Genomic DNA, 56,761 nt, shown 5'->3' on the forward strand with positions numbered 1-56,761 from the left:
GGCCGGTTATCCGTGAACATCTGCTACCTTGGAATGTAGGCGCTCCCGATCGGTTTTCAAGGGTGGTTGTGGTCAATATTTGACCGGAATCAATTGAGCTGTCAGCTGCTCAGGGCGCGCCATAGTGTTGGTGCAGAAAGGCTCGGAATCGGCTCATGGGCGCGCCAGCGGTGTCCATGTCGGGCCGGGTGCCCGGCCGGAAGCCGGGCAGCTCCCCGGACAGAAACGGCGCGACCAGGGCCGGGTCACTGCTGATCACATGGACGATGACATCGCGGCTCGCGCCTTCGCCGGTGATCAGGGGCGCAGGCTGGTGATCGCCCAGAACGAACATCAGGGTGTTGTCGCCCAGGTGGCGGACGGCAAAGCCGCTGGCGACCGCCAGGGCATAATCGGTCGCCCGGGCGTAATGCTCACGCACCCGGTCCGGTTCCCGCCACAGCGACGCCGGCGCCTCACCGGCCCCCTCCCATTGCCGGAATACCTGGCCGTCCCCGATGCGATCCCATTGCTCAAGCACCGGCAGAATGGGCACCCAGGGTGCGTGGCTGCTGATCAGCGCCAGCTCCGCAAACATTGGGCCGGGACGTTCCGTGCGCTGGCGGCCGAACCAGTGCCAGGTGTACTGATCCGGCATGGTGACCCAGTTGAAGGGCGGGCCCTGGTAGCCGAGGTCATCGTGATCGAAGATCCGGTCATAGCCCAGCAGCTTGCCCTCCGGCCAGGGTTGGGTGATTGCGGGCATCACCGCCAGCGTTTCATGGCCGGTGCGGCGGAAGTCGTCCACCAGCGTCGGGTAGTCGCTGCTCAGCAGCGTTTCGTAGGCCAGCTGGTTCTCGATCCATTGCCCGCTGAGTACCGAGAGGTGGCCAAGCCAGGACTGGCCGCCCTGGATCGGCGATTCCAGCCGACCGGTGGCCACGGTCAGACCCGCCTGTGCCAGCTCATCCGCCATGGCGTCCAGCCGGGGCGCCATCACGGAACGATAGGGCTCATCGGTCAGATTGGTGATGCCATAGGACTCAATGAACGCCAGGATCACATCCGTGTCTGCCAGGCGGACCAGCGCCCTGGGCTCGCGGCCAGCCGCCTGCCCGCGCAACTGCTCGGCAAAAGCCTCCGTGGTGCGGTGGGTATGGGCAATCAGCGAGCCCTGGTTGGCGACAAAGGCCAGCGCCGGGCTACCCACCCAGGGCGTAACCGCCGTGGCCGCCACCAGCCCGGTGATCAGCAACAAGGGCTTGCCAGCGGCTTCGGGAGAGTGTCTGGCCAGGCGTGCAGTGAGTGCCATGAACAGCTTGGCGAGCGCGGCCAGCACCATGGCCAGCAATATCAGGGCGAGGATGGCACCGGCAACGCCGAGATTGGTGCGTAGCAGGTGCCAGGCAGCATCCACCAGGCCCACCTCGAGGTACAGGTTGAGCCCTCGCCCCAGGCTCTCCCGGATCAGCGCATCGGCCCCGACCAGCAGAACCAGGACAGAATAGGCCGCCGCCAGGGCGCCGATCAGTCTCCCCGGTGGTCTTTGTTGCAGTGCCAACGCTGCCCAGATGGCCAATGCCTCAACCGCGAGCCACGGTGTGCCCCCCGGCAACGCCAATGCCGGCACCAGCAGCAAGCCATTGAGTAGCAGGAAGGCGATGGCCATCAAGATGCGGCTTCGATCCATCGGTGCTCCAACTCCTCCTCGCGAATACCTGCCAGCCCCGGTCGCCACTCCAGGGTTTTCTCAAGCCTTGCCAGAACCTGGCCCCAAGGCGTGTCAGGATCGGCCTGCCAGACCCGGTAGTGCAATGCCCTGAGCGACTCGGGATTCTCGCACAGTAGCGTGATCTCCTCATCGCTGAGCGCTCCGCTGCCGGCCTGGGCGCAGCGCTCCACCAACCGGGTCAGCCGCTCCTGTTTCCTGCCTTGAAGGCGTTGCTGACTCCTGACGGTCCTGTCAGACGACGGCGGTGCGAGTACCCGTTGTTCGAATCGGCTCAGGTCGGGCCACAGCTGCCCGAGGGCCAGGCCGGCATCCGCCCGAGCCAGGACCGGAGCGCTCACCCGCTGCTCGGGCACGAGCCAACAGCGCCGGTTCGAGGTTGGCTCGGCCAGCCATCGGGCCAACAGCGGTGTCGCCAGCACCGGTACAGTGACCGGCAGGGCCCAGGGCGTGAGTTCGGGAGCCTGCCAGTGGATCAGGGCCAGTATTACCCCTGCGGTCGTCATTGGCCAGATGAATGGTTGCCACTGTGCCCCGCTGCGCGAATCGCCGGTGCGGTTCTGGCCCTGCCAAGGGGTACGCATGTTCAGGAGCGCGTGGACAACATGAATACTGTGGACCACCATGCGCACCGGTGCCAGGATGAGCGCCATCAAAGTTTCCCCGCCGGCACTGGCCAACAGCCGGGTCGCACCACCAAACCGGGGCGTCCGCCCGGCCAGCACCTGGTCGATCAGCGCCAGGATCCGCGGCCCGAGTAACAGGGTCGCCGTGAAGGCCATCAGGAAGTGGTTGGTACCAGAGAAACCGGCGCTGCTGGCGACCAGTCCGGGAACCGTGGGCGGCGGGGCATCACTGTGCAGCCCAAGGTAACCGGACAGCCCAAGGTAACCGGACAGCCCCAGAAACCCCAACCATAATGGCGAGGCCAGGTAGCACAGGATTCCGGTTAGCAGGGCGAGACGGTGGACCGGACGAAGCCCGTCCAGCGTCGCCAGCAGCCAGAGGTGCTGCAGGTTGCCCCGACACCAGCGCCGGTCCCGGATCAGGTCATCTTCCAGGGTCGGTGGAGATTCCTCGAAGCTGCCGCCTATGGAGGGTTCCAGCCACACCTCCAGACCTGCCCGCCCCATCAGGCCAGATTCGATGTAATCATGACTGAGCACCGGACCGCGAAACAGCCCCGGACCTCGCAGCCGCCGCAGCCCGCAATGGCGCATGAAGGGTGCGGTGCGCAGAATCGCGTTGTGGCCCCAGTAGGTGGCGTCACCCAGCTGAATGGCCGCGAGTCCGGCACTGTAAAGCCGGCCGTAACAACGGTTTGCAAACTGCTGCACCCGGGCAAAGCGGGTCCCGGCCCGTGCCAGGCGTGGTGCGGTCTGGATGATCCCTGCCCGGGGTCGATGCTCCATCAGCCGTACCAGCCTGATAATGGCACTGGCTTCCAGCAGGCTGTCGGCATCCAGCACCACCAGGTACTTGTAGCTCATGCCCCAGCGACGCAGGAAATCGCCAATGTTGCCGCTCTTGTAGTTCAGCCGGATTCGCCGCCGCCGGTAAAACAGCCTTTGATGGCCGCCCAGTCTGGCGCAAAGATCAGCGCAGGCCGCCTGCTCTTCAAGCCAGACTTCCGGGTCCACGCTGTCGGAGAGTACAAAAAAATCAAACGCCTCCAGGTCCCCCCCTTGCTGCAGTTCCCGGTACGTCGCTGCAAGATTGTTCAGGGTACGCTGGACCGGTTCATGGCAGATGGGCATGATCACAGCGGTGCGGGGCAGCTCGGCCGGGTCCCCGGCCGGGCACTGACGATCCAGGCTCCAGGGGTCGCCACCCCGGCGCAGGATGAAAAACCCGAACACGGCAGTCCAGAAGCCCAGACCGATCCACAGGAAAAGAATCGCAAACACCAGCATCAACAGCGTGGACGCCCAGCCAGATGCGTCAGATGACAGCCCCTGTTGCAGCAGCCAGAGTCCGGCCAGGGTCTGGCCGATCACCAGACCGGCAAGCAACCACCGCCGCCAGTGGGCGGTGCGGTGCCAGGGTTGATCAGCCACCGGGATATCCGACACTGCCGCGAACCAGACGGGGCCCGGAAAGCGTATGGCACTGGCCGGCTATATCGAACCATTGATGCAGTCGTGGCAGCAGTGTCGCGGCGGTTACCGGTCTCCCGTCGGCACGGCAGCGATTGAAGTGCTCCTGCAGGCGCAAACGGGTCTGGGCACCGGTATCATGGCCGGCAACCTGAAGGTAGAGCAGCGCACGCTGGTAGAGGGGGTCGGTAACGTCCATGAGGGTCTCCCGGAGTCTCGATAGCTGAGAAACATACGGAGATCCCTCAAGGTTCAGACCACTCAGGGTCTATCTCTGACTGTACTCGCCGAGGTACTCATCCTTCAGTTTGACGTAATTCGCGGCGGTGTACTTGAAGAACGTCTTTTCCTTGTCGGTGAGCGGCCGGGCCTGTTTGGCCGGCGACCCCACATACAGGTAACCGGATTCCAGGGTTTTGCCCGGTGGCACCAGACAGCCAGCGGCAACGATCACCTCGTCTTCGACAACCGCACCATCCATGATGATGCAGCCCATGCCCACCAGCACCCGGCTGCCAATGGTGCAGCCATGCAACAGAGCCTTGTGGCCGACAGTCACATCGTCTCCGAGCGTCAGCAGATAACCGCCAGGGTTGTAGTCACTGGCATGGGTGATATGAAGCACGGACCCATCCTGAATACTGCAACGATCCCCGATCCGGATCTTGTGCATGTCACCCCGCACCACAGTCATCGGCCAGATCGATACATCTTCACCGGTCTGGACATCCCCAATCACCACGGCACTGGGATCGACCCAGCACCGTTCCCCAAAATGTGGCGTAATACCCTTGTGAGAGCGTACATTCGTCATTACATATACCTTTGGTCGGTTTGCCCCGAGGCCTGGGGCACCTGTGGGAGAGACCCTTCCAAAACTGTGCGGAGCCATGGATGGCGGAGCTCAAGCGTCACATGGGTGAGGCTGAGCGTTTATGAAGCAAAGCTTCATGCATCAGCCGAACGACTGCAATCTATGATTGCAGGCCGGACCCCGGAGGGGTGCCGCAAGGAGCGTGTTTTGGAAGGGTCTCTCCCACAGGTGCCTGCCCCGCGAGTAGAGGCACCGAAACTACCTTAGATGCAAAGAGCTGAGAAGAGGACTTATGAATAACCCGTTACTGACCGACGATCTGTTGCCGAAGTTTGACCACGTGCGCACCGAGCACATGGAAACGGCAATTGACCAGATTCTCAGCGAGAACCGCATGAAGATCAGCCAGCTCGCCGAGCAGGACGATCCCACCTGGGACACCCTGGCCCAGCCCATGCAGGCGCTGGAAGACAAGCTCTCCAACGCCTGGTCGGTGATTTCACACCTGAACGGGGTGATGAACAACGACGAGCTGCGCAAGGTCTACAAGAACTGCCTGGAGAAGCTGACCGAGTACAGCACCGAAATCAGCCAGAACGAAGCCCTGTGCAACGCCTACAAGAAACTGGCGGAACGGGATGACTTCAAGGACCTGAGCGAGCCCCAGCGCAAGTCGGTGGAAAACACCCTGCGCGATTTCCACCTGGGCGGTGTCGACCTGCCAGCGGACAAGAAAAAGCGTTATGCCGACCTGTCCCGGGAGCTGGCGGAGCTGTCCAACAAGTTCAGTGACAACGTACTGGATGCCACTCAGCACTGGTACAAGCAGATCAACGACGTGGACGAGCTGTCCGGCCTACCGGAAACCGCCATCGAGGGCGCGAAACAGGCAGCGCGCCAGAAAGAGCTGGACGGCTATGTGATCACCCTGGACTTCCCCAGCTTCTACCCGGTCATGACCTACTGCGACAACCGCGACCTGCGTCGGGAAGTCTACGAAGCCTTCGTCACCCGCGCCTCCGACCAGGGCCCGGACGCCGCTACCTGGGACAATACTCCGGTCATGGCGGAAATCCTCAAGCGTCGTCACGCCCTGTCCCAGCTGCTGGGCTTCAACAATTACGCCGAACGCTCCCTGGCTACCAAGATGGCCCGGAGTGTTGAAGAGGTGCTGGAGTTCCTGAACCAGCTGGCGGCCAAATCGAAGCCGGTGGCGGAAAAGGAATTTGCCGAACTGAAAGCCTTCGCCAAAGACGAGCATGGGGTGGAGGATCTGCAGGCCTGGGATATCGGTTACTACAGCGAGAAGCTGCGCCAGAAACAGTACGACATCTCCCCGGAAACCCTGCGCCCATGGTTCCCGGTCAACAAGGTGGTGCCGGGTCTGTTCCGCGTGGCCGAGAAGCTGTTCGATGTCCAGATCGAGGAACGCCCCGAAGTCGAGACCTGGCACGAAGATGCAACTGCTTATTGCATCAGCCGCCATGGCGAACCGGTAGCCTGGTTCTATTTGGATCTGTTCGCCCGTCAGGGCAAGCGTGGCGGAGCCTGGATGGCCGACTGCCGGGTACGCTGGCGTGACCAGCGCGGCCGCCTGCAACTGCCGGTGGCATTCCTGACCTGTAACTTCACCCCGCCGGTGAATGGCAAGCCGTCACTGCTCACCCACGACGAAGTGACCACCCTGTTCCACGAATTCGGACACGGCCTGCACCACATGCTGACCCAGGTGGACGTACTGGACGTATCCGGCATCAACGGGGTGGCCTGGGACGCAGTGGAGCTGCCCAGCCAGTTCCTGGAGAACTGGTGCTGGAACCCGGATTCCCTGGCACTGATCGCCAGCCACCACGAAACCGGCGAGCCACTGCCGGAGGACCTGTTGCAGAAATTGCTGGCGGCCAAGAACTTCCAGTCCGGCATGGCCATGGTGCGCCAGCTCGAGTTCTCGTTGTTCGACTTCCGCCTGCACGCGGAATTCACCGACGAGGCTCCCACCAATCCGCTGGACATGCACCGCAAGGTGCGGGAAGAGATCGCCGTGGTGGAAGCACCGGAGTTCAACCGCTTCCCCAACGCCTTCTCCCACATCTTCGCCGGCGGCTATGCGGCGGGCTACTACAGCTACAAGTGGGCGGAAGTGCTGGCGGCGGATGCCTTCTCCCTGTTCGAAGAGAAAGGCATCTTCGACCCGGAAACCGGCAAGGCCTTCCTGCAGAACATTCTGGAGAAAGGCGGCTCCCAGGAGCCCATGGAACTGTTCAAGGCCTTCCGCGGTCGGGAACCCCAGGTGGACGCCCTGTTGAGACAATCCGGCATCACGGACGAAGCTGCCTGATACAATGTCGGTAATTGGCCGGGTGGAGCCCTGCGAAGCCCGGCTGCCGATCTGAGAAACCGGAGTAAGCTATGGCAAGTCCGAAACGTTTCATCGCCGGTGCGGTTTGCCCCCGCTGTGCGGAGATGGACAAGATCATGATGTTCACGGATGACAACGACAAGCAGATACGCGAGTGCGTGGCCTGCGGGTTCACCGATGGGTTGTCCGAGGAGCCGGATACCCGGGTGCTGGAGCTGGAGACCCGGGTGAACAAGCGCAAGAACGAGGATGATCACACCGTCAAGCAGGTGGTGTTTTTTAAGTCTTCTGCCGACAACGGCGAGTAGGCCGTCCCTCCCGGCCCCCTCGTAGCCCCCCCAACCGGGAAGGAAGGCTACATAAGGACCAGCTTAGAGAACCATAGCCGCCAACCACCCAAAGCCGAGCAACGGCAGATTGTAGTGCAGGAACGTCGGCACCACCGTATCCCAGATGTGGTTATGCTGGCCGTCGACGTTCAGGCCGGCGGTGGGGCCGAGGGTGGAGTCGGAGGCCGGGGAACCGGCGTCACCCAGAGCGCCGGCAGTGCCGACCAGGGCCACGATGGCCAGGGGGCTGAAGCCCATCTGCAGGGCCAATGGGACATACAGGGCCGCGATGATCGGGATGGTGGAGAAGGACGAGCCGATGCCCATGGTGATCAGCAGGCCTACCGCCAGCATCAGGAAGGCGGCCAGGGGCTTGTTCTCGCCGATGGCGGCGACGGAGCCCTCCACCAGGGTGGCGATGTCGCCGGTTTCCCGCATCACTTCCGCAAAGCCGTTGGCGGCGATCATGATGAAGCCAATCATGGCAAGCATTTTCATGCCCTCGGTGAACAGGTCATCGGCCTCTTTCCACTTCACTACGCCGGACAGGTTAAACAGCACGAAGCCGGCCAAGGCGCCCAGGATCATCGAGCCCAGCCAGAGCTGGACCACGAAGGCGACCACGATGGCGGCCAGGGCCATGATCAGGGTGCGGGGGCTGTAGCTCACGTTGACCCGCTCGGTCTTCGCAATCGCTTCCATGTTGTACTTGCGGTCACCACGATAGCTGAAGAATACCGCGATCAGCAGGCCTACCAGCATACCCAGGGCCGGCAAGGCCATGGCGGACATGACGTTCAGCTCGCTGGCGTCGACGCCGTTGTCAGCCACGTTCGCCAGCAGGATTTCGTTCAGGTAGATGCCGCCGAAACCCACCGGCAGGAACATGTACGGGGTGATCAGGCCGAAGGTCAATACGCAGGCGACCAGCCGGCGGTCCATGTTGAGTTTGGCCATCACGTACAGGAGCGGCGGTACCACCAGCGGGATAAATGCGATGTGGATCGGCAGGATGTTCTGGGACGAGATGGCGATGGCCAGCAGCAGCCCGACGATCAGGAAACGGATGCCGGTGGCCGCCGTGCCGTCTTCCTGGCGGCCCACCAGGGCCAGGGCGCGGTCGGCCAGGGCGTGGGCGAGGCCGGATTTGCCGATGGCGACGGCGAAGGCACCCAGGGTGGCGTAGGACAGTGCGACGGTGGCTCCACCGCCCAGCCCATTGTTGAAGGCTTCGATAGTGGCGTCCAGGGACATGCCGGCGATCAGGCCGCCGGAGATGGCGCCCACGATCAGGGCAACGACAACGTGAATGCGGCACAGGCTCAGTACGAGCATGATCAGTACCGCGGCAACAACGGCATTCATGGCAAACTCCGGGTAGGAATCAACGGTTTTACCGGCCCCTCATGGGGGCCGGCGTCATGAAAAGCGCGCTAATGTGCAGGAAATGACCGCCCGAGTCAAAACGGGATTCCCGAACTCAGTCGTCGATGCGGGCAAAGCGGGGAACCTGTTCCCCGGCGACTTCCACGGTTTCCCGGAACATGGCCAGGGGGCGCACCCAGAGGCTGTGGTCACCGTACAGGCAGCGGTAGACCACCAGGGGCTCCTCGGTTTCGCTGTGCCGGGCCACGCCGATCACTTCGTAATCCTGGCCCTTGTAGTGGCGGTAACGCCCGGGGCTTATGGTCGGTTTCTTGTCAGTCATGGTCAGCCCTTTCAGTTCTTGAGCTTGTACCTGCCGGGCCCGAGGAAGACGACGGCGACGGCGGTGAACAGGAAGAACAGCTGGAGTTCCAGCGCCAGACCACCGTTGCGGCCCAGTGCCAGCAGTTCATGGGCATGGACCAGGACAATGGCCACGACCATGTTGAACACGATCAGCATCGCACCGATCCGGGTCTGGTAGCCCAGGATCACCATCAGCGGCGCAATCAGTTCGCCGATGAACACGCCATAGGCCAGGAAAGCGGGTAGCCCGTGGCTGGCCAGCTCCCCTTCGATAAAGCCGATGCCGTTGAGCAGCTTGGCGATGCCGTGGAACAGCATCAGTCCGCCCAAGGTCAAGCGCAGAATGAGTTTACCCAGATCGGAGTTTTCCAGCATGACGTCTCCTGTGGCTGATTGCAGTCTTGGAAAGCCGCCAAGGATACCGTCTAAACCAGACCTCCGCCCAGTGAAAACCGGATATGATTCCGGACCAGCAGGTTTTCCCAGTACTGGCGCATCCAGTTCCAGGCCGCGTTGTTGACCTGTTCAACAAAGGGATCCAGGTTCAGATTGTAATAGTCCGGTGTGCCGGCAATCTGCAGTACCGTAACCGTGACCGAATCATCCAGCTCGTTGGCGAAGGGTTCGCCGATCAGTTCGTGAACCAGCAGGTTGGCGCGGGTGGCCTCGATGTCCACCAGTTCGCTCTTGCGGATGGAACGGTTGTTCTCGTGCATTTCTTCCATCAACCGGTGGCACAGGTAGGCGCGGATCAACAGGCCATCGAGTCCGTCGTAGCGAACCAGCAGAACAGAAGGTTGGGTAAAGTAACGGATGGCGGCGTCCACGAAGGGCCGGAACAGCTCGGCTTTGCCTGCCTCACGGGCGCAGGCTTCCACGCATTCGATCAGCCGTGGCGCCATCTCGATGTATTCGATGGCGAACTGGAACAGCGCGGTGGCCGGCTGGTAACCCTCGATCACCACAGACGACGGCAACCGCTCTGCCTTCTCGCGGAGCTGGCGAAGGAAAGTCCCGGATCGGGCTTCCTTGCGCCGGGCGTCGTCAATGATTTCGAGCACTACCTGTGGTGTCATGTGAGGAGATGCCAGTGTCTGTGCTAATTGAGGTCGCAAGGCGCCTCCCGTTGTCTGCAACGAGTCAATCAGTGCAGCAGGAAGCGGTGCACTGTACCAACCCGCCTGCTGTTTCTGACTAGTGTAGTCGACATTTGTCCGCTTGCCGGTCCGTTGCCTGCAAAATACGACGCAGGGAAATTACCGTCCGGACAGGGCGGGATCAGGACGGCTCGAACCAGCGCCCGGCCCGGGTGTGGGACCAGCACAGCCAGCCCATCGTGACGGCCCGGGCGAGCATCAGGCAGATCAGGGAGAACCACAGGCCGTGGTTGCCCCAGCCGGTTGTCAGCCACCATACCGGCAGGAACACGCCCAGGGCAGAGAGCAGCATGGTGTTCTGCATATCCCGGGTGCGGGTGGCTCCGATGAAAACGCCGTCCAGCAGGAAACCCCAAACCGCGGCGAACGGCAGCAGCCACAGCCACGGCAGGTATTCCCAGGCGGTCACCCGGACCGACTCGATGCCGGTGAGCAGTGCGATCAGATGCCGCCCGCCGAAGACAAAGACAATGGTCAGCAGCAGGGCGCCCCACAGCGACCACCGCAGGGCGCTGCGGAACACCACGCGGAACCGGCGCCGGCTGTTCTTGCCGATGGCCTCGCCGATCAATGCCTCGGCGGCATTGGCGAAGCCGTCCAGGGCGTTGGAGATGACCAGCAGAAAGGTGATCAGCACGGCGTTGGCGGCCAGGATGGTATCGCCCTGTCGGGCACCCTGGGCGGTAAAGAAGGCCAGCACCAGTAACAGGGCGATGGTCCGCACCATGATGAAACGGTTGACCCGAAGGATTTTCAGGTAGTCGGCCAGCTGCCCGAAGAGTTCCCGGGTCAGGCGCTGCCCCTCCGGCAGGCGGGTCAGCACAATGGCGAAGCCGATCATGGCGGCGCCGTATTCGGCGATCACCGTGGCAATGGCCACACCCCGGCTGTTCCAGCCCAGCCCGGTCACGAACAGCACATCCAGCACGATGTTGAGGCCGTTGGCGACGATCAGCATGATCATCGGCCCCCGGGGAAACTGCATGCCGATCAGCCAGCCCACCAGGGTGTACTGGCACAGCACCGCCGGCGCGCTCCAGATTCGGATGGCGGCGTACTCGGCTGCAAGCTCCGTTACATCCGGGCTCGGATTCATCAGCGTCAGGCCGATGCGGATCAGCGGCTGGTGAAACAGGATCAGCAGCAGGCCGATGCCCACGGCAAGCAGCACCGAGCGCAGCAGCAACGCCACCTGACCAAAACCGTCCCGTTTGCCCCACGCCTGGGCTGCCAGGCCGGTGGTGCCCATGCGCATGAAGCCGAAGGTCCAGTACAGGATGCTGAACAGGTTGGCACCGACTGCGACCGCGCCGAGGTATTCCGGGCTTTCCAGATAGCCCAATACGGCAGTATCCACCAGGCCCAGCAGGGGCACGGTCAGGTTGGTTAGCATCAGGGGCCAGGCCAGCGCCCAGAGACGCCGGTCGGTGGTGGCCAGTTGAAAAGTCATATTCGTTCTGATTCTTAAAAATCCCGGGTTATCATCTTTAGGTTTAGTCGATTTTTTAGTCTTTTTTTGATCTGTGTCTATACTCGAATTTGAAGTATCCGTAAGCAGGCTTTCACTCTGGTTTGGCTGGTGTTTCTGCGAGTGCCGTCAAAACAGAGGGATAACGCAAAATCCGACAAGAATAACACTCTGTGGAGACACAGTATGCGCGTGCACGCTAAGCGGGCAGGTGCCCTGTTGGGTGGTCTTGTGTTCCCGACCTGGTCCATGGCGGACTGGACGATGAACATGACGCCCGGGGTAACCGGCACCAGTAATGATATTTTCAGCCTTCACATGACCATTCTCTGGATCTGCGTCGTCATCGGCGTGGTGGTCTTCGGAGTCATGTTCTGGTCCATCTTCGCCCACCGCAAATCCCAGGGTCACAAACCGGCGAATTTCCACGAGAACACGATGGTGGAGATTCTCTGGACCATCATACCGTTTGTCATCCTGGTGGTCATGGCGATTCCGGCTACGGCCACGCTGGTCGACATGTACGACACCACCGAGTCCGAGGTGGACATCAAGGTCACCGGTTACCAGTGGAAGTGGCAATACGAGTATGTCGATCAGGACTTTGGCTACTTCTCCAACCTTGCGACTCCCCGCGATCAGATCGAGAACCGGCAGGACAAGGGCGAAAATTACCTGCTGGAGGTGGACAACCCGCTGATTGTCCCGGTCGGCAAGAAGGTCCGTCTGCTGCTGACCGCCAACGATGTCATTCATTCCTGGTGGGTGCCGGAATTTGGCGTGAAAAAAGATGCTATCCCCGGCTTCATTAACGAGGCCTGGTTCCGGGTGGATGAGCCGGGTACCTACCGTGGCCAGTGTACCGAGCTCTGTGGCAAGGACCATGGCTTCATGCCGATCGTGGTTGAGGCGGTCCCGGAAGAGAAATTCAATGTTTGGCTGGCGGAACAGAAGGCGGCGGCCGAGAAAGAGCGTGAGCTGACGCAGAAGGACTGGACCATGGACGAGCTCATGGCCCGGGGCGAGAAGGCTTACCAGACCGCCTGTGCCGCCTGTCACCAGCCGGACGGTAGTGGTGCTCCGCCCGCGTTCCCTGCGCTCAAGGGTAGCCCGATCGCGACAGGCGACATGACGGCCCATATCGATATTGTCGTCAACGGCAAGGCGGGCACAGCCATGCAGGCCTTCGGCAACCAGTTGAGCGAGGTGGACCTGGCGGCGGTGATTACCTACGAGCGGAATGCCTGGGGTAACAACACCGGTGAGATGGTCACGCCCAAAGAAATTCTGGATTACAAGAACCAGCAGTAATCGACGCCAGATAATAACGATCACCAGCCACAATTAACGGCGGTAACGGGGGTTTTCATGAGTGCGGTTGCAGATACCCACGCCCAGGAGCATCATCACGGCCCGGCCAAAGGCATCAGCCGCTGGCTGCTGACCACCAACCACAAGGACATCGGGACCATGTACCTGGTGTTCAGTTTTGCCATGTTCCTCCTGGGGGGAACCATGGCGATGGTCATCCGGGCCGAACTCTTCCAGCCCGGCCTGCAGATCGTGCAGCCGGAATTCTTCAACCAGATGACCACTATGCACGGCCTGATCATGGTGTTCGGTGCGGTCATGCCCGCGTTCGTCGGGCTGGCCAACTGGATGCTGCCGCTGATGATCGGGGCACCGGACATGGCGTTGCCGCGGATGAACAACTGGAGCTTCTGGCTGTTGCCGTGCGCGTTCCTGATCCTGGTGTCCACCCTGTTCATGGAGGGTGGCGCGCCCAACTTCGGCTGGACCTTCTATGCGCCCTTGTCGACGACCTACGGGCCACCGAGCACCACCTTCTTCATCTTCGCCATCCACATCATGGGTATCTCCTCCATCATGGGCGCGATCAACGTGATCGCCACCATCCTGAACCTGCGGGCACCGGGCATGACTCTGATGAAGATGCCCCTGTTCGTATGGACCTGGCTGATCACCGCATTCCTGTTGATCGCGGTCATGCCGGTGCTGGCCGGCGTGGTCACCATGATGCTCATGGACATCAACTTCGGTACCAGCTTCTTTGACGCCTCCGGCGGTGGCGATCCGGTGCTGTTCCAGCATGTGTTCTGGTTCTTCGGGCACCCGGAGGTCTACATCATGATCCTGCCGGCTTTCGGCGCGGTCTCCCATATCATTCCGGCCTTCTCCCGCAAGCCACTGTTCGGCTATGCCTCCATGGTCTATGCGGTCGGTGCCATCGCCCTGCTCTCCTTCATTGTCTGGGCGCACCACATGTTCACCGTGGGCGTGCCGCTGGCGGGGCAGCTGTTCTTCATGTACGCCACCATGTTGATTGCCGTGCCCACAGGGGTGAAGGTATTCAACTGGGTTGCCACCATGTTCCGCGGTTCCCTCACTTTTGAGGCGCCCATGCTGTTTGCGGTGGCCTTCGTGATCCTGTTCACCATCGGTGGCTTCTCCGGCCTGATGCTGGCCATTGCCCCGGCGGACTTCCAGTACCACGACACCTACTTCGTGGTCGCCCACTTCCACTACGTGCTGGTGCCTGGCGCCATCTTCGGCATCTTTGCCTCGGCCTATTTCTGGCTGCCCAAGTGGACTGGCCACATGTATGACGAGACCCTGGCCAAGACCCATTTCTGGTTGTCCTTCATCGGCATGAACCTGGCCTTCTTCCCCATGCACTTCCTCGGGCTGGCGGGTATGCCGCGGCGGATTCCGGATTATGCCCTGCAGTTTGCCGACTTCAATATGGTGTCCAGTATCGGTGCGTTCATGTTCGGCGCCACCCAGTTGCTGTTCCTGCTGATCGTGATCAAGTGCGTGAAGGGCGGCAAGGAGGCTGCAGCCAAACCGTGGGACGGTGCCGAGGGCCTGGAATGGACCGTACCTTCGCCGGCGCCCTATCACACCTTTGCCACACCGCCGGAGGTGAAGTGAACCTCCGGCCAGACCGGTGAAGGCGAGAACAAAAACAAACGAAAACGGCTAAGCCATCGGAGACTGTCATGGCGGAAAACCAGACCTACTACGTTCCGGAACAGAGCAAATGGCCGATCGTTGCAACGGTCGGCTTGGGGGTGACGCTGTATGGCGTTGCCTCGATCATGGTGAACAGTAACCAGGGCGAGAGCACCACCGGGGCCTGGATAATGTTCCTCATCGGCGCGCTGATCATGGCCTACATGCTGTTTGGCTGGTTTGGCAATGTCATCAGGGAGAGCCGGGCGGGCCTGTACAGTGATCAGATGGACCGTTCGTTCCGCTGGGGCATGAGCTGGTTCATCTTCTCGGAGGTGATGTTCTTTGCTGCCTTCTTCGGCGCTCTGTTCTATGTCCGGGTATTTGCGGTTCCCTGGCTTGGCGGGGAAGGGGACAGGGGCTCCTCAGCCATGCTGTGGGAAGGCTTCAATGCCGCCTGGCCGCTGGTTCAGAACCCGAACCCCGAAGCCTATCCCGGGCCCCGCGAGGTCATCGGTCCCTGGGGCCTGCCGTTGATGAACACCATCTTGCTGGTCACCTCGTCCTTCACCATCACCATCGCCCACCATGCGCTCAAGGCAGGCCACCGGGCCAAGACCAAGCTCTGGCTGGGCGCCACCATCGCGCTGGCGGTGGTATTCCTGTTTGTTCAGGGATACGAGTACATCCACGCCTACCAGGATCTGGACCTGACCCTGCAATCCGGTATCTATGGCAGCACCTTCTTCATGCTGACCGGTTTCCACGGCGCGCACGTGCTGCTGGGATCGATCATGTTGACCGTTATGTTGTTACGCCTCTTAAAGGGCCACTTTACCGCTGATAACCATTTCGGCTTCGAGGCGGCGGCCTGGTACTGGCACTTTGTGGATGTGGTCTGGCTCGGCCTGTTTGTCTTTGTCTACATCATCTGAGGGGTTGCGTGGTCAGGGCGTCGGATTCAGTGTCAGGCTGCCCTGCCATAAGGCAACCAGGATAACCACCAGGAGCAGTATGCTGAGCGCCACCCGGACAGCAAGCGAATTGACGACGCGGTTGGTCTTGCCTCGGTCCCGGATCAGGAAGAACAGCCCGCTGAACAGGCTGGCGACAACGGCGAGCATCAGTACAACGATGACGGCCTTAAGCATGGGAATCCCTGTTGTTATAGGTTTGGGGGTTGCCCGAAACCGGAAATTTGCGGTGCCGGTGGAGTCACTATAGCAGAGCATGGCTGACCCGCAGGTTGCAAAGAGAAAATGGCATTTTGACTGGCGTTTGATGCTGTTCAGCGGTTTCTTCCTGCCGGTGCTCATTGGCCTGGGTATCTGGCAGCTGGACCGGGCCGGCCAGAAGCAGGCGATGCTGGAGAGCTGGCAGCAACAGGCAGAGAACCTTCCCTGGCAGCAATTGATTGAAGGTGAACCGCAGTCCGGCAAGCCGGTCCGGGTGACCGGTATGTATGGCGACCATTCCTGGCTGCTCGATAACCGGACCCGGGATGGTGTCCCCGGTTACGAAGTGATCACTGACTTCTATCCCCTTGAAGGGCCGCCGGTCCTGGTGAATCGTGGCTGGATCCAGGCGCCACGGAGCCGGGATCGGCTCCCGCAGATTGATACCCCGGAGGGGTTGTTTACCCTCGCGGGCCGGCTCGCCGACTATCCGGTGCCGCCGGTGCTTGCCGAGCGGGGCGAGGAGGCACAGGGATGGCCGCGCAGGGTGCAGCGCCTTCCGAGAGAAACAGCTGAGAATGAGGTGCAAGGATTACCGGCCCTGATGGTCCGCCTCGGCAGTGGCCAACAGCCCGGAGCGTTCCGGGCCGACTGGACCCCGGACCTGATGGGCCCGGGAACCCATTATGGTTATGCAGCTCAATGGTTTGCGCTTGCCGTGGCACTGACTATATTGACTGTAGCGGCGAGTTATCGAAAGACAGGAGCCAATAATGACAATGACAATGGCTGACAAGGGTACCCAGCACCACGAGTCTGACCAACCGACCCCTGAGCAGGTTCGTCGGGGGCGTCGTACCGCTTTTCTTCTGTTCACCCTCGGCTTCGGTCCCATTATCGTGGCCACCGTGATGTTCTACACCGGTTGGCTCAATCCGGCAGGGCACACCAACAATGGTGTGTTGGTTCAGCCGGTGGTTCCCGTGCAGGCCCTGCACTTCCAGACCACGAGTGGTGACCCCCTTGAGGCAAGATTCGGGCCCGACAAGGTCGATCCGCAGTGGCTGCTGATGGTGGTTGCCGGCGATTGTGGTGGTGACTGCCAGCAACTGCTTTACCTGGCCCGGCAGGTCAATATTGCGCTGGGCAAGAATGCCAACCGGGTGTCCCGCGCCGCGGCACTGGGATCGGTCCCTTCGGATCTTTCCGCCAAATGGTCCAGGGAATACAGCCTGATGGAACGTCTGGTGCCCGCTGAGGGCACCACGCCGGCCTGGCCGACCGGCGTCAACCCGGACCGTGAACCCAGGATCCTGCTGGTGGATCCTTTCGGCAACGTGATGATGCACTACGGATCGGAACACAGCGGCAAGGACATGCTCGAGGACCTCAAGCATCTCCTGAAACTGTCCCAGATCGGCTGAGGCCGGAGGTAGTCGCAGTGAACCAGACTGTTCGTGCGGAGGTTTCAAGATCCGCTGTCCACCGAAGCATGGCACGCTGGGCAACCGTTGCCGCCTGCCTCGCGGTGGTAGTCATCATGCTGGGCGCCTGGACCCGGCTGGTACACGCCGGCCTGGGGTGCCCGGACTGGCCGGGCTGTTACGGCTTCCTCACCGTGCCCCAGAGCGAATCCAGCATTGCCATCGCCAATGCCCGGTTTCCTGAAACCCCGGTGGATGCGGAAAAGGGCTGGCCGGAAATGATTCACCGCTACGCCGCCGGCACCCTGGGCCTGGTGGTGTTCGGCCTGGCTGCCTACGCCTTCCGGCACCGCCGGGTTGGCGTACCGGTCAAGTTGCCCCTGTTCATCGCCGGATTCATCGTACTTCAGGGCGCGTTCGGTATGTGGACCGTCACCCTGAAACTCTGGCCCCAGGTGGTCGCGCTCCATCTGTTGGGCGGCTTCACCACCCTGAGTCTGTTAACGCTGCTGAGCCTGCGCCTGTGGCGAAGGGCAAAAGCGACACCCAGACCTCCGGCCGCTCCGGATCTCGCCCGGTTCCGGCCGTGGCTCTACGGCGGATTGTTGCTGGTGGTCCTGCAGATCGCCCTGGGTGCCTGGACCGCCGCCAATTATGCCGCCGTGGCCTGCACCGACCTGCCCACCTGCCAAGGCCAGTGGTGGCCGGAAGGCATGGATTTCCGCCACGGCTTTGACGTCGCCCAGCACGTGGGTCCCAACTACCTGGGTGGCCAGCTCACGGCCGATGGCCGGGTGGCTATTCATGTGACCCACCGCCTCGGAGCAATGATCGTGCTGGCGTACTTCACTGTCTTGCTTGCCCTGATGTGGAGAAGGCGGGGTGACAGCGGCCTGGACAGCTCGATCCAGCTGGTGGCAGTGGTTCTGGCCGCACAGATCGCCCTGGGGCTGGCCAACGTCATCCTGCACATCCCGCTGTCCATAGCGGTGGCCCATAACGCCATGGGCGCCGGACTGCTGCTGTCTGTGATTCACCTGATCTGGCGTCATCACCTGTTGCTCCGGACCCAGACTACAAGTGCAACTCATACTACAACGATAAAACGAGAGGTAACGGCATGAGCGAGCAAGTGAAAGCACTGCCGGCCCGGAATACCGCGAGTGTTTCCGGCAAGACCATTTCCTGGCGGGATTACCTGGAGCTGACCAAGCCCCGGGTGGTCGCGCTGATGATCCTTACCTCCGTAATCGGCATGCTGCTGGCGGCCCCAGGTGTGCCCGGCTGGAGCGTGCTGCTGTTCGGCAACCTGGGCATTGCCCTGCTGGCTGGCGCTGCTGCTGTGGTCAACCACGTGGTGGACCAGAAAATCGATACCGTCATGGCCCGCACCCGCAAACGCCCGGTGGCCACCGGCAAGATCGCGCCGGTGGACGCCATTGTCTTTGCCACCCTGCTGGCCTGCGTCGGCATGGCCATCCTGATGGTGATGGTCAATCACCTGACGGCCTGGCTCACGTTGGCCTCACTGGTGGGGTATGCCGGTGTCTACACCCTGTTCCTGAAACGAGCCACTCCCCAGAATATCACCATTGGCGGACTGGCCGGTGCAATGCCGCCGCTGCTGGGCTGGACGGCTGTGACCGGCCAGGTGGAAGGCCACGCATTGTTACTGGTCCTGATCATCTTCGCCTGGACCCCGCCCCATTTTTGGGCCCTGGCCATCCATCGCAAGGAGGAATACGCCAAGGCTGGTATTCCGATGCTGCCGGTTACCCACGGCAACAAGTACACCGAGCTTCATATCCTCCTGTACACCCTGATGCTGTTGGCCGTGAGCCTGCTACCTTTTGTCACAGGCATGTCCGGCGGCATCTACCTCATCGGCGCCCTGGCCCTTGGCCTGCGCTTCCTCCAGTACGCCATCCGGCTGTTGAAGGGTGATGATCGCCGCGTTGCCCTGAATACCTTCAAGTATTCCATCACTTACCTCATGGCCCTGTTTGTGGTACTCCTTGTTGATCATTTTGTTTTCTTCTAACCCGAGGCACACAGTCTGAAGGAGTGGGTGGGGGTACCTTTTCTGGCGGGAACAATTGTCTGAGCGCAGCGAGTTGTTTGTTCCCAGAAGAAAAGGTACCCCCGCCCGCTCCCAGCCCCGGAGTTCGGTATTGGAGTATCAATGGATCGGTCTGTACGAATAACGCTTGTTGCGCTGCTGTTAATTGTTCTGCTGATTTTTGGGCTTGTGGTTGCCCGCCAGGTTTATCTGGTGGGCGGGGATCCGCAGCCGGCTCCGGATCTCTCTGAATTCAATACCTATGTGTATGATCAGGCGAAACCGCTGGCGGAGTTCACGCTGACGAATGAGAACGGCGAGACGGTGACCCGGGAAGACCTCAAAGGGCGCTGGACCTTTGTCTTTGTCGGCTATACCAACTGCCCGGATATTTGCCCGGCGGCGATGGCGAACCTTCGCCAGATGGACCAACGTCTGCCAGCGGAGTTGCCGCAGCCGGATTATCTGCTGATCAGTGCTGATCCGGAACACGATACACCGGCGAAGCTGAAAGACTACACTGGGTTTTTCGGCGAGCACTTCCACGGCCTGACGGGGGATCTGGAAACCACCCGGGCCCTGGCCAGGAGCCTGAGCGCGGTGTTCGTTCACCGTGAGGTGGACGGGGAGCTGCTGGTGGACCATAGCGGCCATTTTGCACTCCTGAACCCCGAGGGCCAGCTGCAGGCGCTGATCCAGCCGCCTCACCGGCCGGAGGAACTGGCCGAAGCCTTCGAGCGGATCTATCAGTGGGCCAAAGCCAACCGCGAACAGATAAGCTCCTGATTGATTGCTGGTTTCTGGCCAAGGTCCAAAAGACATCCGGGCAGGGGTGGCTTAGACTGTTGGCCTGATTAACCGACCGCCGGATTGTTTGCCGATGCCAACCCAGACTTCCACCCCGCCCAAAGAGCTGTTTTCCGTCCTGGCTGCCGGCGCGGTGGTGTTGCTGGTGGTTCACGGGCTTGGCCGGTTCATCTATACCCCGTTGTTACCCTACCTGGTGGACGATGGCCAGTTCAGCGCCGCCAATGGTGCGGCGGTGGCCACCTGGAATTACCTGGGCTACCTGATGGGCGCGATGCTGGCGATCCGCTGGCACCGGATTGACCAGATCCGCACGCTGCTGCCGGTATCCCTCGCCGTCCACGTGATCACCACCCTGGTGATAACCCAGACCGATAACCTCACCTTTATCTCCGGCAGCCGCTGGCTCAACGGCGTCGCCAACGGCATGGTGTTCGTGCATGCGCCGGCGCTGATTCTTGAGTGGCTGGTCTTGCGCAACCGCTCGTCCAAAAGCGGACTGGTCTACATCGGCGTCGGCCTCGGATTGCTGGTGTCCAGTGGACTGGTAACCGGGAGTGCCGACTGGCTCGAAGGCGCAGAGCGCTGGTGGCCGGCGGCGCTGCTGTCAATCCCGCTGGCGTGGTGGGGCGCGGCCAGACTGGTCCGTCTGGAAGTGCCGGTCAGCCACCACAACGAGACCGGCAAGCCCGTCATCACACCGTTGCTGGACCGGGCCAGCATTCCACTGTTCCTGTCCTACGCCGGCGCGGGCCTGGGTTATATTCTGCCCATGACCTTCCTGCCGTTGCTCGCGAAACTCGAACTACCGGAAGAGCACTGGCTGCTGGATGGCACCTGGGTGATTGTCGCCTTTTGCACGATTCCCGCTCCCTGGATATGGAACAGAATGGGTGGAAAGATCGGAGATCTTCTGGCACTGAAGCTGAATTTCCTGATCCAGCTACTGGGCGTTCTGGCTGCCGTTGTCCTGCCCGGAGGGCTCGGACTGATCCTGTGCGCGGCTCTGGTCGGCAGTACTTTCCTGGGCACTGTCCTCCTGACTCAGCGCATTGGCAGGGCCTTGCATCCGCATCAGGGCCCGAGGTTGTCTGCCGCCATGGTGGCGCTCTACGGCTTCACCCAAATGGTCGGCCCCTGGCTGACCAAGCAGTGGCTCGATGGTGGCGGTACGCTGGTCTCGGCCTTCGGTATCGGCGTCGCGGCGTTGGCCTTCGGCCTGGTATTCGTGTTTTTTGTGCCATCTCCCAAACCAGCAGCCTGAACCCGAACAACATTCATGCTCCCGATAGACAAGATCCTCCCGGACCTGACACAAACCCTTGAAAAGTCGACCACCGCCCTGTTACAGGCTCCGCCAGGCGCCGGTAAGACCACCCGGGTACCGCTGGCGTTACTGGATGCCTCCTGGCGCGGGAATCGAAAGATTCTGATGCTGGAGCCGAGGCGGCTGGCGGCCAGGTCGGCGGCCCGTTTCATGGCGCGGCAGTTGGGAGAAAAGCCCGGTCAGACCGTGGGCTACCGGACCCGGTTGGACACCCGGGTTTCCGTTGCCACCCGGATCGAAGTGGTTACCGAGGGTATCCTGACGCGGCTGATCCAGAGTGATCCCATGCTGGACGATTACGCCGCTGTGCTGTTTGATGAATTCCATGAACGCTCGCTGCAGGCGGACCTGGGGCTGGCACTGGTCCGCGAATCCCAGCAGGCCCTGCGGGAAGACCTGCGCTTGCTGGTAATGTCGGCGACACTGGAGACCGCACCGATCGCCCGGGTACTCGGGGATGTGCCGGTGATCAGCAGCGAGGGACGGGCTTTCCCGGTGGAGGTGGTGTACCGGCCGGTGCCCCGGAATGCACGGATTGTAGACCAGGTGCTGGCGGTGGTGCATGAAGCCCTTCGTGACCAGGCCGGTTCCCTGCTGGTTTTCCTGCCCGGTGCCGGGGAGATCCGCCGGGTGGCGCAGCAGCTGCAAGGGCAGGTGCCTGAGCATGTCATTATCGCACCTCTCTACGGAAACCTGAGTGCCGACGCCCAGGACCGGGCCATTGCGCCGGCGCCAGACGGTACCCGCAAGGTGGTGCTGGCAACTGCCATAGCGGAAACCAGTCTGACCATCGAGGGGGTGCGGGTGGTCATCGATGCCGGTCAGCAGCGCCGGGCCGTGTTTGATGCCAACAGCGGCATGACCCGATTGGTGACTGGCCGGGTGTCCAAAGCCTCGGCGGAGCAACGCAAGGGTCGGGCCGGACGGGTCGAGCCCGGGGTGTGTTACCGGCTCTGGAGTGAATCGGAACAGTTTGGCCTGGCGGAGTTCACGCCCCCGGAGATCCGGGAGGCAGATCTGGCGCCACTGGTGCTGGAACTGGCCCAGTGGGGCGCCCGCTCGCCAGACCAGGTGGCCTGGATTGACGCTCCTCCCCGGCCCCACTGGCAGCAGGCGGTAGCCCTGTTGCAATGGCTTGACCTGCTCGATGGTGATGGCGCTATCACCGACCACGGCAAGGCGGCCCGGGAACTGGGGATCCACCCCCGCCTGGCCCATATGGTGCTTCGGGGGCGGGTGCTGGGTTTCGGCGGGCTGGCAGCGGAACTGGCTGCTTTGCTGGGGGAGCGGGACCTGCTGGGACCGGGCGAAGGCGCGGACCTGCACCAGAGGGTTCGACTGCTCCGTGGCGAGATGGCCACCCGGCGCCTGGATCCGGCCCGGCTGAAAGCGGTGCGGCAGGCGGCAAAACGACTGGATACCGGGGCGCTGCAGGGTCCGGAACCCGGAGAAGCCCTGGTCGGCCGGCTGCTGGCCCTGGCGTATCCTGATCGGATCGCCCGCCGGCGCCCGGGATCGGCACCGCGCTATCAACTGAGTAATGGCAAAGGGGCAGTGTTGCGAGAGGAGGATCCGCTCGCCCGCCACGACTGGCTGGTGGCCGCCGATCTGGATGGCAAGGCGCGGGAGGCAACCATCTACCTGGCTGCACCGGTGGACCTGCCGGACCTGGAACAGGATCTGGCCGATCACATCACCGAGCAGGATGAGGCAATCTGGGATGACCGGCGGGGCACGGTGATTGCCCGCAAGGTCCGGAAACTCGGGGAGCTCGTGCTGGCCGAGCAGGCGTTGCCCCAGGTGGATCCTGCCCTGATCCAGCAGGGATTGCTGGATGCCGTGCGCAGGAAAGGCCTGGGCAGCCTGCCCTGGACCCCCGAGGCGCGCCAGTGGTGTGCCCGGGTCCGCCTGCTGGCGGAGCAGTTTCCCGGAGACTGGCCGGAGACCGGAGATGAGGCCCTGCTGGCCACTCTGGATACCTGGCTTGGCCCGTTCCTGGCCGGCCTGCAGCGCTGGTCCGATCTCGTCAGACTCAATCTGCTCCAGGCCCTGGCCTCACTCCTGGATTACCAACAGCAGCAACAGCTGGAGAACCTGGTGCCCCGGGCCCTGACCATTCCCGCTGGCCAGAAGGTCACGCTGGACTACACGCCGGACCACGGCCCGGTGCTCTCGGCCAAGCTTCAGGCCCTGTTCGGCTGGACCGAGACCCCCAGGGTGGCTGGCGGGCAGGTGCCGGTGGTGATACACCTGCTGTCGCCGGCCCAGCGGCCCCTGGCGGTCACCTCGGACCTGGCCAGTTTCTGGCGCAATGCTTACCCCGAAGTGCGCAAGGACATGCGCGGCCGGTACCCCAAACACCCCTGGCCCGAAGACCCGTTCACCGCCGAGGCTCAGCAGGGAACGAAAAAACGCCCAGATCGCTGACCCGGCCGGTGACCAGTCGAACCGGCACGGTTTCGAAGTAGATATTGCGGGTCCGGATGTGAGCGCCGGTGGGTCCTCCCAGTTCTTCCGGCGCCATTTCCTCCAGGGCCACCGACTCGGACTTTCCGGAACTGTCCTTGAAGCTGTCGGCGAGCACCCAGAGAGGTTTGCCCTGTTCCCGGGCAGCGAGGGCGAGCAGATAGGTGCCGCTCTTGTTCACGAAGTGCTGGTCTGAAAGCCAGGTGTCACAGCCGCTGAAGACGATATCCGCCTCGGCCATGAACAGTCCGGTCTGGGCATCGGTAATCAAGGTTACCGGGACGCCCAGTTCGTCCAGCTCCCGGGCCAGGGTGAACCCCTCGTTGCCCGGACTGCTCTGGGTGCAGATAACCGAGAAGGGGTGCTGTCGCTCAGCGAGCAAGCGGAACAGGGCGAGCACCTGGGAACTCCGGCTGTGGGTCAGGATGGCGGCGTTCTCCGGCACCAGCTCGAAGGCGCTGAGCGCCACCCGTTCATTGGCCCGGATCAGCTGCTCCAGCACCGAGGCAACCACCGGGACAGCTTGCTCGGATACCTTCTCGCTGTTTCGCCAGGGGCCAAACAGTTCACGGCAGCGTGTCACCGCGTTAGCCAGCGGCACCATGCTGGGACGGGTGCGAGTCAGGTCATCAAACAATTCCTCCAGCGCGTTAGCCGGCACAACCTCCCCAATCAGCCATTGCCGGACCTCCTGAAGAACCTTTTGTGCCAGCTGCGTTGCGCCGGACTGGTTGTCTTTCCTGACGGCCTCGACAATGGCCCTGGCCCTCTGATCCATGGTGGTGACTCCGGCTCCCGAATTTATGCCTGGTTAACCAGAGCCTAGCAGGGATTGCCGGGCCGCACTCACGGAACAACCTTGCGGCTTTTCTGCAGGTAAATCGAGCCCTCGCGTTCGACCGTTTCCGGATCGGCATATTCGGAGGCTTCGTGCACCAATTCCAGGCGCTCGGCCAGGTCGTCGAATTCCCCGTTCAGTTTATTCAGAGCGTTTTCCAGGGTGTAGGTCAGCTGATGGATCTCGTTCATGGCTTCGGGGTTCAGTTCTCCGGCCAGTAACTTGTCGAGCTTGTTGTTATATTTGGAGAAATTGGTCACGGCCTGTTCCAGGGTTTCTGCCGGTTCGCCCTCGTAATGCTCGTAATCTTCGGCGAGTGCGGGCAGGGAGAACATCAGGGCGGCTGCAACAAGGGTCAGATTACGGGTAATTTTCATAGGACCTTCCTCAGTGATTTATCAAGAATACGAATTATTATCACTTGTCTTGAGGTAATCCATGAGATGGATCAATAAATGATCGAGAATACCTATTGTCAGATGCCCGAAGCTGAATAAAATGCGTTCAGTTTCCCATCAGGCCGTTACCATGCAGTTTGTTTCCTTCAATGCGTTCCGTACCCTCGGATTCCCCGATACCACGGTGCTCAAGCCCGAGCACTACCTGCAGCACAAGGCGCTGCTGCAGGAAGCAGACTGGGTCCTGTTCCCGGAGTACTGGCAACTCAATGCCCTGGTCCACGGCCTCAAGTGCCGGGTGTTTCCCAGCGTTGCCAGCTACCGCATCGGTCATGACAAGATCGAGATGACCCGTGCCTTCCAGACTGTGGCCCCGGAGCACACGCCCTGGACGATGATCGAGGCCAACGGCCCGCTGGAACGGGACATGATCTGGGACGCCATGGGCCTGCCTTTCGTGGCCAAGCTGCCCAAGGCCAGCATGGGCGAAGGCGTGTGGCTGATCGAGACCCGGGGAGACTGGCGCCGTTACTGTGAGCGCACCGAGGTGCTCTATGCCCAGGAATATCTGCCCATCGACCGGGATGTCCGGGTCGTGGTGATTGGTGACGAGGTCCTGACGGCCTACTGGCGAACCCAGGCTGACCAGGGTTTTTACAACAATGTGGCCCGGGGCGGGCAGATCGACAACAGCCCGGTACCCGAGGCGGTGACGGACCTGGCACTGCGGCTGGCCCGGGGGCTGGAGGTGGACCATGCCGGGTTCGATATCGCCCTGGTGCAAGGTTATCCCTATGTACTTGAATTCAATCGGCTTTTTGGCAACAAGGGCCTGGACAGGGGCACTGACCTGCAGCAGGCCATCCTGGGCTACCTGAGCCGACAGAGTGAGCCCCGGGACCCGGACGGCCCCACCGGGCCGCCGTTGTGGCCGGTGGCGGTCTGAGCCCACGCTTTCGCGCCAATTTCCGTGCCATAACCCACCGGGTCTGGCCGTTTTACTTATGGGTAGATATGCGCATTTGCGGTGATCGGAGAAAAGCCCGATGATCGCGCCATCTTACGGGTGCTGCAGCGTTGCTGTAGCGCCTTTTTTTATGCCTGCTTGCCCTGTGGAGGGAAACACCACCCATGACCGAAGCCGTTAACGCCAACATCGCCGATTACTACGACGCCGAGACCTTCAAGCGCATCAAGGATTTCGCCGACACCAAAGAAACGCCGTTTGTGGTGATCGATACCAAAACCATCGATCGTCAGTACAACGAGCTGGTGGAAGGCTTTCCCTACGCCAAGGTCTACTACGCGGTGAAGGCGAACCCGGCGCCCCAGATCCTGTCCATGCTGCGGGACAAGGGTGCCAACTTCGACATCGCGTCGGTGTATGAGCTGGAGAAAGTGCTGGCCCTGGGCGTGACCGGTGACCGGATCAGTTACGGCAACACCATCAAGAAGGCGAAGGACATCCGCACCTTCTATGAGCAGGGGGTGCGCCTGTTTGCCACTGATTCCGAGGCCGACTTGCGCAACATTGCCAGGGCGGCTCCGGGTTCGAAGGTGTACGTTCGCATCCTGACCGAGGGCACCCTGACCGCCGACTGGCCGTTGTCGCGCAAGTTTGGCTGTCAGACCGACATGGCCATGGACCTGCTGATCCTGGCTCGTGACTTGGGCCTGGTGCCCTACGGCGTGTCCTTCCATGTCGGTTCCCAGCAGCGTGAAATCGGCGCCTGGGATGCGGCGTTGAACAAGGTGAAGGTGATTTTCGAGCGCCTGAAGGAAGAGGACGGCATCGAGCTGAAGATGATCAACATGGGCGGTGGCTTCCCGGCCAACTACATCACCAGGACTAATGATCTGGGGGTGTACGCCGAGGAGATTGCCCGGTTCCTGCGCGAGGATTTTGGTGATGAGCTGCCGGAGATCATCATCGAGCCGGGGCGGTCACTGATTTCCAACGCCGGCGTGCTGGTGAGCGAGGTGGTGTTGATTTCCCGGAAGTCCCGCACCGCCCTGCACCGCTGGGTCTATACCGATGTGGGCAAATTCTCGGGGCTGATTGAGACGCTGGATGAGTCCATCAAATTCCCGATCTGGACGGAGAAGTCCGGCGAGGGCGAGGACTGTGTGATTGCGGGGCCGACCTGTGACAGTGCCGATATCATGTACGAGCATCACAAGTATCCGCTGCCGCTGAATCTGGCCATCGGGGATCGGATGTACTGGCTTTCTACCGGGGCCTATACGACGACCTACAGTGCCATCGAGTTTAACGGGTTTCCTCCGCTCGAGGACTACTACATCTGAGTTTGGAGTCTGGCTGAGGCAAGGGATGCCCGACTCAGGGGTCAGAAGAAAGCCTTCTTCTGACCCCATCTTCACTCTTCTCCTTCCGTCTCAAATCCAACGTAAACGCCAGCGGCAAAACCACCACGCTATAACCAATCATCACCAACACCGCATGGCGCACATCACCGGTCCAGTCGGCCAGCAGTCCGCCGAGCATGGGCACGGAGAATGCCAGGGTATAACCCACCAGGAAGGTGCCGGCGGACAGGCGGCCGGTTTCTTCGGGGCGGACCAGCAAGGGCGGCAGTGCCACCAGCAGGATCAACAGGATGCCGGCAACGAAACTCATCAGGGTGGCACTGGCGATGGACCACCAGCCGTCGAGGGCGATGGTGCCGGCGGTGCCGAGGATGCTGAGGGTCGCCATGGTAACGATCAGAGTTCGGCGGCCGACCCAGGCGCGGGCGAATTTGAGCATGGTCAGGGAGGCGAAGACCTGGGCGATGTTAAACCAGAACAGGGCTTCGGAGAGTTTGTCGAACTGGCCCTGCTGTTCGAGCAGGTTGCCCATGTAGGCGTTGAGGCCGAAGAACATGGAGCCGGAGAGGCCCAGCAGCAGGCCGAGTTTCAGGGTCAGGGGGTTGCTCCAGTCCGGAAGCCAGGCGGCTTTGCGGACCGGGCGGGCCAGGTCCCGTCTGGGCAGAAACAGAGCGGTGGCGACCAGCAAGGCCGGCAGCGACCAGGCGATCAGGGTGGCGCGCCAGCTTTTATCCAGCAGGGGCATAAGCACCGGCAGGGTGACGCCGGCGCCGATGAATTCGCCCATGAGCATGCCGTTCATGTAGATGGCGGTGCCCAGGGCCAGGTGGTGCGGCTGCAGCCACCGTGGTAACAACGCCGGCAGCGCCGGCTGCATCATGGCCACCCCCAGGCCCATGACGGCACTGGCAATCATCAGGGTCAGGGTTTCAGGGGCGAGGCCACGGCTGGCGGAGCCGATCACCATGATGACCATGGCCAGCGCCAGGGTATTTCTCGGTCCGATGCGGGAGATGGCCAGGGAGCCGGGCATGGCGCCGATGGCAAGCATCAGGATGGGCAGGGTGGTCAGGGCACCGGTCAGGGCCTTGGAGAGGGCGAGTTCCTCGCCGATGAAGGGAGCCAGAGGAGGCGCCACCAGCACGGGGATGCGCAGGTAAACGCCGGATAGCCAAAGCAACACCGCCACCGGCAGCAGTCGGGCTGGCGGTGGCGGTGTGGTCGCGGCCTGGTGTTCAGCCACGGTATGCCGGATCAGTCTTCGCTGGTGTCCGGCAGGTAGGCGCCGTCTTCGTCGTGGATCTCACGGCCGGTGACCGGCGGGTTGAAGGCGCAGATGAGGCGCATGTCTTCGGTGCCGCCGTACAGGGTGTGCCGGTCGTGCTTGTCCAGGGCGTACAGAGTGCCGTCGGTGATTTCATGTACTTCGCCGGTGGCGAGGTCCTTGATACGGCCGTTACCGGCTACACAGTACACGGCTTCCAGGTGGTGCTTGTACCAGAAGGTGTGTTCAGAGCCGGCCTTGATGATGGTCTCGTGGAAGGAGAATCCCATGCCGTCTTTCTTCAGCAGCAGCCGGCGGCTGGTCCATTGCTTGTCGCTGACCTCGCGCTCGGTACCGATAATGTCTTGCACTCGTACAATTTTCATTCGCATTCCTCATTTTGTGATGGAATAGCCATACAGTATAAACATGCGCCTCAGGCCCGGTTCAACCGCCAGTCGTCATAAGCCGACATCGCCTGCTCGATGGCCGTAGTTAAATTTTCTCTCTGCTGGTGGGTCAGGGGCCGCTGTTTCCGGCACCGGTCAAAAGCCCGCTGAATCTCCCGCCGGCTGGTCTTGTCGAGCTGTTCCAGCCAGTGGTGATCGGCCGGCTCCAGTTCCAGCAGGTCACGTCCGGCGTGGTTCCGGTGGCTGATATGCCACCAGTGGTCCACGGCCCGCCCTAATACAACATAGCCGAACTGGCTGTCCTGTACAGGCCCGAAACTGGCAGTTTTCAGGCCGTCCTTCAGGGGCCCGATGTTCAGTGCCGGGAGCAGCAGCCGGTCGCCGTAGAAATAGCTGCCGGCGGCACCAATCAGGCCGCCGACCAGGGCCCCGGTCCCCAGGGAGGAGCCCAGGGTCATGGCATCGATGCCGGCGCCGCCCACAGCGCCGGCGCCAAAGCCTGCGGTGGCCAGGTAGCGCTTGCTGACCGCCCAGTGTTTGCGGGTGTCCTCGGAAAACAGGTCATGCTGGCTGTGCCACTGGAGTTCCGCTTCCTGGCGCCGGATGCGCTGGTGCTGGTACAGGTGCTCGATGTCGATGCGCAGGGTCTGTTCCCGCTTGCGCTGGTGCCGGTACCATCGGTCCCGCAGGGTTTCCGCGAGGCTGGCATCGCTGGTTTCGGCCACCTGGTTCAGGGTCAGGGTGCGCTTTTCCTGGTAGGACATCAGGTCTTCCAGGGCCCTGGCAATCAGGCTGGCAGACTGATGCCTGCGCTGGTGACGTTGTTCGGACAGGTACCGGGTGGCCCTTTCCAGCGGTTTCTCCCAGTCAGGCTCCAGTTGGCCGAATGCCCGTAACAGGCTGAGATGTTGTTCGAACGGGGCGCGAACGGCGTCGAATTTGCGGACTACCTGGAAGAACTGGCCGAGTGCCGACTGCCAGGTATCACTGTGATCGTCCTCGCCGATGCTGTTGATCAGGGCCAGGCTCGGGCGGCCGGTCCAGCGCAGGATGGTCATCTCGGCTTCGTGTTCGGCGCTGTAGGGCACCGACCCATCCACCACGTAGATGATACCCGCTCCTTCCATGATCGGCGCCAGCAGTTCGCATTCATCCACAAACCGGTCATCCCCCCGGTGCTGAAACACAAACGCCCTGACCGTCTCCGGGTGGTCCGAGGCGGAGATGCTGTGGGCCTCCAGCCATTGCAGCACCCGCCGGGGGCGCTGGAAGCCGGGGGTGTCCACCAGGGTGTAGAGTTTCTGGCCGTCGACGGTCAGCGGATAGTCCTGCCGGGCCCGGGTGGTGCCCGGTTCCAGGGCAATGGCGATGGCGTCGTTCTGGGACAAGGTGGCCACGATACTCGACTTACCCTTGTTCGGGTGGCCGACGACGGCGAACACCGGTGCTGTGGTCATGGCTGGACGCTCCCGGCCAGGTAGGGATCCGGCTCATCGGTGGGTGGCAGCGCGACGGAGGCAAAGCCCGGGGCCAGGCGCTCGGTGAATCGGAGCCAGGGTTGCACCAGGTGTGTTTCCGGGGCCCGGTTCGGGTCACTGGCCAGGGGCAGCAGGGTCACCCGGGTACCTGATGGCCAGCGTTCGCGAGCGGTTTCCAGGAAGTCGTGCAGTTCCCCGGTGGGTGGTTCCCAGCTGCGGGTGACGACAATCACCGCTGGCTTTTTCTGGCCAGTCAGTTGGTTGCCCACTTGCGCCAGTACCTCGTCGTCCTGGGCCAGGGTGGCCCGGCCTCCGGCCCGGAAATTGCGGTTATCCGGCGCCTGCAGGCGTTGGGGCAGTTCCGGTTCCCCGGCTCCGGCCCAGCAGATCAGGATGGGCGTGTCCGGTAGGAGGTCCGGGCGTGCCCGGGTCCGGGTGTCGGGCAGGTCGGCGGCATCGTTGTGGCTGCTGCCGGTATCCAGGGTGGCGGTTTCCATCCGGTACAACAGTGCCTGCATGCCCGGATGACGGGCCAGCAAATGGGCGGTTCGGTGCCGTAGCAGACCCTGGCTGAGGATCAGCAGCAGTACCCGCGGTATCACGGTCCAGGTCAGCCAGAGCATGACCACGAACGGCCACCACTGACCCCAGCGGGAAGGATCAATCCCGGTTGTGCCCGAAGCCGCCCGGAAGAAACGGGTGGCTTCCACCAGCTCCAGGGACGGCACCGCCACGGGCCAGAGCCAGGACCAGGGCGTGGCCAGGGTGATGACCAGGCTGTGGTAGCCGGAGGCCGCAGTATCCAGGGTGGTGCTCCAGCCGAAGGCCAGATCCTGGACCACGACCATCACCAGCAGGGTGGCGAGGCCGGCAAGGCCGAAAGCAACACCGCCGGCATGGGCAGCGCGGGCCATGAGCAGTGGCTGGAGCCGGGCCCGTGTGGGGCTGGCGTGGTCCCGGTGGAGCCGTTTCAGCAACCAGCGCCAGGGTTGCCAGCCGACCAGTGCCTGCACGGTGGTTGCCAGCGCCAGCAGCAGCTGGAACAGGACAAACGCCAGGATCACGGTGATGTTGATGCGCTGGCCGCCGTCATAGAACAGCAAGCCCAGCATGGTGAGGATGCCGATCAGGCATCCGGCGGCCACGAAGCCGCCATTGACCCGACACCAGAGGCGCAGCTCGCGGCTGCCGGCGGTGACGGTGCCACCCGGACCGGACAGACGATCCATGTGTGCCAGCCAGTGCGAGGCGTCGGGGGTTATTCCCTGCTGCTCGCAGTCGAGGGCAAAGCGACGGTCCCGTCGGTGGAGGAAAGCGGAGGGCTGGTCCCTGTCCCGCTGGATACGGTCGTCAAAATCCAGCAGCAGACGAAGGGGGTTCTGGCTCATGCAGTGTCCTGGTGGCAAATTCGGTCATTGGTGCTTTGCTGTTAGCATATAGGCAATCCCGATCCTGATACCAGCCAATGGAAGCCCATGCCCCACCACCTGATGAATCTGCGCCATGTACCCGATGACGAGGCCGACGAGATCCGGGCCCTGTTCGACGAACACGGGGTTCGCTATTACGAGACGCCCCCGAGCCGCTGGGGTATCAGTATGGGGGGCTTCTGGGTGCACGATGACGATGAGGCTGCCCGTGCGCGATCGTTGCTGGACGAATACCAGAGGCAGCGTCGAGACCGGCAGCGGGAGGATTTTGAAGCGCGCCAGGCCCGGGGTGAAACGGGTTTCTGGCACAGCTTCCGCCGGAAGCCGGTGACCATCCTTGCCGCCTGTGTCGCCATACTGGTAATCCTGGCGTTAACCCTCGCGCCTTTCGTTGGTCTCGGCTAGATCACGGCTGCTGACTGGGCCCGCCGCCGAAACGAGCCAGGAATTCCGTTGCCTGCTCCACGGCATTGCCGGCGGTCAGGAAGCTGGTGATGTGGCCCCGCAGATGCATCAGGTAGAGCTCGGAGTGTACCCCGTTTGCCAGCAAGGCATTGTGGAAGTCCTCCGCCTGCTCCGGCGGCACCAGCATGTCCAGGTTGCCGTGGAACAGGAAGAATGGGGGCGCATCGGGGGAGACATGGGCCATGGGTGAGGCCAGCCGATAGATTTCCGGCTTCTCCTGCTCGGTCCCACCCAGGAACTGGCGGATCAGTCGCCCCGAATCGAACCGGCGCAGGTCGCTGGGGATGCCGCCGGCGACCACCGCAACCGGTCGGGTCCCGGGTCCGCCATGGGGTTCGCTCAGGGGATGCCCGGGTTCGCTGGTCAGAGCCAGCAGGCTGACCAGATGAGCGCCGGAGGAGAACCCGAAGGCGCTGATGGCATCGGGATCAATCCGGTAGGCTGTTGCATGCTCCCGCAGCCAACGCATTGCCACCTGAAGGTCATGGAGCTGTGCCGGGAAGGTGTACTCCGGCGCAAAGCGGTAATCGATGTTCATCACCGCAAAACCGCGCTCGGCCAGTTCCTCGGCAATCCAGGTCATGTCTTCCCGGGAGCGTCGCTCCCAGCCTCCGCCGTGGACCAGCAGCACCGCCGGCGCCGGGCGGGCCTTTTCCGGCAGATAGAGGTCTGCGAACAGCGGTTCGGGCCAGTCCTGTGGCGAGAAACGGACCGCTGAACGCACCTCGAAGCCGGTCTCCGGCAGGGCCGCCGGCGCCTCGCGTGCGTTGTGATGGCTGGCGCATCCCGCCAGTAAGAGGCCGCCCAGGATCAGGGCGGCCAGGTTTGCGCTCCGGCGTTGTCTCACCCGCAGGGCTCCTGTCATTGCTATCTGTCAGGACAATCTACGAGCGATTCACCCTGGCGGATGCGCCTGGCCCTTCGTAATCGGGGCAGGAACGCCGGCACCCTTGCCTGATAGTCCCGGTAGATCGGCCCGACCTGGCGTTCAAGATCCGCCTCTTCCACGGGGGTGATCGCCAGGATGTAACCGGTCGTGATGACGGCCATCAGCAGGTGGCCGAGGCTCATGTCCGGGGTCGCCCAGAACACGATCATCCAGCCCAGGCTGATGGGGTGCCGTGCCAGGCCGTAGAGGAACCGGGCGGAAAACGGCACCTCGGTCGCTGGCAGAGCTTGCAGGTGGCGCCAGACCTGGCGCAGGCCGAAGAACTCGAAGTGATTGATGTGGAAGGTCGCCGCTACCATGATGACCCAGCCGAGACCGTGCAGGGCGTAGATAGCGGCACGGGCAGCTTCACTCTCCACCTGCCACAGCGAGGCTGGCAGGGGTGTCCAGGTGGCCAGCAGCAGGAGCAGGCTCAGACCGGCGATCAGCACGTAGGTACTGCGTTCCAGAGCCGGAAGCACAAGCCTTGTCCAGCGACGTTTGAAACCGGGGCGCGCCATGATCGAGTGAAGGGCGAAGTAACCCGCCAACAGCAGGGAATTGGCCGCGATGGCAGCCAGTTCGTCCCCTGTCGAACCGGTATCGATGCGCCAGGGCCCGAGGTTGAGCAGGAATCCCGCCAGGGCCAGCAGGGCCAGGAAACCCAAAACGTAGCTAACCAGGGCGTAGAGCAGAAACAGGACCTTGATCATGACTGTTCGCCCTCCCCGCGCCGTGCGATGAAGTAGACATTGAAAGGGTCATGGTCGAGCCGCTGGGACCGGATGTCACCGAATCCGGCCTGGCGCAGCATCAGCTCTGCCCGTTCCTCGCCCCACAGGGTGCCGAGACCCGGTCCGCCCTGGGCCAGCGACACCGGTGTGCAGTGGGCACAGGAAATGGCATACAGCAGCGGCCCCAGCGGGTGGTCCAGGTTGTTTTCCAGGAAAGTTGAGCCGGCGATGTCCTGCATCAGGTAGGTGCCTCCGGGCCTGAGGGCCCGGGCAATGCCCCGCAGTAACGCCGCGGGGTCGGCCTGATCGTGTAAGGCATCGAACGAGGTAATGAGATCGTACTGTGCGGGTTCTTCGAAATCCCGGAGATCCCGGGTGGCGAAGTGCAGGTTGGTCAGCCCCAGCCGGGCGGCTTCGGCGCGGGTCGGCCGGAAGGCTTCCTCGCACAGGTCGTAGCCCTGGAAGTGACTGTTCGGGAAGGCCTTTGCCAGACTCAGCAGGGCAAGACCGCGCCCGCAACCGGCGTCGAGTACCGAGATGCCGTCCTCCAGGCGTTCCCGCAGTTCCGGAACCAGAGGCAGGATGTGGTCAAAAAGGGCGCAAACCACGGTCTGGTAGCTGTCTTCCGCCATGACGTCATGAAAGCAGGGATAGCGGTGGTAGTGCAGTCCCTCCCCGTTTCGGAAACAGTCGGTCAGAGCGTCCTCCATGCTGGCGATCACGGGGATGAAGCGGGCGGTCACCGCCAGGTTATCGGGACTGGCGCTGCGGGTCAGGCAGGCGGCGTGGGCCGGGTCCAGGGTGAAGGTTCCGGCTTCGGGCTGGTAGTCCACGATGGCGCCGGTGACCATCACTGACAGCCATTCCCGTACGTAACGCTCGTTCAGGCCACAGGCGTCGGCAATTTGCTGGCTGGTGGCTGGCGGCAGACTGGCCAGGGTATCGAACAGTCCGAGCCGGTGACCGAGGGAGGTCATGGTAACCACGGCGGCGTTATTGACCATGGTTGCGAACCGTTCGCCAAAGGCCTCCGGGGTCCGTGGCTGGTGGGTGTCGAGGTTCAGGGGGGCGTTCATATCTATGCTCCTTCCGGTTTTTGTGTGAATGCTCCCTGATCTTGCACCCCTCGCCCCGGACGTCCCTCAGCGAAATCGGTCAGTTCCTGTCCGAATCCGCCATCCGACCCCCGGACTTGCGTTTTTCTGCCGATGTTGGAAGCTTTGGGGAGGAAGACGGGGGAAATCTCCATGGCAAAAAACACCGATGCGGTCCAGCCAGTGCAGATAGGCATTCTGGCCATGCCTCAGGCGACCGCGTCACCGATCTACGGCATGCAGGAGCTGCTGGGTTCAGCAGGCAGGGACTGGAGCTTGTTGGTGCAGGGCGAAGCCGGCGAACCCCTGATCCTGGTAGAGATTGTCTCAGTGGAAGGGCAGCCGATGGAGCTGGCCAACGGTGCTCTGGTGAGGCCAACCCGCCGGCTTGACCGGGATTATTGCCCCGATGCCTTGTGCATTCTGGAGGTGATGTTCGACCCGGCCGACGGGCCAGCCGGACTGTTCGAGCGCGAGGTGGCCTGGATCCGGGATTACTGGGACCGGGGCGGGCTGCTGGCCACCGCCTGCACCGGCGCGGTCCTACTGGGCGAGGCGGGGCTGCTGGCGGGCGAGGATGCCACCACCCACTGGGGTTTCTGTGAGTTCATGGCCCGCCGCTATCCGGGGGTGCGCATGCATCCGGAGCGGGCCATGGTTGCCTCCGGCATCGGTCAGCGCCTTATCATGTCGGGCGGTGGCACGTCCTGGATGGATCTGGGCCTGTACCTGATTGCCCGCTTCTGCAGCCAGGCCGAAGCCATCCGCGTGGCCAAGGTGCATCTGGTGGAATGGCATGAAGACGGCCAGCAGCCGTTCGTCGCCATGAACCACCAGCGCCAGTCCATTGACGCGGTGATTGCCGGGTGCCAGCGCTGGCTGGCGCATCATTACGACCAACCTTCACCGGTGGCCGGCATGATCGGCCTCAGCGGCCTGAGTGAGCGCTCCTTCCACCGGCGTTTTCGCCAGGCCACCGGGATGACCCCAATCGAATATGTTCTGACATTGCGGCTGGAGGAGGCCAAACAGATTCTCGAGACCAGCCATGTTTCGGTGGAAGCGGTGGCGGAGATGGTGGGCTATCAGGACGCGGCGTTCTTTTCCCGGAAATTTCAGCAGCGGGTGGGGCTGACACCGGCCCAGTACCGGAGGAAGTTTGCCGGCGTTGGTCGTCTTCACCAGCAACCGGGATCGCCGACCGGTTGATTCTGTCCGGATCCCCTGCCGGACGGAGCTTTCCGACCAGGCGCGCGACGATTTCAATGCAGACTGGCCGGACCGGTTTGCCTGGAAGCACGCCCACTCCGGAGTTAACCCCGAGGCTGACTGGGGCCGGCACGTGTTGCAGTCCATCGAATTCGGCTTCTATGTGCTCAATGAACGGTATGGCCGGGCATTGGGTAATGGTGAAACCCTGGCCACCATCCGTCCCCGCAGCACCCTGGTGATCGCCTCCAGTGTGTCCAATGGCGGCGGCGCCTCGGTGCGGGCGGCAGAGTTGGACGACCGGGGTCTGATTGACGGCATAGCAGTGTCCGAGCCGAATCTCAACCCGGTGGTGGATCGCAGCTTCACCATCCGCCAGGGCGATGGGCCGGTGATAAGCGATCACAGCCGGAGCCTGCTGGATTACACCACGGCGCTGGCGGTCTACCAGGGCTGCGCCAATCAGGCACCGGGGATCCGGGACCAGGCGCCGCTCAATAGTCTGTTCAATCCGCCGGCCGTGGGTGAGAACATCTGTCAGTCCCTGGCCAGCAAGGGTCTGGTGACTGGCGTGACGGTGGAGGAGCAGGCCACGGATGCCCTGAGGATTCTCAACGACGAACTCGGTATCCAGCCCGAACAGAATCTGCTGGCGCCGGTGCACTTTGGCCTTTCCGTGGCCCAGAGCATTGCCATGACCTACGCCAATGCTTATGGCCGCGCCGGGGTCGAGGACCGGCTGTGTGGTATCAGCCTGGCGGCTACCGACGCCTTCGGTGCGGTCACGCACCTGCCCCCGACCGATGAGGCAGCCCTGTATGCCACCAGTAACGGCATTCCTCCCACCGGTGGCGTAAACCTGGTCAATGACGGTGCCGTGGGTCAGCCGACGTTGCTGGCAGCGAGTATTTCGGCGATCCGCTGACCGGCGAACAGGCACTCTGGTCCGACCGTATCGCTTCGGGTATTTCTGCAATCCGGGCTAACGGAGATCTGCACGGCAAGCCGGCGGTGTTCGTAACGGGCCGGGCTGATGCCATCCTGCCCATCAACCATACGTCCCGGCCCTATGTGGGCCTGAACCGGCGGGTCGAGGGCAAGCACAGCGGACTGCGTTACTATGAAATCCTCAACGCCCATCACCTGGATGTGCTCAACGGCTTTCCCGGCATTGCCGAGCGCTACGTGCCCCTGCATCACTACTATTTCCAGGCGCTGGACCTGGTCTGGGAGCACCTGACCGAAAAACGGCCATTGCCGCCGAGCCAGGTGGTCCGCACGATGCCCCGGGGCAATCTGACCACGCCATTGGGTGAGGCCAACCTGCCTGCGATCAGTCCCGAGCCTGTACCTCAGGACCGGATCGTCTTTACCGGGAGCCAGCTCCGGATTCCCGAGTAATGCCTCACTGCCTTGCCCCGGCCCCGTGCCGGGGCCTCACCCGTTTGCCCCTTTTCCGGGGTGGTCATATACTCTCGGCGAGGTGTCCGGTTTTCCGGATACCCGGGTGCTGTTGTAATGATCAAACCTGAAAGCGGTGGTGCACACTCCATGACACAGTTGTTTGGCGACCGGACCCGGCGCGGGTTGACCTGCGAACTGATCGAGGCGCTGTTTCCCATGTTCGAGGAAGCCAGTGCCGGTGCCATCGCCGTGGATCGGGAAGCCCGGATCACCTGGATCAATCAGAGCTATGCCCAGCTGCTGGGACTGGGCGACGTTGCCGATGCCATCGGCAAACCGGTGCGGGTGGTGATTCCCCATACCCGCATGCCGGAAGTGGTTGAGACCGGCAAGCCACTGCTGCTGGACATCATGGAACACGACAAGCAGCAACTGGTGGTGACCCGTATGCCGTATTACGACGATGACGGTGAGCTGGTCGGCGCCGTGGCCTTTGTCCTCTACGATGACCTGCAGCCCCTGACCCCGCTGGTCAGCAAGTACCGTCGGCTGCATCAGGACCTGGCGGCGGCACGCAAGGCGCTGGCGAAAAAGGCCCGGGGCACCCGCTACAGCCTGGGGGATTTTGTTGGCGCAAGTCCGGCCGCGCTGGAAGTGAAGCGCCGGGCCCGTCTGGCTGCCGGACGGGACATGCCGGTGCTGCTGCTGGGCGAGACCGGCACCGGCAAGGAAGTGCTGGCCCAGGCTATCCATTCGGTCTCCACCCGCACTGACAAGCCCTTCGTGGGCGTGAACGTGGCGGCGATTCCCGATAATCTGCTGGAGGCCGAGTTCTTCGGCGTCGCCCCCGGCGCCTACACCGGTGCAGACCGGCGCACCCGCGACGGCAAGTTCCAGCTGGCAAACGGCGGCACCCTGTTCCTGGACGAGGTGGGCGATATGCCCCTGCCACTGCAGGCCAAACTGCTGCGCGCCCTCCAGGAAGGGGAGATCGAACCGCTGGGGTCGAACAAGGTGGTGCCCGTGGATGTCCGGGTCATCGCCGCCACCAGCCGCAACCTGGAAACGATGATTGCCGAGGGCAGCTTCCGGTCGGACCTGTACTACCGTCTCAACGTGCTGGAAATACCCATCCCGCCCTTGCGCGACCGCCTGGCCGACCTCGGGGTGCTGTGCGAAGCACTGCTGGAGGATATCGGTGACGGTCTGGATGTCCGTGGTGAGATCACCGACGCCGGTGTTTCGGCCCTGGCCGGTTACGACTGGCCCGGTAATATCCGGGAATTGCGCAACGTACTGGAACGAGCCCTGACCATGGGTGAGGACGGTGGCCTGCTGGACGCCGATGCCATCTTCAAGGTGCTCCCGCGAAACGGCAACCGCCCGGTGTCGACCCTGGCTCCACGCCCCGTCCGACCCCTGAGCCAGACCATGGCGGAAGCCGAGGCCCAGGCCATCGAAGAGGCCCTGGTGGCCGCCCGTGGCAACCGGACCCGTGCGGCCAAGTTGCTCGGAATCTCCCGCTCCGTCCTTTACGAAAAGCTTGCCAGGATGTCCTGATTTCCGGACGGCTGTCCTGAACTCCGTACAAATACCTACGACTCTGGTCTTAATGTGTCCGGAAATCCGGACTAGTCTCTCCTGCAATGACCTCCGCTTTTTATCTAACTATCTGAAATTTAGATGGAATTTCGATCTGGCACGTCATCTGCTATGCCCTGGTTGCAGGACGTCAGAACAACGCAGACAACAAGACTGACGCCGACTGTTGGACCCGGACTTCCCATTCGTCTGTCTGTTCCTGCGTCGTCTGACCTATTCAGATCCGGCCCTCCATAGCGGTATTCCGCGGGGCCATACACAACAACAATGCAAGGAGACTTGCCAATGAAACTTCTCAAGGCCCTCACCGGTGTGGCCGGTGCGATCGCTCTGACTACCGGTTCCGCGTTTGCAGACGATCTGCGCTGGAAAATGCCCGTAGCCTTCGCTACCAACCTTCCGGGCCTGGGTTCTCCCGCCGCCTGGGTTGCAGATAACCTCACCACCGCCTCCGATGGCAGCATCCAGGTCCGTGTCTATGAGCCGGGCAAGCTGGTTCCGCCATTCGATATTCTCCAGGCTGTGTCTGATGGCAAGGTATCGGCTGGTTACACCTGGATCGGCTACGACCAGGGCAAAGTGCCGGCGATTCCCCTGTTTGCCGCTGTACCCTTCGGCATGAAGCCCCCGGCCTACATTGGCTGGTATTACTTCGGCGGCGGTCATGAACTGCTGCAGGAAACCTATGCCAACAAGGGCTTTGATGTACATGCACAGCTGTGCGGCATCATCGGGCCTGAAACAGCGGGTTGGTACGCCGAACCCATCGAATCCCTGGAAGACTACGAGGGCCTGAAGATTCGCTTCGCCGGCCTGGGCGGCAAGGTCCTCGAAAAACTGGGTGCCTCTGTCACCATGATGCCGGGCGGTGAGCTGTACCAGGCTCTGGAAAAAGGCACCATCGATGCCACTGAATTTTCCATGCCCGCCATCGACCAGATCCTGGGCTTCAATCAGGTGGTCAAGTACAACCTGTTCCCGGGATGGCACCAGCAGTTCACGGCCCAGTACATGCTGATCAACCAGGATGAGTGGGATCGTGCCACCGAAGCCCAGAAGGCGCTGGTTGAAGCTTCCTGTACCGCGGCGACGACTCGTGGTCTGGCCGAGGGCGAGTACAAGAACGGCAAGGTTCTGGCCGAGTTCCAGGACAAGGGCGTTCAGGCCGATCAGATTCCCCGCGAAGTTCTGCTCAAGCTGAAGGAAGTGACCGAGGAAGTGCTGAAAGAGGAAGCCGCCAAGGATGCCGACTTCAAGCGTGTGTACGAGAGCCAGCAGGAATTCATGGAATCCTACAAGGTCTGGGATACCCGCGCCTATGTTCCGGCGGACCTGTAAGGTTCGGGGCTGACCCTGAGCACCGGAAGCATTTCCGGTGCTCTCTGATCAAGTCTGGATGGCCCTGCGGGGCCATCCTTGTTTCACGGCAGGCTTTCTGAACGAGGAACTGTTGTATGGCAGTGTCTGATAAAGGCTCATCGACCGATGTGCACGCATCGGCGTCGGACGCCGGTCAATTTATTCATCATCACACCGAGTTCCCGACCACCCGACTCAGCCAGTTAATGGATGGTGTGATCTCTGCGATAGGTAAGAGTGCTTCCTGGCTCTGGTTTGTGGTCACCGGCGTGATCATCTACGCAGTGGTGGGTCGCTACGCCTTTGGTATGGGCTCGGTAACCCTGGAGGAAGTCCAGTGGCATCTGGCCGGTGCCGGTTGGTTGTTGGGGTTGGGCTATACCCTGGTAACAGATGATCATGTCAGGGTGGATGTCATCCATGAGCGCCTGTCGCTCAAAGGCCAGGCCTGGATTGAACTGTTCGGTATCGTCTTTCTGTTGCTGCCGTTTCTCGCGCTGGCGGTCAACGAAATGGTCCCCTACGCCTTCAGCTCGTGGGAACAGGGGGAGACCAGCCAGGCACCTGCCGGGCTTCCGCACCGCTGGATTCTGAAGGGCATTATGACATTGTCTTTTGTTCTGCTGATCATTGCTGCCCTGTCCCGCCTGCTGAAAGTTACTGCCCTGCTTTTCGGCTTTCCGAAGCCAATCCGGGTCGAGTCCGATAAGAACAAGAAAGAGGATGCGTCCTGATGGAACTTGAAACCCTTTTCGTAATCGGCATGTTCCTGACCTTCGGGGCGCTGTTGATGACCGGCTATCCGGTCGCCTGGGTGTTGGGTGGCACAGCGGTTATCTGGACCGTTGTCGGTGTCGTCGCCGTTGAGAATTTTGGTGCCAATCTGTGGTTTGACTACTCCTCGTCCATGGGGCTTGTACCCGAGCGAATATGGAAGGTTGTAAGCAGCGAGACCCTTGTCGCCCTCCCCATGTTTATCTTCATGGGCATCATGCTAGACCAGTCCGGGGTTGCCGAGCGGTTGATGAACAGCATGGTCAAACTGTTTGGGGCCGTTCGCGGCGGCTATGCAGTGACGGTCATTGTTATCGGCGTACTGTTGGCCGCGACCACCGGTATCATTGGCGCCTCGGTGGTCCTGCTGGGCATGCTGTCCCTGCCGGTGATGATGGAAAACAAGTATGACAAGGGCTTTGCCGTGGGCACCGCCTGTGCCACCGGGACCCTGGGTATCCTGATTCCGCCTTCTATCATGCTGGTGCTGATGGCAGACCGCCTGGCGGTTCCCGAAGCGTCAGTAGGCGACCTGTTCATGGGCGCGTTCTTTCCCGGCCTGATGCTGGGTGCCATGTACGTGGCCTACGCTATCATCCGTCCCATGCTGCAACCGCACATTGCGCCGGTGCCGGAAGGAACAGAGAAAGTGACCTGGGGCATTGTCTGGGAAGTGGCGAAAGCCGTTGTTCCGACGGCCGCGCTGATCCTGGGTGTGCTGGGCTCCATCTTTGCCGGCATCGCAACTCCGACGGAAGCTTCCGGTGTTGGCGCTCTTGGCGCCCTGCTGCTGGCATTGATGTCGGGCCGACTGAGCCTGAACGTGCTCAATTCTTCCATGCAGCAGACCACTCGTACGGCCGCCTTCATCTTTGCCATCTTCCTGGGTGCAACCGCCTTCTCTGTGGTATTGCGGGGGCTGGGTGGTGACCGGGTTATTGAGGAAGCGCTGCTTGGATTACCATTCGGACCCTATGGGGTCGTGCTGACGATCCTGTTTGCGGTGTTCCTCCTGGGCTTCTTCCTGGACTGGGTCGAGATCACCCTGATCATCCTGCCTCTGGTGGCGCCGGTGGTGGAAAGCCTTGGCTTTGATCTGGTCTGGTTCACCATCCTGTTTGCCATGTGCCTGCAGACGTCGTTCCTGACGCCCCCGGTCGGCTTCGCCCTGTTCTACATTAAAGGGGTAGCGCCACCGGAAATTAAAGTCACGGATATATACCGGGGCGTGGTGCCGTTCATCATTATTCAGCTGGTAGCGCTGGCGATCGTCTTCCTGGTACCGGAGATTGCAACCTGGCTGCCTAGCGTGGCTTACGACTAAGGAGAAAACAAAAATGCGTCTGGAAAATCGTATTGCCCTGATTACCGGGGCCGGTCGGGGCATTGGCCGTGCCATCGCCGAGGCCTATGCTCGTGAAGGCGCGAAGGTTGCCGTTGCGGACCTGACACTCGAGTCCGCCCAGGAAACCGTGGCGGCCATCGAGCAGGCGGGTGGCACCGCCATGGCACTTAAAATGGATGTCACCAACGAAGAAGAAGTTGACGTAAACGTAAACTTTGTGGTTAAACAGTGGGGCGGTCTGGACATCGCTCTGGCGAATGCCGGCGTTCAGCACATCGACCCGGTACACAAGCTCGCCTTTTCCGACTGGAGCAAGGTCATGAGCGTACACCTCGATGGCGCTTTCCTGGTGACCCGTGCCGCGCTGAAGCACATGTATCAGAGCGGTGGTGGCACCATGCTGTACATGGGCTCGGTGCACTCGCTGGAAGCCTCACCGCTGAAAGCGCCCTATGTGGCGGCCAAGCATGGCATGCTGGGACTGTGCCGGGCGGTGGCGAAGGAGGGGGCAGAACACGGCGTGCGGAGCAACATCATCTGCCCCGGGTTCGTGCGTACCCCTCTGGTGGACAAGCAAATTCCGGAACAGGCCAGGGAGCTGGGCATTTCCGAAGAGGAAGTGATCAGCAAAGTCATGTTGAAGAACACTGTGGACGGGGAGTTCACCACCCTCGAAGACGTTGCGGAACTGGCCGTTCACCTGGCCGCTTTCCCGTCCGCTGCCCTGACCGGCCAGTCGATCGTGGTCAGTCACGGCTGGCATATGCAGTAACACTCAGGAGAGACGGATGAGCAATCAAGAACAATCACCGGTAGTCTGGTCTCCCACGGAAGACACCCTGACGCACTCCCGCATGGGCCGGTTCAAGGCCTGGCTGGAGCAGCAGGGCTTCGGTCCGTTTGCCGACTACCATGCCCTGCACCAGTGGTCCATCACTGAGCTCGACACCTTCTGGCAGAAGGTCTGGGACTACTGTGGCCTGGTCTGTGACACGCCCGCGGACAAGGTGCTGGGCAAGCGGGAAATGCCCGGCGCCGAGTGGTTCCCCGGCATGAAGCTGAACTTCGCTGCCAACCTGCTACGGCTGGCGGATGGCGACCACGCCGACAAAGAGGCCGTGGTGGCCTACTGTGAAACCCGTCCGGTCCTGCGCAAGACCTACGCCGAACTCAAAGCCGACGCCGGCGCCCTTGAAGCCTTCCTTCGCAGCAAGGGTATCGGACAGGGCGACCGGGTCGCGGGTGTGGTCACCAACGGCTACGAAGCCATGGTGGGCATGCTGGCCGCCACCAGCATGGGCGCGATCTGGAGCTCCGCCTCCCCGGATTTCGGCATCGGCGCTATCAACGACCGCTTCGGACAGATCGAGCCTGCGGCGCTGATCGTGGTGAACGGCTATGGCTACGGCGGCAAGGTGTTCGCCCGCCAGGACGACTTCGCCGAACTGATCGCCGGCCTGCCTTCTCTCAAGACCGTTGTCAGTATCCCGCAGCTGCCGGACGAAGCCCCCATCCCCGGCGAGCTGGTCACCACCTGGGAAGATGCCCTGGCCGCAGGCCGTGGCCAGGCCCCGTCCTTCACCCCGATGGACCCGGATCATCCGGTCTACATCCTGTATTCCTCCGGCACCACCGGCAAACCCAAGTGCATCGTCCACGGCACCGCCGGCCTGCTGGTCAACCACGCCAAGGAACTGATGTTGCACGGCGACGTCGGCCCCGAGGACCGCTTCCTGTACTTCACCACCTGCGGCTGGATGATGTGGAACTGGCAGGCCTCCGCCCTGCTGACCGGCGCCGCCGTGATCACCGTCGACGGCTCCCCGGGCTACCCCAGCCTCAGTTTCCTGTGGGACACCGTGGCCGAAGAAAAGGTCACCCACTTCGGCACCAGCGCCCGCTTCATCGCCGGCTGCCGCAAGGCCGAACTCCAGCCCGCGAAAACCCTGGACCAGAGCGCCCTGCGCGTGGTGTTTTCCACCGGCTCCCCGCTGCTGCCGGAAGACTACGACTGGGTGTACACCGACGGCGCCCCGAATGTACTGCTCGGCTCCATCGCCGGTGGCACCGACATCTGCGGCTGCTTCGTGGGCTCCACCCCACTGCTGCCGGTACGCCGCGGCGAAATCCAGTGCCGCTTCCTCGGCGTCGACGCCGTCGCCTATGGCGATGACGGCAAACCGGTGAGCGAAGGCCGAGGCGAACTCGTCTGCCGCCAGCCCCTACCGTCCATGCCCGTGTGCTTCTGGGACGACCCGAACGGCGAGCGCTACCGCGACGCCTACTTCAACACCTTCCCGGGTGTCTGGGCCCACGGCGATTTCATCGAATTCACCGAACACGGTGGCGCCATCATCTACGGCCGCTCCGACGCCACCCTCAACCCCGGCGGCGTGCGCATCGGCACCGCCGAAATCTACCGCCAGGTGGAAACCATCCCCGAGGTCAAAGACAGCCTCGTGGTCGGCCGCCAGATCGAAGGTGACGTGGAAGTGGTGTTGCTGGTCGTCCCTGCCGACGGCCAGGACGTCACCGACGACCTGAAAAAACAGCTCAAAACCCGAATCCGCGAAGGCGCCAGCCCCCGGCATGTGCCCAAACACATCGTCCAGGTGCCGGACATCCCCTACACCCGTAGCGGCAAGAAGGTAGAGCTGGCGGTGGCCCGGCTGATCAACGGCTCGAAAAAAGCCGACAATCGGGATGCCCTTGGCAATCCGGAAGCCCTGGATCAGATCCGGGAGCGGTTGGCAGAAGCGAATCTGTTACCGGCGGATTGACCGACGCGACTGGTTGGATTGTTGACAAACTGGCGTCCAAAGTCCTTTTTTTGAGACGCCTTGAAGGCAGCTGTGCAGTCTGCCAAGCGGTGTGGGAAGGGGCGCCCGAAACTGTGCGGAGCCATGGATGGCGGAGCTCAAGCGTCACAGGGACGTGCCGAAGGAGCGGGTTTCGGGCGCCCCTTCCCACACCGCGTCACTCCAAAGTTATAAAACTCATAATGTTAGAAAATTTCGTAAATTCCCGCCATTTCATCGTCCTGTAACCGAAGATCAGGCATTTTTAGTCCGTTCTAATACTAAGATCGTAACCAAAAATTACGAAAAAATGGTATCTTAGTAGGTCTATCAAAAGTTCCGAAATCAGTCATGGCACAGGCCGGACGTCCAAAAGACGCCTGACCCTGCAATGACCGTCCTGAACCCACCCAATAGCCTGAGGACGAAAATGACATCATCCAAAGCCAAGATTGTCTACACACTGACCGACGAGGCCCCCGCCCTCGCCACCCGGTCACTGCTTCCCATCCTGGAAACCTTCGCCAAGCCGGCTGGTATCGACTTCGAAACCAGTGATATCTCTCTCGCGGCGCGTATCCTGGCAGCGTTTCCCGACTACCTCGAGGAAGACCAGCGGGTTCCGGATGCCCTGGCTGAATTGGGTGAGTACACCAAGGATCCGGACGCCAACATCATCAAGTTGCCGAACATCTCCGCGTCCATCCCTCAGTTGCGGGCAGCCATCAAGGAGCTGAACGAGCAGGGCTACAAGGTGCCCGAGTACAAGGAGCATCCGGAAACCGACGAAGAGAAAGAAATCCAGGCCCGTTACAGCAAGGTCCTGGGCAGTGCCGTCAACCCGGTACTGCGTGAAGGCAACTCCGACCGTCGCGCCCCGGCCGCGGTCAAGGCCTTCGCCCGCAAATACCCGCACACCATGGGTGAGTGGAGCCCGGCCTCCCGTACCCACGTGGCGCACATGCGTGGTGGCGACTTCTACTCCAGCGAGCAGTCCGTAACACTGGACAAGGCCACCAATGCCCGCATCGTGTTCGAGAACAAGAAGGGTGAGCAGACCGTCCTGAAATCCGACCTGCCGCTGCAGGAAGGCGAAGTGCTCGACGGCATGTTCATGAGCAAGAAGGCGCTGGTGAAGTTCTTCGAGGATGCCATCGCCGATTGCGAGAACACCGGGGTGATGTTCTCCCTGCACGTGAAAGCCACCATGATGAAAATCTCCCACCCGATCGTGTTCGGTCACGCGGTGAAGGTTTTCTACAAGGACCTGTTCGACAAGTATGGTGAGCTGTTCGACGAAATCGGTGTGAACCCGAACAACGGTCTCTCCAGTGTGATCGAGAAGATCAAGCAGCTGCCGGAATCCAAGCAGGAGCAGATCCAGGAAGACCTGCACGCATGCTATGAGCACCGTCCGGAAATCGCCATGGTGGATTCCGTTAAGGGTATCACCAACCTGCACGTACCGAGCGACGTCATCGTTGACGCCTCCATGCCGGCGATGATCCGTAACTCCGGCAAGATGTGGGCGCGGGACAACAAGCTCAAGGACACCAAGGCGGTGATGCCGGAGTCCACCTACGCCACCATCTACCAGGAAGTGATCAACTTCTGTAAGACCCACGGTGCTTTTGATCCCACCACCATGGGTACCGTGCCGAACGTAGGTCTGATGGCCCAGAAGGCCGAGGAATATGGTTCCCACGACAAGACCTTCGAAATCAAGGAAGACGGCATTGTCCGCGTAGTGACCGAGGACGGTACCGTGCTGACCGAGCACAACGTCGAAGAAGGCGACATCTGGCGTGCCTGCCAGACCAAGGACCTGCCGATCCGCGATTGGGTCAAGCTGGCAGTCAACCGTGCCCGTGCCACCGGTATGCCGGCGGTGTTCTGGCTGGACGACGAGCGTGCCCACGACGCCCAGCTGATCAAGAAGGTTGAGACCTACCTGAAGGATCACGATACCGAAGGTCTGGACATCCGCATCATGTCTCCGGTCCGCGCCATCCGCTGGACCATGGAGCGTCTGATCCGTGGTCTGGATACCATCTCCGTGACCGGCAACGTCCTGCGTGACTACCTGACCGACCTGTTCCCGATTCTGGAACTGGGCACCAGTGCCAAAATGCTGTCCATCGTACCGCTGCTCAATGGTGGTGGTCTGTACGAGACCGGTGCCGGCGGTTCCGCACCCAAGCACGTGCAACAGCTGATCCAGGAAAACCACCTGCGCTGGGATTCCCTGGGCGAGTTCCTGGCTACCGCCGTGTCCCTGGACGAGCTGGGTGAAAAGCAGCACAACGAGCGTGCCCGCCTGCTGGGCCAGACCCTGGACAAGGCCACCGAGCGCCTGCTGGAGAACAACCAGTCTCCGTCCCGGGTTACCGGCGAGCTGGACAACCGTGGTTCCCACTTCCACCTGGCCCGTTACTGGGCGGAAGAACTGTCCAAGCAGGACGAGGACAAGGAACTGAAGGAGTTCTTCACCAAGCTGTCCAAGCAGCTGGAAGAGAACAAGGACAAGATCCTGGAAGAGATGACAGTTGTGCAGGGTCATCCCGCGGATATCGGTGGTTACTATCACCCGCCGATGGAGAAGGTCTGCGAGGTCATGCAGCCGAGCAAGACTCTCAACAAGATCCTCGAGGATGCCCGCGCATCCGTGAAGTAAGGTGTCTGGATCGGGGCCGGGTTATGAACCCGGCCCGCAAACCCGGATTACCTGAGGGTTCTCCGGGTTTTTTATTGCCTGCTGTCAGTCTTCGTCCTGTTCGTCCTCAACCCCACGGCCGGCTTCGCCTGAGCGCCGCAGGTTGAGCATCGTGACCGGTGGACCCAGAAGCTCGAAAATAACCGTTGTGCCGATCACCAGCGGTAGCAGGTAGGTCAGCTCCGGCATTCGGTCCGTTGCTACCAGCGCCAGACCCATCGCAACCCCTGCCTGGGGCAGCAGGCAGGCGCCGTTGCGTAACCGGATTTCCCGTTCCGAACCGGCAAGCAGCCCGCCGGCATACCCGCCCAGCACCCGGCCGGTAATCCGGGCAATAATGTAGACCGCGCCGAGCAACCCGATTGTGGGCAATACCGACCAGTCCAGACCGAAACCCGCCAGGAAGAAAAACATCGCCAGAAACGGCTCTGCAATGCCCTCGATGGACCGGAACGGGCGAATATGATGCCGGGCAGCATTCGCCACGGTGACGCCAAGGGACATGCAGGTCAGCAGGTAGGAAACCTCCAGAATACCTGCGATACCCGCAGCCAGAAACACGAAACCAGCCGATTCCAGCAGCATTGGTTCGCCAGGCTTGATGCGACCGGTAAGCCAAGCCATGGGCAGACCCAGAAGCACACCAAGGATAAGGGCGCCGGCCACCTCGGTTATCCCGTGCGTCATGGTTTCCATGACGGTGGCGCCATTGCCGGCGAGCAGTTCGACAAATACCAGCAGAATACTGAACAGCATGGCGCCCCAGGCATCGTCGATGGCAACCACCTGCGCGACCACCCGGGTGAGGGGCCCCCGGGATTCGGTTTGTCTGATGACGTCCAGAGTTGCTGCCGGGTCGGTGGCGGTGGCAATGGCCCCGAGCAGTAATGCCGCGGGCAGATTTCCGGTGACAGCCCAGGTGGCAAGGAAAATTACCAACGCGGTGATCAGAGTAACCGACAGGCTGATAATGATGGCCTGACGGCCCTGACGCAGATCCCGGAAAGACATTCTCTCTCCGAGCAGGAAGCCGACCATGGCAAGTGTCAGTTCAGTCACCAGGCCGAAGTTTTCACTGGCTCTGACCGGGACAACATTCAGCACCTCTGGGCCGGCCAGAGCGCCCACCAGAATGAGTAACGTAACCCGCGGAACATGAAGCCGTTGGCCCACCGAATGGGCACCCAGGGCCAGAAGCATAATGCTGCCGATCAGAAGCAGTTCCATTGCGTGGGACACGGTTTACTCCTGCTGTAGATCGGAAAAACGACCGTCGGTCAGGTTGGCCAGATCCTCCGGCGCCAGTTCAATTTCCATGCCCCTGCGGCCGGCGCTGACATAGATGGTGTCGAAGTTGCGGGCGGACTGGTCGATAAAGGTTCTCAGGCGCCGTTTCTGGCCGAGGGGGCTGACGCCGCCAAGAACATAGCCCGTGGACCGCTGGACTTCCTGTTTGTCTGCCATGGTAGCCTTCTTGCCGCCGGCTGCCCTGGCGATCAGTTTCATGCTGAGCATGGCGGTCACCGGCAGCACCCCCACCACCAGTTCCCGGTTGTCTATCGAGGCCACAAGGGTCTTGAACACCCGGGCCGGATCGGCGCCGGTCTTCTCCGCCGCCTCGTTGCCGTAGCTCTCGCTGTTGGGGTCATGCTCGTATTCGTGAATCCGGTGGGGGACCCTGGCTTTCTTCGCCACGTTGATTCCGGGGGTCATGATTACTCCTGTTGCGGTTGGCCGGGCGACTGGCATTATGCTCGACTTATGGGGCCGGTGCGGCTATTTTCGTACACATCCAGCACCGTTATCTCATAACAGGGTATCCATGGCTTCAACCGGTGTCGACAAGCAGCGGAACAGGCGATTGTCCGATCACCGGGGTCCCGCCCGCCGGGCCCTGTGGGCGGCTGCGATCTATATCGCGGTGGGACTGGTCTGGATCGTATTCTCGGACCGCCTGGTGGAAGCCTGGTTTTCTGACGCCGACACCCTGTCCCTGGTGCAGACCTGGAAGGGCTTCCTGTTCGTCGTGGTGACCGGTGCTGTCCTGTTTGCCGCCACCCTTCGCCAGTTCCACAAGGATCGCAAACTGCTGGCACTGCAGTATGATCAGCGCCTGGCGTTGCGCCAACGGGAGCGTCAGCTGTCGGTGCTGATGGACAACCTGCCGGGCATGGCCTATCGCTGCCGTTTTGACGAACACTGGACCATGCTGTTCGTGTCCCAGGGCTGTGAACGGCTGACCGGCTACCTGCCGGGGGAACTGGTGCGCAACCGCAAGGTCAGCTTTGCCGAGCTTATCGCCGATCCCGAGAGCAGTGACAAAGTGCTCGACGAAGTTCGCCGGGCGGTCGAGAACCGCGAATCTTTTTCCATCGAATATCCGCTGATTCGCAAGGATGGCCGGCAGATCTGGGTCTGGGAACGTGGCCGTGGGGTCGAGGACGATGACGGCGAAATCCTGCTGGAAGGCATCATCCTGGATATTTCCGATCGCAAAGCACTGGAGGATGAGCTGGAGGAGCTGGCAACCCGCGATCCCCTGACCGGCCTGTATAACCGGCGGGAAAGCTCGCGCCTGCTGGAGGAAGAGCTGGAACGGGCGCGCCGCTATAACCGCCCCATGGCCCTGTTGTGGGTGGATTTTGATCACTTCAAGGAGATCAACGACACCTACGGCCACGCTGCCGGCGATTCGGTGCTGAGGTCCGTCAGCAAGTTGCTCGATGACAGTGTGCGCAGTGTCGACTCGGTGGGCCGGTTCGGTGGCGAGGAGTTTGTCATCATCCTGCCCGAGATGGGGGTCCGTGAAGCCCACGAAACCGCGGAACGGATCCGCCACCGGGTCAGTGGCCAGCTGCATCCGATCAACGACGGCCCGGCGGTTCCCATGACCATCAGCGTCGGTGCGGCGGTCTATCCGGACCACGGCGCCGATGCGGCCACCCTGTGTGCCGCGGCGGACCGTGCCATGTACGCCGCCAAGAGCCGGGGTCGGAACTGTGTGGTGATGGCGCCGGAGGCCGAAGCTGATCATAATGACCGGACGGATGCCCGGGGCTGAGTGCAACCAGTGACGCGTCTGCGGTTCCACTTCGGCCAATGCCAGCAATGGTCGGGCTGTCCACACTACAATAAAAACAGTCCAGGATGTCAGAGTACCAGCCATGATCCCCATTGCCCGTCGAGCCCTGAATACTTCATTGATTGCCAAGGACCTGAGTTCCGTCACCAGCCGGGACGTTGCCGGTGAACACCCGGATACCGCCGGTATCAGCCGGGAAACCGTCGAGGCGGTCTGGCAGAGCGTCGAAGCGCTGTACCGTACCGGGGTCCACCCCGGTATCCAGGTTTCGGTCCGGCACCGGGGTCAGCAGGTGCTGCACCGGGCCATCGGCCATGCCAGTGGTAACGGTCCCCACGACGGCCGCGACGTGGTGCGGGTGCCGATGACCACCGACACCCCGGTCTGCTATTTCTCCGCCTCCAAGGCGGTCACGGCATTGTTGATGCATATGCTGTCCGAGCAGGGGCTGGTAAACCTGATGGACCCGGTGTCCTATTACTGCCCGGAGTTTGCCCGCCGTGGCAAGCGGACCATTACCGTTCACCAGATTCTTTCCCACCGGGGCGGGATTCCGGCCATTCCCAGGGAGACTCCCATCGAAGTGCTCTGGGACCGGGAAGAGATCTGGCGCATCCTGTGTCAGGCCCGGCCGGTGGAAGTGGACGGTGCCAAGGTCGCCTACCATGCAATCACCGGTGGTTTCGTGTTGCAGCGGGTGCTGGAAAAGGTCACCGGCGACACCATCGAGAACTACCTGGACAAGCACCTGCGCAAGCCCATGGGGATGAAGTGGTTCACCTATGGCATTGCGCCGGAGAATCTCAATGACCTGGCAGTGAATTACGCCACCGGTCCGACACCGCATTTCCCGGTGTCCTGGGTGGTGCGACGGGCCCTGGGCGGCGATATCGGAACGGTGGAGTCGGTGACCAACGACCCGCGGTTCCAGGAGGCGGTGATTCCGGCCGGGAACCTGTGCGGGACCGCCGAGGAAATGGGCCGATTCTTCCAGATGATGCTCAACGGGGGTGTCTGGAACGGCCACAGGATCTGCAGCGAAATCACGGTCAAGCGGGCCATCCAGCAGTTCGGCTCCCTGCAAATTGACCGAACCATGCTGGTTCCCATGCGGTTCAGTGCCGGCATGATGCTTGGTGGCAATCCCGTCGGCCTGTGGGGGCCGAACAGCCGTTACGCCTTCGGCCACGTGGGCCTGATCAACAAGCTGTGCTGGGCCGATCCGGCCCGGGATATTTCCGTCAGCCTGCTCAACACCGGGCTGCCCATTGTCGCGCACCACCTGCCGGCGCTGGCGAAATTTGTCTATACCGTGTGCCGGCAGTTTCCACTGATTCCGGAGACCCAGCGGCCGCTGGTGGCTGCCTGATTACAGGGTCTGGACCTGCGCTTCCAGGATACCGAGGACCGATGACAGCAGGTCCCGGAAATCAGTCAGCGTCTGGGTGCGCTGGATTACATCCTCACGTTGTTCATCCAGCCGCTCCAGCTTGGGCACCAGGCGCCGCATCCCTTCGGTGATAACTTCGTAGGGATAGTGGTGGTCCTGAGTGTTCAGCTTGTTGATCTCCGCAATCTCCTGGCTCAGAACGCTGATGATGTCATAAAGCATATCCTTGTGGTGGATGCTGCCCGCTTCCCAGTAGGCATCGTCCAGCAGTTCCAGCAGGGACTGATATTCGCGCAGTGTGTCGGCAATGGTGGTCTGGGTCATGGCGTGCTCAATATATTCCGGGCCGGAATTGGCCGATTCGGGGGTTTGGTGCTACAAGGAACTATAGCAGGGGATTCGTCGTGTAATGGGCTGGTCGACGTGGTCCTGCCCCCGGGAAGCGTCAAAAAAAGTGAAACTATATTCATTTTTATTGCAGGCTACCGCAGAAAGGGGCAGACTCTCGCTGCAAGAATATGGATTATTCATGACTCAATGGACGAGGCCGCAAATGGACAAGCCAGCTTCCCCCGAAAAACCCATCCGCCGGGCGGTAAAACTCGATCACCACGACAGTGTCCGCAGCCATGTGCGCGAGCGCATCAGCTCGGAAGTCGAGCACCTCGAACGCCGGATCGCGAGCCTGCGGATGAGTCGGGCGCCCCACGCCGATATTCTGATTTCGACCTATCAACGGTTACTTGATCGCAAGAAGGGCTTCCTGCAGAGCTGGAACCTGAAGGACGGTGGCCCGCTCTGAATACCGCTTCAGATGCGTAGCCCGGTGTTCATTGTCTGGTAGCTGTGGGTCGAGGCATCCCGGTTCAGGCAGTAATCGGGATTGGCCATGAGTTCACCGGGGTTGTCCGGATCCTCCACCTGCGGCGGCTGATCCAATGAGGTAAAGACCTCGATCCGTTGCTCGGCGTAAAGCATCCGGATTTTCAGGCAGTCGACCGTCTCGCCGGCAAACGGGAATTCCGGGCCACCCGTGGTGCCCTGATTGGTGCCAATGTTGGTGCCGTCGATATTGATGGTGTCCGTGTTCAGCCCCTCGTACTCACGAACAAACGCCATTTCCCGCTCGCCCTCAATCACAATACTGCCTTCGCTGTGCAGCCGGGCCTGGTCATTGTAGCCGGTGGTCAGGAAATCCCGGGGCAGAAACTCGGTACCCAGGGTCGCGCTCGGCCGGGTGCTGCCTTCGGGAAAGGTGCCGGAGGAAACCCAGGTAAATACCCGGGTTACCCGGTTCGAGGTGTCAGGAGTGTAGACCCATTTGACGATGGGATAACGCCATTCATAGTCCGCCACTGGCAAACCTTCCTCGAACGCGCCCTGATCGGTGAAGCGGACAGACACATCGTTGGTGGTGTTGCTGTACTCGCCGGCTTCGCCGGCGTCGATCCGGGCGCTGATGTACTGACGGGCCTCCACAAAGTTGGCGATCTCCCCTTCACCGATGACCCGGCGCATGAGATCCAGAGGGTTGCGCACCGAGTTAATCGCTGGAGGCGTCGCGTCGTTGTAGATGATGGCGAACAGCGCGGACAGCTGCTGGCGGATGTCCCTGGCCATAGCGCTGGCCTGGCTGCTTTCTGACGTGGCTGGCTCAACGGCCAGGGAAAGGTCGTGGAACAGGGTGGTGGACGTCTGTTCGGTCAGGGTGAAGCTGGAGAATACCGGGTCCACATTGGTGGCCGGATTCAACGCTGACGGGCCGGTGTCCTCAAGGCCACAACCGCCAAGGTTCACCAAAGCGAGGGAAATGACAGCGAAAATGCAGGAATGTCTCATTTCAGAAGGCCCTGAGATGCGTTACGGATGATTAACCGCTAAAGTGGATACGCGCGGGGCCCGCTTCGGCCCGAATGCTGACAATAAAACATAACACCGGCATCTGCCCTCGCGGAGATCACATTTTGCAGCAACGGCTCACAAACCTGGTTTCGGTCCCGGCCCTGTTGGCCTGGGTGTTGCTGGCGCTGGTTTTGCTGCCGTCGACGGTGACGGCTCAGGAACTGTGCCGCGACGGCAAGCTGGTGCTCGACCGTAACACCAGCAGCATCCGGAACCTGGGCAGTTGTGTCTCGTACCTGGAAGATCCCGGCCAATCCCTGACGTTCCGGGAGGTGCGGGCGCTGGAGCCCGGGGCTTTCACCCGCCATGAGGGCGGCGTTCTCAACTTCGGCTATACCGAATCCGCCTACTGGATCCGCATGGAACTGGTGCCCCGATCCGGCGCGGCCCGGACGGACTGGATCCTGGAGCTGGCGTTGCCTCTGGTGGATCAGGTCAATCTTTTCCTGGTACGTGACGGCGAGCTGGTGGACCAGCGCCAGGCCGGGTACCAGGACAACTGGCAGGAACGGGACCTGGCCGTTCCCAACCCGACCTTCCGCCTGAAGCTGGGGCCGGACACCGTCAACACGGTGTACATGCGGATTACCAACACCAATACCTTCCGTCTTCCCATCAGTCTCTGGCATCCGGACAGTTACATTGAAAAGGTGTCCGTGGACGAAGCGGTCCGAGGCGTCCTGCTGGGGGCGGTGCTGGCGATCCTGGCCTACAACCTGTTCGTCGCGGTATCGGTTCGTGAGCGCAGTAACGTCTATTACGTCCTGTACCTGGTCTCGGCCACCATCTTCATCTTCACCGAGCAGGTACATGGCGTGCAGCTGCTGGACAGCCGCCCGGTCCTGTTCAACAAGGAATACCTGCACTTCCAGATCGTACTGACCTGGTTCTGGGGCCTGCTGATGGCCCGTTCGCTGCTGGAGACCCGGGAACGTTCCCGGGATCTGGACCAGATTGTCCGCCTGTGCCTGTATTCAGTCGGGGCCACCTTCGTGCTCTGTTTCTTCCTGCCCTACCATGTGGCCATGGAATGGATCGTGCTGGGCTCCATTCTGCTCAGTATCATCCTGATCGTGGTCAGTTACCTGTCCTGGCGCTACTACAACCCGGCGGCGCGGTCCTATTTCTTTGCCTGGACCCTGGCCCTGGTCGGGTTCGGGATCTATGCCCTGACCGTCATGGGTTACCTGCCGCTGAACACCTTCACCAGCTATTCGCCCCAGTTTGGCCTTACCGCCCAGATCATCCTGTTCTCGTTTGCCCTGGCTGACCGCATCAAGCAGGTGCAGGGGGAGGCCCTGGGCTGGAGTGAGCGGGCTCTGGCCAACCTCCGCCGTTACCAGTCGCTGTTCGATAATGCCGTGGAGGGGGTGTTCCAGATGTCTCCGGATCGCCGCTTCGTGACCGCCAACCCGGCTATGGCCCGGATGCTCGGTTACAACAGTAACCGGGAGTTGCTGCGGCGTAATCCCGATGTGCTGGAAACCTGTATCGCCGACGACCGCCTCCGGCGTCTGGTGGTGGAACAGCTGGAGGCCCGGGGCACCGTGAAGGGCATCGAGGCGCGGTACCTGACCCGGGATGGCGAGGAACGCTGGGCCACCATATCCCTGCATACCGCCTACGATAACGACGGTGAGCCCACTCATCTGGAGGGCACCTGCATCGATGTGACCGAGAGCCGACAGCGCCAGAGGATCGAGCGGGAGCGGGAACAGGAGCGGCTGGAGAAAGAACTGGCGCGCAACTCGGCCGAGGCCAAGAGCCAGTTCCTGGCCAACATGAGTCACGAGATCCGCACGCCGCTGGCGGCCATCATTGGTTATGGCGAGACTTTGCTGGACCCGGACCTGACCGAGACCGAAAAGAAGAGCAGCGCCGAGACGGTGGTGCGTAGCGGCCGTCACCTGCTCGATCTGGTCA

52 protein-coding genes (1 of these 52 running past the window's edge) are annotated in these 56,761 nt (G+C 61.8%); 29 read left to right on the forward strand and 23 right to left on the reverse strand.

Translation table 11 applies throughout. The features are described from left to right. Positions 1-109: 109 nt before the first annotated feature. The 4 genes from DET50_RS09755 to DET50_RS09770 all read right to left on the reverse strand — a co-directional run bounded on the left by DET50_RS09755 (position 110) and on the right by DET50_RS09770 (position 4,618). A complete protein-coding gene (locus DET50_RS09755; protein WP_113862670.1) occupies positions 110-1,669 on the reverse strand; it encodes an alkaline phosphatase family protein in 1,560 nt (519 codons plus the stop codon). Continuing rightward, complete coding sequence (gene mdoH / locus DET50_RS09760) at positions 1,648-3,765, reverse strand: glucans biosynthesis glucosyltransferase MdoH (RefSeq protein ID WP_113862749.1); 2,118 nt, start codon at positions 3,763-3,765, stop codon at positions 1,648-1,650. Before mdoH ends, DET50_RS09755 begins: the two co-directional genes overlap by 22 nt. Continuing rightward, positions 3,758-4,003: a hypothetical protein gene (locus tag DET50_RS19345; RefSeq protein WP_147252206.1), complete on the reverse strand. Its 246-nt coding sequence runs from the start codon at positions 4,001-4,003 to the stop codon at positions 3,758-3,760. The genes mdoH and DET50_RS19345 overlap by 8 nt, the downstream gene beginning before the upstream one ends. A 69-nt stretch (positions 4,004-4,072) precedes the next feature. Continuing rightward, positions 4,073-4,618: a gamma carbonic anhydrase family protein gene (locus DET50_RS09770; RefSeq protein WP_113862672.1), complete on the reverse strand. Its 546-nt coding sequence runs from the start codon at positions 4,616-4,618 to the stop codon at positions 4,073-4,075. 292 nt (positions 4,619-4,910) lie between these two features. Here DET50_RS09770 and prlC point away from each other — a divergent pair, with 292 nt between their 5' ends. Both prlC and DET50_RS09780 read left to right on the forward strand, forming a co-directional pair. Further along, positions 4,911-6,956: an oligopeptidase A gene (gene prlC, locus DET50_RS09775; RefSeq protein WP_113862673.1), complete on the forward strand. Its 2,046-nt coding sequence runs from the start codon at positions 4,911-4,913 to the stop codon at positions 6,954-6,956. Positions 6,957-7,027: 71 nt separating this feature from the next. Next, a complete protein-coding gene (locus tag DET50_RS09780) occupies positions 7,028-7,285 on the forward strand; it encodes a YheV family putative zinc ribbon protein (RefSeq protein WP_113862674.1) in 258 nt (85 codons plus the stop codon). Positions 7,286-7,348: 63 nt separating this feature from the next. Here the strand turns inward: DET50_RS09780 and DET50_RS09785 are convergent, their stop codons facing one another. From DET50_RS09785 to DET50_RS09805, 5 genes are all read right to left on the reverse strand, one after another. Next, positions 7,349-8,671, reverse strand: coding sequence for a Na+/H+ antiporter family protein (locus tag DET50_RS09785; protein ID WP_113862675.1), 1,323 nt, complete (start codon positions 8,669-8,671; stop codon positions 7,349-7,351). Between the two features lie 115 nt (positions 8,672-8,786). After that, on the reverse strand, positions 8,787-9,014 hold the full coding sequence (locus DET50_RS09790; protein ID WP_113862676.1) for a DUF1653 domain-containing protein: 228 nt from the start codon (positions 9,012-9,014) through the stop codon (positions 8,787-8,789). Positions 9,015-9,025: 11 nt separating this feature from the next. After that, a complete protein-coding gene (locus tag DET50_RS09795; protein WP_113862677.1) occupies positions 9,026-9,412 on the reverse strand; it encodes a DoxX family protein in 387 nt (128 codons plus the stop codon). 50 nt (positions 9,413-9,462) lie between these two features. Further along, positions 9,463-10,113, reverse strand: coding sequence for a hypothetical protein (locus DET50_RS09800; protein WP_113862678.1), 651 nt, complete (start codon positions 10,111-10,113; stop codon positions 9,463-9,465). 202 nt (positions 10,114-10,315) lie between these two features. Continuing rightward, a complete protein-coding gene (locus DET50_RS09805; RefSeq protein WP_113862679.1) occupies positions 10,316-11,644 on the reverse strand; it encodes an MATE family efflux transporter in 1,329 nt (442 codons plus the stop codon). Between the two features lie 204 nt (positions 11,645-11,848). On the opposite strand from DET50_RS09805, the gene coxB reads away from it, so the two are divergent. From coxB to DET50_RS09820, 3 genes are all read left to right on the forward strand, one after another. Then, on the forward strand, positions 11,849-12,973 hold the full coding sequence (coxB, locus tag DET50_RS09810) for a cytochrome c oxidase subunit II (RefSeq protein ID WP_113862680.1): 1,125 nt from the start codon (positions 11,849-11,851) through the stop codon (positions 12,971-12,973). Positions 12,974-13,030: 57 nt separating this feature from the next. Then, positions 13,031-14,614 (forward strand): cytochrome c oxidase subunit I, encoded by a 1,584-nt coding sequence (ctaD, locus tag DET50_RS09815; RefSeq protein WP_113862681.1) that lies wholly within the window; start codon positions 13,031-13,033, stop codon positions 14,612-14,614. Between the two features lie 68 nt (positions 14,615-14,682). Next, positions 14,683-15,570 carry a cytochrome c oxidase subunit 3 gene (locus DET50_RS09820; protein WP_113862682.1) on the forward strand — a complete coding sequence of 296 codons (888 nt, stop codon included), beginning with the start codon at positions 14,683-14,685 and terminating at the stop codon, positions 15,568-15,570. Positions 15,571-15,582: 12 nt separating this feature from the next. On the opposite strand, the gene DET50_RS09825 is transcribed toward DET50_RS09820, so the two are convergent. Further along, positions 15,583-15,786: a twin transmembrane helix small protein gene (locus DET50_RS09825; RefSeq protein ID WP_113862683.1), complete on the reverse strand. Its 204-nt coding sequence runs from the start codon at positions 15,784-15,786 to the stop codon at positions 15,583-15,585. Positions 15,787-15,865: 79 nt separating this feature from the next. Between DET50_RS09825 and DET50_RS09830 the strand changes: the two genes are divergently transcribed. The 7 genes from DET50_RS09830 to hrpB all read left to right on the forward strand — a co-directional run bounded on the left by DET50_RS09830 (position 15,866) and on the right by hrpB (position 23,854). Then, on the forward strand, positions 15,866-16,603 hold the full coding sequence (locus DET50_RS09830; protein ID WP_113862684.1) for an SURF1 family protein: 738 nt from the start codon (positions 15,866-15,868) through the stop codon (positions 16,601-16,603). Continuing rightward, positions 16,584-17,234, forward strand: coding sequence for a hypothetical protein (locus tag DET50_RS09835; RefSeq protein WP_258546102.1), 651 nt, complete (start codon positions 16,584-16,586; stop codon positions 17,232-17,234). Before DET50_RS09830 ends, DET50_RS09835 begins: the two co-directional genes overlap by 20 nt. A 68-nt stretch (positions 17,235-17,302) precedes the next feature. Continuing rightward, positions 17,303-18,358, forward strand: a complete 1,056-nt coding sequence (locus tag DET50_RS09840; RefSeq protein WP_113862686.1) for a COX15/CtaA family protein — start codon at positions 17,303-17,305, stop codon at positions 18,356-18,358. Further along, the gene (gene cyoE / locus DET50_RS09845) at positions 18,355-19,275 is read left to right on the forward strand and encodes a heme o synthase (protein WP_113862687.1); all 921 of its coding nucleotides are present in this window, start codon (positions 18,355-18,357) and stop codon (positions 19,273-19,275) included. Before DET50_RS09840 ends, cyoE begins: the two co-directional genes overlap by 4 nt. Before the next feature lie 141 nt (positions 19,276-19,416). Further along, positions 19,417-20,079, forward strand: a complete 663-nt coding sequence (locus DET50_RS09850; RefSeq protein WP_113862688.1) for an SCO family protein — start codon at positions 19,417-19,419, stop codon at positions 20,077-20,079. Between the two features lie 94 nt (positions 20,080-20,173). Further along, the gene (locus DET50_RS09855; RefSeq protein WP_113862689.1) at positions 20,174-21,364 is read left to right on the forward strand and encodes a YbfB/YjiJ family MFS transporter; all 1,191 of its coding nucleotides are present in this window, start codon (positions 20,174-20,176) and stop codon (positions 21,362-21,364) included. Positions 21,365-21,379: 15 nt separating this feature from the next. Beyond that, complete coding sequence (gene hrpB / locus DET50_RS09860) at positions 21,380-23,854, forward strand: ATP-dependent helicase HrpB (protein ID WP_113862690.1); 2,475 nt, start codon at positions 21,380-21,382, stop codon at positions 23,852-23,854. On the opposite strand, the gene DET50_RS09865 is transcribed toward hrpB, so the two are convergent. Together DET50_RS09865 and DET50_RS09870 are read right to left on the reverse strand one after the other, a co-directional pair. After that, positions 23,808-24,671 (reverse strand): eIF2B alpha/beta/delta subunit family protein, encoded by an 864-nt coding sequence (locus DET50_RS09865; protein WP_113862691.1) that lies wholly within the window; start codon positions 24,669-24,671, stop codon positions 23,808-23,810. The genes hrpB and DET50_RS09865 overlap by 47 nt on opposite strands. Before the next feature lie 68 nt (positions 24,672-24,739). Further along, complete coding sequence (locus DET50_RS09870) at positions 24,740-25,108, reverse strand: DUF6746 family protein (RefSeq protein WP_258546103.1); 369 nt, start codon at positions 25,106-25,108, stop codon at positions 24,740-24,742. A 151-nt stretch (positions 25,109-25,259) separates the two neighbouring features. On the opposite strand from DET50_RS09870, the gene DET50_RS09875 reads away from it, so the two are divergent. Both DET50_RS09875 and DET50_RS09880 read left to right on the forward strand, forming a co-directional pair. Then, positions 25,260-26,075 (forward strand): ATP-grasp domain-containing protein, encoded by an 816-nt coding sequence (locus DET50_RS09875; protein ID WP_113862692.1) that lies wholly within the window; start codon positions 25,260-25,262, stop codon positions 26,073-26,075. Positions 26,076-26,260: 185 nt separating this feature from the next. Continuing rightward, positions 26,261-27,436 (forward strand): type III PLP-dependent enzyme, encoded by a 1,176-nt coding sequence (locus DET50_RS09880; protein ID WP_113862693.1) that lies wholly within the window; start codon positions 26,261-26,263, stop codon positions 27,434-27,436. Between the two features lie 34 nt (positions 27,437-27,470). On the opposite strand, the gene DET50_RS09885 is transcribed toward DET50_RS09880, so the two are convergent. The 4 genes from DET50_RS09885 to DET50_RS09900 are packed head-to-tail and all read right to left on the reverse strand — an operon-like array spanning position 27,471 to position 31,997. Beyond that, complete coding sequence (locus DET50_RS09885; RefSeq protein ID WP_113862694.1) at positions 27,471-28,700, reverse strand: MFS transporter; 1,230 nt, start codon at positions 28,698-28,700, stop codon at positions 27,471-27,473. 11 nt (positions 28,701-28,711) lie between these two features. Then, a complete protein-coding gene (locus DET50_RS09890) occupies positions 28,712-29,107 on the reverse strand; it encodes an ectoine synthase (protein ID WP_091998564.1) in 396 nt (131 codons plus the stop codon). Positions 29,108-29,157: 50 nt separating this feature from the next. Next, on the reverse strand, positions 29,158-30,588 hold the full coding sequence (locus tag DET50_RS09895; RefSeq protein ID WP_113862695.1) for a GTPase/DUF3482 domain-containing protein: 1,431 nt from the start codon (positions 30,586-30,588) through the stop codon (positions 29,158-29,160). Further along, a complete protein-coding gene (locus DET50_RS09900; RefSeq protein WP_113862696.1) occupies positions 30,585-31,997 on the reverse strand; it encodes a DUF2868 domain-containing protein in 1,413 nt (470 codons plus the stop codon). The genes DET50_RS09895 and DET50_RS09900 overlap by 4 nt, the downstream gene beginning before the upstream one ends. 87 nt (positions 31,998-32,084) lie before the next feature. Here DET50_RS09900 and DET50_RS09905 point away from each other — a divergent pair, with 87 nt between their 5' ends. Continuing rightward, on the forward strand, positions 32,085-32,444 hold the full coding sequence (locus tag DET50_RS09905; protein WP_113862697.1) for a DUF6164 family protein: 360 nt from the start codon (positions 32,085-32,087) through the stop codon (positions 32,442-32,444). A gap of 1 nt (position 32,445) precedes the next feature. Here the strand turns inward: DET50_RS09905 and DET50_RS09910 are convergent, their stop codons facing one another. From DET50_RS09910 to DET50_RS09920, 3 genes are read right to left on the reverse strand one after another with little or no spacing between them, the layout of a single operon-like run. Next, positions 32,446-33,351, reverse strand: coding sequence for an alpha/beta hydrolase (locus tag DET50_RS09910; RefSeq protein WP_258546104.1), 906 nt, complete (start codon positions 33,349-33,351; stop codon positions 32,446-32,448). A 20-nt stretch (positions 33,352-33,371) separates the two neighbouring features. Beyond that, on the reverse strand, positions 33,372-34,145 hold the full coding sequence (locus DET50_RS09915; RefSeq protein ID WP_113862699.1) for a methyltransferase family protein: 774 nt from the start codon (positions 34,143-34,145) through the stop codon (positions 33,372-33,374). Beyond that, positions 34,142-35,242: a class I SAM-dependent methyltransferase gene (locus DET50_RS09920; protein WP_113862700.1), complete on the reverse strand. Its 1,101-nt coding sequence runs from the start codon at positions 35,240-35,242 to the stop codon at positions 34,142-34,144. Before DET50_RS09920 ends, DET50_RS09915 begins: the two co-directional genes overlap by 4 nt. A 171-nt stretch (positions 35,243-35,413) precedes the next feature. Here DET50_RS09920 and DET50_RS09925 point away from each other — a divergent pair, with 171 nt between their 5' ends. The 10 genes from DET50_RS09925 (at position 35,414) to DET50_RS09965 (ending at position 48,425) form a co-directional block, all read left to right on the forward strand. After that, positions 35,414-36,469, forward strand: a complete 1,056-nt coding sequence (locus tag DET50_RS09925) for a GlxA family transcriptional regulator (protein WP_113862701.1) — start codon at positions 35,414-35,416, stop codon at positions 36,467-36,469. Further along, entirely contained in the window at positions 36,420-37,394 is a 975-nt protein-coding gene (locus DET50_RS19720) for a 3-hydroxybutyrate oligomer hydrolase family protein (protein WP_309472654.1), read from the forward strand. Before DET50_RS09925 ends, DET50_RS19720 begins: the two co-directional genes overlap by 50 nt. 50 nt (positions 37,395-37,444) lie before the next feature. After that, the gene (locus DET50_RS19725; RefSeq protein ID WP_309472655.1) at positions 37,445-37,870 is read left to right on the forward strand and encodes a 3-hydroxybutyrate oligomer hydrolase family protein; all 426 of its coding nucleotides are present in this window, start codon (positions 37,445-37,447) and stop codon (positions 37,868-37,870) included. A 150-nt stretch (positions 37,871-38,020) separates the two neighbouring features. Next, the gene (locus tag DET50_RS09935; protein WP_113862751.1) at positions 38,021-39,433 is read left to right on the forward strand and encodes a sigma-54 interaction domain-containing protein; all 1,413 of its coding nucleotides are present in this window, start codon (positions 38,021-38,023) and stop codon (positions 39,431-39,433) included. A 327-nt stretch (positions 39,434-39,760) separates the two neighbouring features. Continuing rightward, a complete protein-coding gene (locus DET50_RS09940) occupies positions 39,761-40,813 on the forward strand; it encodes a TRAP transporter substrate-binding protein (RefSeq protein ID WP_113862702.1) in 1,053 nt (350 codons plus the stop codon). 116 nt (positions 40,814-40,929) lie between these two features. Further along, entirely contained in the window at positions 40,930-41,568 is a 639-nt protein-coding gene (locus DET50_RS09945) for a TRAP transporter small permease subunit (protein WP_113862703.1), read from the forward strand. After that, positions 41,568-42,932 carry a TRAP transporter large permease gene (locus DET50_RS09950; protein WP_113862704.1) on the forward strand — a complete coding sequence of 455 codons (1,365 nt, stop codon included), beginning with the start codon at positions 41,568-41,570 and terminating at the stop codon, positions 42,930-42,932. The genes DET50_RS09945 and DET50_RS09950 overlap by 1 nt, the downstream gene beginning before the upstream one ends. Positions 42,933-42,945: 13 nt before the next feature. After that, on the forward strand, positions 42,946-43,725 hold the full coding sequence (locus DET50_RS09955; protein ID WP_113862705.1) for a 3-hydroxybutyrate dehydrogenase: 780 nt from the start codon (positions 42,946-42,948) through the stop codon (positions 43,723-43,725). Between the two features lie 16 nt (positions 43,726-43,741). After that, positions 43,742-45,733, forward strand: a complete 1,992-nt coding sequence (locus tag DET50_RS09960; protein WP_113862706.1) for an acetoacetate--CoA ligase — start codon at positions 43,742-43,744, stop codon at positions 45,731-45,733. A gap of 448 nt (positions 45,734-46,181) precedes the next feature. Then, positions 46,182-48,425 carry an NADP-dependent isocitrate dehydrogenase gene (locus DET50_RS09965; protein ID WP_113862707.1) on the forward strand — a complete coding sequence of 748 codons (2,244 nt, stop codon included), beginning with the start codon at positions 46,182-46,184 and terminating at the stop codon, positions 48,423-48,425. A gap of 84 nt (positions 48,426-48,509) precedes the next feature. Here the strand turns inward: DET50_RS09965 and DET50_RS09970 are convergent, their stop codons facing one another. Next, the gene (locus DET50_RS09970; RefSeq protein ID WP_113862708.1) at positions 48,510-49,703 is read right to left on the reverse strand and encodes a cation:proton antiporter; all 1,194 of its coding nucleotides are present in this window, start codon (positions 49,701-49,703) and stop codon (positions 48,510-48,512) included. Positions 49,704-49,706: 3 nt separating this feature from the next. Then, complete coding sequence (ybaK, locus tag DET50_RS09975; RefSeq protein ID WP_113862709.1) at positions 49,707-50,177, reverse strand: Cys-tRNA(Pro) deacylase; 471 nt, start codon at positions 50,175-50,177, stop codon at positions 49,707-49,709. A 109-nt stretch (positions 50,178-50,286) separates the two neighbouring features. Between ybaK and DET50_RS09980 the strand changes: the two genes are divergently transcribed. Both DET50_RS09980 and DET50_RS09985 read left to right on the forward strand, forming a co-directional pair. Next, entirely contained in the window at positions 50,287-51,525 is a 1,239-nt protein-coding gene (locus DET50_RS09980; protein WP_113862710.1) for a sensor domain-containing diguanylate cyclase, read from the forward strand. 103 nt (positions 51,526-51,628) lie between these two features. Next, positions 51,629-52,915, forward strand: coding sequence for a serine hydrolase domain-containing protein (locus DET50_RS09985; protein WP_113862711.1), 1,287 nt, complete (start codon positions 51,629-51,631; stop codon positions 52,913-52,915). On the opposite strand, the gene DET50_RS09990 is transcribed toward DET50_RS09985, so the two are convergent. Beyond that, a complete protein-coding gene (locus tag DET50_RS09990; protein WP_113862712.1) occupies positions 52,916-53,260 on the reverse strand; it encodes a hypothetical protein in 345 nt (114 codons plus the stop codon). Positions 53,261-53,489: 229 nt separating this feature from the next. On the opposite strand from DET50_RS09990, the gene DET50_RS09995 reads away from it, so the two are divergent. Then, a complete protein-coding gene (locus DET50_RS09995; protein ID WP_113862713.1) occupies positions 53,490-53,738 on the forward strand; it encodes a hypothetical protein in 249 nt (82 codons plus the stop codon). A gap of 8 nt (positions 53,739-53,746) precedes the next feature. Here DET50_RS09995 and DET50_RS10000 read toward each other — a convergent pair whose 3' ends face one another. Beyond that, positions 53,747-54,775: a hypothetical protein gene (locus DET50_RS10000; RefSeq protein ID WP_113862714.1), complete on the reverse strand. Its 1,029-nt coding sequence runs from the start codon at positions 54,773-54,775 to the stop codon at positions 53,747-53,749. A 74-nt stretch (positions 54,776-54,849) separates the two neighbouring features. On the opposite strand from DET50_RS10000, the gene DET50_RS10005 reads away from it, so the two are divergent. Further along, a protein-coding gene (locus DET50_RS10005; protein ID WP_113862715.1) for a response regulator crosses the window boundary here: on the forward strand, positions 54,850-56,761 show its 5' portion. 1,706 nt of this gene lie beyond the right edge of the window; 1,912 of the gene's 3,618 nt are visible here — the first part of the coding sequence; the start codon lies at positions 54,850-54,852; its stop codon lies beyond the right edge, outside the window.

Origin of the sequence: Marinobacter pelagius, from assembly GCF_003315345.1 — a bacterium.
GTDB lineage: Bacteria > Pseudomonadota > Gammaproteobacteria > Pseudomonadales > Oleiphilaceae > Marinobacter > Marinobacter pelagius_A.

What these genes read in the sequence shown, in the direction of transcription:
- DET50_RS09755 (WP_113862670.1), bottom strand. Translation starts at nt 1,669, where the DNA reads ATGGATCGAAGCCGCATCTTGATGGCCATCGCCTTCCTGCTACTCAAT.
- DET50_RS19345 (WP_147252206.1), bottom strand. Translation starts at nt 4,003, where the DNA reads ATGGACGTTACCGACCCCCTCTACCAGCGTGCGCTGCTCTACCTTCAG.
- DET50_RS09770 (WP_113862672.1), bottom strand. Translation starts at nt 4,618, where the DNA reads ATGACGAATGTACGCTCTCACAAGGGTATTACGCCACATTTTGGGGAA.
- prlC (WP_113862673.1), top strand. Translation starts at nt 4,911, where the DNA reads ATGAATAACCCGTTACTGACCGACGATCTGTTGCCGAAGTTTGACCAC.
- DET50_RS09780 (WP_113862674.1), top strand. Translation starts at nt 7,028, where the DNA reads ATGGCAAGTCCGAAACGTTTCATCGCCGGTGCGGTTTGCCCCCGCTGT.
- DET50_RS09785 (WP_113862675.1), bottom strand. Translation starts at nt 8,671, where the DNA reads ATGAATGCCGTTGTTGCCGCGGTACTGATCATGCTCGTACTGAGCCTG.
- DET50_RS09790 (WP_113862676.1), bottom strand. Translation starts at nt 9,014, where the DNA reads ATGACTGACAAGAAACCGACCATAAGCCCCGGGCGTTACCGCCACTAC.
- DET50_RS09795 (WP_113862677.1), bottom strand. Translation starts at nt 9,412, where the DNA reads ATGCTGGAAAACTCCGATCTGGGTAAACTCATTCTGCGCTTGACCTTG.
- DET50_RS09800 (WP_113862678.1), bottom strand. Translation starts at nt 10,113, where the DNA reads ATGACACCACAGGTAGTGCTCGAAATCATTGACGACGCCCGGCGCAAG.
- DET50_RS09805 (WP_113862679.1), bottom strand. Translation starts at nt 11,644, where the DNA reads ATGACTTTTCAACTGGCCACCACCGACCGGCGTCTCTGGGCGCTGGCC.
- coxB (WP_113862680.1), top strand. Translation starts at nt 11,849, where the DNA reads ATGCGCGTGCACGCTAAGCGGGCAGGTGCCCTGTTGGGTGGTCTTGTG.
- ctaD (WP_113862681.1), top strand. Translation starts at nt 13,031, where the DNA reads ATGAGTGCGGTTGCAGATACCCACGCCCAGGAGCATCATCACGGCCCG.
- DET50_RS09820 (WP_113862682.1), top strand. Translation starts at nt 14,683, where the DNA reads ATGGCGGAAAACCAGACCTACTACGTTCCGGAACAGAGCAAATGGCCG.
- DET50_RS09825 (WP_113862683.1), bottom strand. Translation starts at nt 15,786, where the DNA reads ATGCTTAAGGCCGTCATCGTTGTACTGATGCTCGCCGTTGTCGCCAGC.
- DET50_RS09830 (WP_113862684.1), top strand. Translation starts at nt 15,866, where the DNA reads ATGGCTGACCCGCAGGTTGCAAAGAGAAAATGGCATTTTGACTGGCGT.
- DET50_RS09835 (WP_258546102.1), top strand. Translation starts at nt 16,584, where the DNA reads ATGACAATGACAATGGCTGACAAGGGTACCCAGCACCACGAGTCTGAC.
- DET50_RS09840 (WP_113862686.1), top strand. Translation starts at nt 17,303, where the DNA reads ATGGCACGCTGGGCAACCGTTGCCGCCTGCCTCGCGGTGGTAGTCATC.
- cyoE (WP_113862687.1), top strand. Translation starts at nt 18,355, where the DNA reads ATGAGCGAGCAAGTGAAAGCACTGCCGGCCCGGAATACCGCGAGTGTT.
- DET50_RS09850 (WP_113862688.1), top strand. Translation starts at nt 19,417, where the DNA reads ATGGATCGGTCTGTACGAATAACGCTTGTTGCGCTGCTGTTAATTGTT.
- DET50_RS09855 (WP_113862689.1), top strand. Translation starts at nt 20,174, where the DNA reads ATGCCAACCCAGACTTCCACCCCGCCCAAAGAGCTGTTTTCCGTCCTG.
- hrpB (WP_113862690.1), top strand. Translation starts at nt 21,380, where the DNA reads ATGCTCCCGATAGACAAGATCCTCCCGGACCTGACACAAACCCTTGAA.
- DET50_RS09865 (WP_113862691.1), bottom strand. Translation starts at nt 24,671, where the DNA reads ATGGATCAGAGGGCCAGGGCCATTGTCGAGGCCGTCAGGAAAGACAAC.
- DET50_RS09870 (WP_258546103.1), bottom strand. Translation starts at nt 25,108, where the DNA reads ATGAAAATTACCCGTAATCTGACCCTTGTTGCAGCCGCCCTGATGTTC.
- DET50_RS09875 (WP_113862692.1), top strand. Translation starts at nt 25,260, where the DNA reads ATGCAGTTTGTTTCCTTCAATGCGTTCCGTACCCTCGGATTCCCCGAT.
- DET50_RS09880 (WP_113862693.1), top strand. Translation starts at nt 26,261, where the DNA reads ATGACCGAAGCCGTTAACGCCAACATCGCCGATTACTACGACGCCGAG.
- DET50_RS09890 (WP_091998564.1), bottom strand. Translation starts at nt 29,107, where the DNA reads ATGAAAATTGTACGAGTGCAAGACATTATCGGTACCGAGCGCGAGGTC.
- DET50_RS09895 (WP_113862695.1), bottom strand. Translation starts at nt 30,588, where the DNA reads ATGACCACAGCACCGGTGTTCGCCGTCGTCGGCCACCCGAACAAGGGT.
- DET50_RS09900 (WP_113862696.1), bottom strand. Translation starts at nt 31,997, where the DNA reads ATGAGCCAGAACCCCCTTCGTCTGCTGCTGGATTTTGACGACCGTATC.
- DET50_RS09905 (WP_113862697.1), top strand. Translation starts at nt 32,085, where the DNA reads ATGCCCCACCACCTGATGAATCTGCGCCATGTACCCGATGACGAGGCC.
- DET50_RS09915 (WP_113862699.1), bottom strand. Translation starts at nt 34,145, where the DNA reads ATGATCAAGGTCCTGTTTCTGCTCTACGCCCTGGTTAGCTACGTTTTG.
- DET50_RS09920 (WP_113862700.1), bottom strand. Translation starts at nt 35,242, where the DNA reads ATGAACGCCCCCCTGAACCTCGACACCCACCAGCCACGGACCCCGGAG.
- DET50_RS09925 (WP_113862701.1), top strand. Translation starts at nt 35,414, where the DNA reads ATGGCAAAAAACACCGATGCGGTCCAGCCAGTGCAGATAGGCATTCTG.
- DET50_RS09935 (WP_113862751.1), top strand. Translation starts at nt 38,021, where the DNA reads ATGACACAGTTGTTTGGCGACCGGACCCGGCGCGGGTTGACCTGCGAA.
- DET50_RS09940 (WP_113862702.1), top strand. Translation starts at nt 39,761, where the DNA reads ATGAAACTTCTCAAGGCCCTCACCGGTGTGGCCGGTGCGATCGCTCTG.
- DET50_RS09945 (WP_113862703.1), top strand. Translation starts at nt 40,930, where the DNA reads ATGGCAGTGTCTGATAAAGGCTCATCGACCGATGTGCACGCATCGGCG.
- DET50_RS09950 (WP_113862704.1), top strand. Translation starts at nt 41,568, where the DNA reads ATGGAACTTGAAACCCTTTTCGTAATCGGCATGTTCCTGACCTTCGGG.
- DET50_RS09955 (WP_113862705.1), top strand. Translation starts at nt 42,946, where the DNA reads ATGCGTCTGGAAAATCGTATTGCCCTGATTACCGGGGCCGGTCGGGGC.
- DET50_RS09960 (WP_113862706.1), top strand. Translation starts at nt 43,742, where the DNA reads ATGAGCAATCAAGAACAATCACCGGTAGTCTGGTCTCCCACGGAAGAC.
- DET50_RS09965 (WP_113862707.1), top strand. Translation starts at nt 46,182, where the DNA reads ATGACATCATCCAAAGCCAAGATTGTCTACACACTGACCGACGAGGCC.
- ybaK (WP_113862709.1), bottom strand. Translation starts at nt 50,177, where the DNA reads ATGACCCCCGGAATCAACGTGGCGAAGAAAGCCAGGGTCCCCCACCGG.
- DET50_RS09980 (WP_113862710.1), top strand. Translation starts at nt 50,287, where the DNA reads ATGGCTTCAACCGGTGTCGACAAGCAGCGGAACAGGCGATTGTCCGAT.
- DET50_RS09985 (WP_113862711.1), top strand. Translation starts at nt 51,629, where the DNA reads ATGATCCCCATTGCCCGTCGAGCCCTGAATACTTCATTGATTGCCAAG.
- DET50_RS09990 (WP_113862712.1), bottom strand. Translation starts at nt 53,260, where the DNA reads ATGACCCAGACCACCATTGCCGACACACTGCGCGAATATCAGTCCCTG.
- DET50_RS09995 (WP_113862713.1), top strand. Translation starts at nt 53,490, where the DNA reads ATGGACAAGCCAGCTTCCCCCGAAAAACCCATCCGCCGGGCGGTAAAA.
- DET50_RS10000 (WP_113862714.1), bottom strand. Translation starts at nt 54,775, where the DNA reads ATGAGACATTCCTGCATTTTCGCTGTCATTTCCCTCGCTTTGGTGAAC.